We start from the raw sequence: 55,106 nt of genomic DNA, 5'->3' as shown, positions 1-55,106 counted from the left end.
GGTGATCGAACTGCGCGCGCGCTTTGACGAAGAGTCCAACCTGCAACTGGCCAGCCGTCTGCAAGCGGCGGGTGCGGTGGTGATCTACGGCGTGGTCGGCTTCAAGACCCACGCCAAGATGATGCTGATCCTGCGCCGTGAAGCCGGTGAGATTGTGCGCTACGCGCACTTGGGCACCGGTAACTACCACGCCGGTAACGCCAAGCTCTATACCGACTACAGCCTGCTGACCTCCGACGATGCCTTGTGCGAAGACGTCGGCAAGCTGTTCAGCCAGTTGATCGGCATGGGCAAAACCCTGCGCATGAAGAAGCTGCTGCACGCGCCGTTCACGCTCAAGAAGGGCATGCTCGACATGATTGCCCGCGAAACCCAGTTCGCCCTAGACGGCAAACCGGCGCACATCATCGCCAAGTTCAACTCGCTGACCGATCCCAAGATCATCCGCGCGCTGTACAAGGCCAGCCAGTCCGGCGTGCGTATCGACCTGGTGGTGCGCGGCATGTGCTGCCTGCGCCCGGGTATTGTCGGCGTGTCGCATAACATCCATGTGCGTTCGATCATCGGTCGCTTCCTGGAGCACACACGGGTGTTCTACTTCCTCAACGGCGGTGAGGAGCAGATGTTCCTCTCCAGTGCCGACTGGATGGAGCGCAACCTCGATAAGCGTGTAGAGACCTGCTTCCCGGTAGAAGGCAAGAAGCTGATCATGCGGGTCAAGAAGGAGCTGGAAAGCTACCTCACCGACAACACCCACAGCTGGAGCCTGCAGTCGGATGGGCGCTATGTGCGTAACACGCCAACCGGCAACCAGAACCCGCGCAGTGCGCAGGCAACGTTGTTGGAGAAGCTGGGTAGCCCGATTCTGACGGTGAACTAACAGACAACATAGGTCTGAAAATGTGGGAGGGGGCTTGCCCCCGATGGCGGTGGTGCAGTCACAGATGTAGTGACTGACCCCCAGCTATCGGGGGCAAGCCCCCTCCCACATTTGTTTGTCTGTGTTCTTTAGAACGGGTCAGCGCACGTTCAGCGCAAACCCAACCCGCGTCAACCACTCCGCTTCCTGCGCAAAGTCCGCCTGGGTCAGTTGGTTCTCTTCCAGCCAGCCTTTGGGGAACAGCACGTCCAGGCTCTCGCCGTTGGCGCGCAGGCTCACCTGGGGCATTTCCTGGGTGCCACGGATGTGGTGGAACAGGATGGCGAAGCGCAGCAGTGCGCACAGGCGAATCAGCTTGATGCCTTCATCACCGAACTCGGCAAACTTGTCCTTGGGGATGTTGCGGCGGTGGCCGCGCACCAGCAGCGCGAGCATCTGCTGGTCCTCCCGCGAGAAACCGGCCAGGTCGGAGTGCTCGATCAGGTAGGCGCCGTGCTTGTGGTAATGGTAGTGGGCGATATCCAGGCCCACTTCATGCACCTTGGCGGCCCAGCCCAGCAGCTCGCGCCATACGCCGTCTTCCAGGTCCCAGTCCGCAGCCACTTGGTCGAACGCATGCAAGGCCTTGCGCTCGACCCGTGCCGCTTGCTCCAGGTCGACGTGATAACGCTCCATCAGCGAGGTGAGGGTGCGCTCGCGTACGTCCTCGTGGTGATGGCGGCCCAGCAGGTCGTAGAGCACGCCTTCGCGCAGGGCGCCGTCACAGTGGTCCATGCGCTGCAGTTCGAGGGCGTCGAAGATCGCCTCGAGAATTGCCAGGCCGGCCGGGAAGATGGCGCGGCGGTCGGGCTTGATGCCATCGAAGTCGATTTTTTCCACATCGCCCAGCTTGAACAGCTTGCGCTTGAGCCACGCCAGGCCTTCGGCGTTGACCTCACCGGTGCCATGGCCGCCGGCCTTGAGGGCCAGGCCAATGGCGCGGATGGTGCCGGATGAGCCAATGGCTTCATCCCAGGTGAGGCGGTGCAGGGCGTGCTCGATGCTCATGATTTCCAGGCGCGCAGCCGTGTAGGCCTGGGCATAGCGTGCCGGGGTGATCTTGCCGTCCTTGAAATACCGCTGGGTAAAGCTGACGCAACCCATTTGCAGGCTTTCGCGCAGCAAGGGCTCGAAGCGTTGCCCGATGATGAACTCGGTACTGCCGCCGCCGATGTCCGCCACCAGGCGCTTGCCGGGCGTGTCGGCGAGGGTGTGGGACACACCCAGGTAGATCAGGCGCGCTTCTTCACGGCCGGAGATGACTTCTACCGGATGCCCCAGGATCTCTTCGGCGCGGCGGATGAATTCGCCACGGTTGCGTGCTTCACGCAGGGCGTTGGTACCGACGATTCGCACAGCGCCCAGGGGCATGCCGTTGATCAGTTGGGCAAAGCGCTTGAGGCAATCAAGCCCGCGCTGCATGGATTCTTCATTGAGCTGGCGCTCGTCGTTGATTCCGGCAGCCAGTTGTACTTTTTCGCCGAGCCGCTCAAGGATACGGATTTCACCGTTCTGGGCTTTGGCCACGACCATGTGAAAGCTGTTGGAGCCCAGGTCGATGGCGGCGATCAGGGACAGATTCTTGGCTTGGGATTGCGGCATGGTTTGGTGGTCTCGGTCGATAACCCAGCCATCGTGCCACGATCGACCGCTGACGCCAACGCGTGTGCTTGAGTAATTTCCCTGATGCGGTCTGTGGGGGAATTTTGTGGGAAACGCAGGAGTGTTTTCTAAAGAATGGCGATTAAGCCCTTCGATGCTGTAGGAGGTTTTAACTGGGTACTGTTGTAAGAGTGCCTCTGAATTTACCTACAGTAAGTTGTTGAATATTCTCATCGTTGTTTTGTTCTGGACTACTGGGTAAGTCGCGTGGAACACCCCTATATGCTTATCCCTCTCACAACTAATAACGGCTTGTCTGATTCTTTAGTGAGGAGCAGACACGCAGACTGGCACCCGGCAATTTTGCCTGGGTGTTATTTATTTACCGTTATGTCTGTTCAGGACAGTAAAGAGTAGGGCGATGGAGTCGCCGAGACGGGAATTAAGAGCGCCTGATAACTTACAGTGACAGGACAAACATGAAAAAAATTGTTGGCTTGACTCTCGCTATCGCATGCCTGGCTACGGCCCTTACTGCCCAGGCAACCACCAGCGCGCAATTGGTGGTCAGGGGCACTATTATGCCGGCGGCTTGTAACCTCAGCCTGGCCGGCAGCGGCATTATCGATTACGGCACGATCCGCTCCGGCGAGTTATCCCAGACGGCCTACAACCCGCGCGAAGAGCGAACCACTTCCCTGGTGGTCAATTGCGGCGCCACGCCCACCCGGTTCGGGCTGACCTTTACCGATCTGCAAGCGGGCAGCAAGGTGACAGGCATCCTGGGTGCGGGCGTTACCGAAGCACAGAATTACGGTTTGGGTGCTGTAGGCGCTCGGCGAACCGGTGGTTATTCGATCACCCTGAGGGATCTGCGCTCTTCCAGCGTGGCGCTCGCTCCCATCGTACGTACTGGCACCGGTGCGTGGCAGCCCAGCGATGGCCGAGTCGCGCAATCACCCAACCAGTACTCGGTGCGCAACAGCGCAGCCGCTACGCCAGCGGCGATCAATCAGTTGACCGGCACCCTTGCGGTGAGGGCTGTCATCAACAGAGCCCAGGACCTGGACCTGAGCCGCGATGTCTCCCTTGATGGGCGCGCCACGCTGGTATTGAGTTACATCTAAACAACGAAAAACAGCCAGTCAGAAAGTTAATGCTTTCTTATTGGCTGTTCTTCTGTGGGCGCTTGACTGCCAACAGTCAACTTTGTCGGTTGCGGGGAATATTGAGTGCGTGGCTTTCCAAGAGTAGTCAGTGCGTTAGTGTGGTGTGCAAGTTTTTGTATGTTGTTCAGTGAAGTTGCTGTGGCAGACGGCATGCAACCGGAAACCACCGTGGTGGTGCTCTATGAAGAAGAGGGCGAAGCCACGATAAATATAAAGAATACCGATGCGGGGCCTGCGCTGCTGCATTCGGTTGTGGAACACGTACCCGAAGACCTGGAGCCGCTACTGATTGTCACACCGCCCATCACGCGTGTGGAGGCGGGCGACACGCAATTGGTGCGTTTCATCAGCACCTTGAAGGCGCCGCTCAAGACTCAACGGCTCAAGCGCGTATCCTTTGAAGGTATTCCCCAGGCCCGCACGGCGAGCGGTGCGACCATTGGGATCACCCTTCGCCAGAATTTGCCGCTGATCCTGCATCCACGCGGCTTGCCTCGGCACCACACCCCCTGGGAACTGTTGAAGTGGATGCGGGCTGCGCAGCATCTCTCCGTGCACAACGACAGCGCCTATGTCGTGCGTCTGGCGCCAGAGGTGCGGTTACTGCCGCAAGGCCTCGTGGCGACGTTGCCGCGTAGCTACATCTTGCCGGGCGAGGTGTTGACGGTGAAGGTCGACAGCCCGCTGGGTGGTGCTGTCGAGGTTGAGATTGAACCGGCGACGGTCTATGGGTTTTCGGTAGACAGCTACCGCGCGCCGATCCATGCCGATGCGGGGTGATCGGCTCATGACACACCCGTCGAATGCAGGCATTGCCGCGTCTTTGCGGCTGTGCAGGCCCACGCTGATCGTTGGGTTCGCGACGCTCTGGAGTTTGCCCGGCCTTGCCTCTGCACTGGAGCTTGGGGAGGGGTTCGACCTCGCGGCACTGACTACCCACGGCATTGACCCCAAGGTGTCTGACTATTTTCGCAGCGCTGCGCGTTTTCGTGAGGGTGCGCAGGTGGTGGGGCTGCGGGTCAATGGCAACCCGCTTGGGCTGGTGGATGCACGGTTCGACCAGCAGGGGCGGTTGTGTTTCACCCCGGGGCTGCTGGACAAAGCCGGTTTGGTGAAGCCCAGCGCGATCATTCACGAAGCGGCTGCGCCGGACCAGGCTTGCCATGACTTCCTGGGCGCATTCCCTACGACCCTGGTGCGGCTGCGGCCCGGCACGGATGAAGTCGCGCTGGTGGTGCCGACCCAGTCCTTGCGCGAGCCCCAGTGGGACGCCGGCGAGTTTTCCAGGGGCGGCGCGGCGGCGCTGTTCAACTATGACGTGCTGGGTTTCGACAGCCGCTCGCGCAGTGGGCCCAGCCGGTTTGTGTCGGCTTACACCGAGGCCGGCTTCAACCTTGAGGACTGGATTGTGCGCAGCCGCCAGTTCTATGTGTCCGACAACGGCAAGGCGCGTACCGAGCACCTGTACGCTTATGCCCAGCGGGATATTGCCGCGCTGCAATCGACTTTCCAGGTCGGCCAGCTGTCCAGCAACAATCCGTTGTTTGGCGGCGTCCAGTTGTCCGGCGTGCAATTTTCACCCGATGGCCAATCACGTGCGCCTGCGAGCAGCAACCATGCCGTCGTCGAGGGGCTTGCCCAGAGTCAGTCGCGGGTCGAGGTGCGCCAGTCCGGGGTTCTGATCCATAGCACATTGGTGCCCGAAGGGGCTTTTCGACTGACCGGTTTGCCATTGCTTAATGGCACCAGTGACCTTGAAGTCAGCGTGATTGATGCACGCGGCGCCAGGCGCAGTTTTGTGGTGCCTGCGGCGTCTTTCGCCGGGGCTGTGCCGACGGCGCCAGGTTATTATTTTTCGCTCGGAACGCTGCGTGAAAAAGCCGGCGAAGAGGTGCCGTCAGCAGTGGTTGCCATGGGCAGCGGCACCTGGGGGCTGGGACGCGATTCGTCTGCCGGCTTCGGGGTGTTGAGCACCGATGATTACTGGTCGGCCGGCGGCACCCTGAGCAGCGTGTTTTTCCAGCGGGTTTCCCTGGGCGCACGGCATAACCTGTCTCGGGACAGCAAGAACGCGCTGTCCGGCGCGCGCAGCAGCGTATCCGCCAGCAGCCCGGTGTACGCCAACATCGACGTCAACCTCAGCGCAACCGCCCAGACGCGGGGGTATCGCGAAGTCGCTGAGGCGGGCCGGTCCTTGAGGGCCGATGAATTGGATTCGCGCTTCAAGCACCAGTACACGGCAGGGTTGAGTTGGGCCGATCCCTCGCTGGGGGTATTCGCCGTAGGCTATAGCCGCAGTTCGCAATTTGACCGCCAAGTGGCCGAACATGTGTTTGTCTCGTGGAACCATTCCTTCAGGCGCGCCGATGTTGCGTTGATCGCAGATTCGCAAGTGGGCGGCGCGCGCCCTGCGCGTGACGCCAACCCTGGCGGCAAGCGGCGCGACAGGGCCGTGGACAATGACCTGTCGGTGCGGCTGCAGGTCAGCGTGCCGCTGGGCGGGGATCGACGTGTGACCAGCTACACCAGCCGCCGAGGGGATCAGCTCACGGCGGGTACAGCGCTCAGCGAACGGGTCAACGACTCTGTGAGTTACGAGGTGGGCGCCGAGCGTGATCTCAGGGCCCGCGAGCAATCCGTTCGCGCACAGGTGGACCTGCTGCCGCGCTATACACGGGTCGGCCTGGGCGTCAGCCGCGACCCTCTGGGCAACAGCTATACCGGGCAGTTGCAGGGCGGGGTGGTGGCTCACGCAGGTGGGCTGACGTTCTCGCCTTATACCGTGCAGGACACGTTCGGCATCGTCTCGGTGGGGGACATTGGCTCGGCCAAAGTCGAGACGCCGCAAGGCCCGGTATGGACCGACTTCAGCGGGCAGGCGGTGATCGCAGGCTTGCCGGCCTATACCAACAGTCGGGTCGAGGTGCACACCCACTCCTTGCCCAGGCGCGTTGACCTGAAAAACGGCACCCAGGTGCTCGCTGCGGGGCGTGGCTCGTTCAATACGGTGGGTTTCGATGTGGTGAAGGTACGCCGCGTGTTGCTCAGCGCCCTTGATCAGCAGGGCCGGCCATTGCCTCAGGGCGCCGCCGTGTTCGGCAAGGGCGACCGTTTCCTGACCAGCGTGGTGGGTGAGGGCATGATTTTCCTGAACGACGTCGATGAGTCGCAAGACCTGCGGGTTTCCTTGCCCAATTCTTCTAGCTGCCAGTTGCGCGTTGATCTGCAGGCCAAGCCCGGGAATGACACGTTCTACGAAACCACATCGGCGGTGTGCCATGGTCTTTAAGCTTAAACTGCTGCCCTGGCTACTGCTGAGCACGGCGCTGGCAGCACCGGGTGTGCGCGCCGAAAACTGCCGGCTGTGGTTGAGCCAGTCGCGTATCGACTACGGTGGTATTCGCCGCGAGGTGTTTGTTGAGCGTGCCGCCGTGACACTGGGCACGCGCTCGTTGAACCTGAACGTTGTGTGCACAGCGCCTACCGTCATGGCGCTGCGCTTCAACGGGGTTGCGGCCGATGCGCAGGGGTTTCGGTTTGGTCACCTGGGGCGTTTTCGTCTGAGCCTCAAGCATGCCCAGGTGGACGGGCGTGCGGTGGAGGGGACGGCTGCGCACCTCTCCGGCGAGCCTGTCGGCGGGCAATTGCTGCCCGGACAGGCATGGGTGGCGTGGGCGGCTGGCGTAGCGGTGGTCGGTCGACGAATGACGGCCCTCGTCGATATCGACACCGACCTGCCCTCTGCCGCCTTGGACGTGCGCGGCGAGACGCGTTTGGAGGGGCAGGGCAGTTTCGAGCTGGTCAGCCCGGTTGTTCCACCGAGCCAATGAAGTTGGCGAACTCGGGCGTTCTGGGGTTGGCGAACAGCACCTTGGGGTCGCCCACTTCATGCACCTTGCCCTGGTGCATGAACACCAGCTTGTCGCCCACTTCGCGGGCAAAGCGCATTTCGTGGGTCACCATGATCAGGGTCATGCCGTCCTTGGCCAGTTGGCGCACCACGCTGAGCACTTCGTTGACCAGTTCCGGGTCCAGGGCCGAGGTGATTTCATCGCACAGCAACACCTTGGGCGACATGGCCAGGGCGCGGGCAATGGCGACCCGCTGTTGCTGGCCGCCGGACAGGCGATCGGGAAAGGCATCGAACTTCTCGCCCAGCCCGACGCGCTCCAGCATCTGCCTGGCCAGCTGGGCGGCCTTGGCCTTGGGCACTTTCTGCACCACTTGCGGGGCGAGCATCACGTTTTCGCCCACGGTCAGGTGCGGGAACAGGTTGAACTGCTGGAACACCATGCCGACTTTCTGCCGCAGGCTGCGCAGGTCGGCGCGAGCGGCGTCGAGGTATTCGCCATCGACTTCGATCACGCCGTCGTTGATGGATTCCAGGCCATTGAGGGTCCGCAGCAAGGTGGATTTGCCCGAGCCGCTGCGGCCTACGATCGCCACCACCTGGCCTTCTTCAACCGTCAGGTCGATGCCTTTGAGTACGTGGTGATCGCCGTAATACTTATGCAGGGCGGAAATTCTAAGCAGAGGCATGCAGTCTCCTTTCCAGGTAGCGCGCACTGAGGGACAAGGGGTAGCAGAGCAGGAAGTAACCGAGGGCCACCAGGCCGTAGACCATGAAAGGTTCGAAGGTCGCGTTGGCGAGCATGCCGCCGGTCTTGGTCAGTTCGGTGAAGCCGATGATCGAGGTCACGGCGGTGCCTTTGACCACCTGCACCGAGAAGCCCACGGTGGGCGCGACGGCAATGCGCAGCGCCTGGGGCAGGATCACGTAGCGCAGTTGCTCAAGCGGGTTAAGCGCCAGGCTGGCCGAGGCTTCCCATTGCCCGTGGGCGATGGAGTCGACGCAGCCGCGCCAGATTTCGGCGAGGTAGGCGCTGGTAAACAGGGTTAATGCAATTGCTGCCGCCAGCCAGGGGGAAATATCCACCCCCAGCAGGGCGACGCCGAAAAACACCAGGAACAGCTGCATCAACAGCGGCGTGCCCTGGAACAGTTCGATATAGGTGCGAGCCACATTGCGTGGGAAGGCCTTGCGGCTGATACGCAGGGTCATCACCAGCAGGCCGATCAGGCCGCCGCCGATAAAGGCTACGAGCGACAGCAGCAGGGTCCATTGCAGGCCAGTCAGCAGGTTGCGCACGATGTCCCAGAACGAAAAATCACTCATCGGCTGTTCCTCATCACAAACCGGCGGCCAATCCAGTTGAGCAACTGGCGAATCATCAGCGCCATGCACAGGTACACCAGGGTGGTCAGGGCATAGGTTTCAAATGCGCGGAAATTGCGCGACTGGATAAAGTTGGCGGCAAAGCTCAGCTCTTCGGTAGCGATCTGTGAACACACCGCCGAGCCGAGCATCACGATGATGATCTGGCTGCTCAGCGCCGGCCACACCTTGCCCAGCGCTGGCAGCAGCACCACGTGGCGGAACGCCTCGAAGCGTGTCATCGCCAGCGCGGCTGCCGCTTCCAGTTGCCCGCGGGGGATGGCCTGGATGCCGGCACGGATGATCTCGGTGGAATAGGCCCCCAGGTTGATCACCATGGCCAGCACGGCGGCTTGCCACTCGGTGATCTTCAGCCCCAAGGACGGCAGGCCGAAGAAGATGAAGAACAACTGCACCAGGAACGGCGTATTACGGATCAACTCGACGTACACCCCGAAGAACCAGGCAAACGGCTGGATCTTCCACGCCCGCACCACGGCGCCGACGGTGCCCAGGGCCACCCCGAGGATGGCGCCGATGGCCGTCAGCTCAAGGGTGAACAGCGCGCCGCGCAACAGCAGGTCGGTATTGGCCAGCACCGGCACAAAGTCAAATTGATACGCCATGAGTCAGCTCCGTTGCATCAAAGATCGGCAGGCAGCGGCTCTTTCAGCCATTGCAGTGCGTTCTTTTCCAGGCTGCCGTCGGCCTTGGCTGCGACCAGGATCTGGTTGACCTTCTCCAGCAACGCCGGCTCGTTCTTGTTCACGCCCACGTACACCGGCGAGTCCTTGAGCTTCACTTTCAAGGCGGGCACGCGTTTCGGGTTGCGCTCGCTGATCGCTACCATCACCACGTTGCCGCTGGCGATCAGGTCGACCTGGCCGGCGAGGTAAGCCGCGATGGTCGAGTTGTTGTCCTCGAAACGCTTGATGGTCGCTTCCTTGGGGGCCACGGCGGTCAGCTCGATGTCTTCGATAGCGCCACGGGTCACGCTGATGGTCTTGCCCTTGAGGTCGTCGAGGCTGCCGATCGCGGCTTCAGGCGGGCCGAACACGGCCAGGTAGAACGGTGCGTAGGCCTTGGAGAAGTCGATGACCTTCTCGCGCTCGGGGTTCTTGCCCAGGCTGGAAATCACCAGGTCGACTTTGCCGGTGGTGAGGAACGGGATGCGGTTGGTGCTGTTGACCGGGGTCAGCTCCAGCTTGACCTTGAGCTGGTCGGCCAGCAGCTTCGCGGTGTCGATGTCCAGGCCGCGCGGTTTCATGTCGGGGCCGACCGAGCCAAACGGCGGGAAGTCTTGGGGCACCGCGACCTTCAGGGTGCCGCGGGCAACGATGTCATCCAGACCATTGGCCTGGGCGGGTGCCTGGCTCAGCATCAGGCTGGCGAACAAGGCAGTAAGCAGGGCGCTGTAGCGTTTGGTCATGGCAACTCTCCGAGAAGGGCGAAGGAATTTTCTGAGTTTGCTCAGTGCACAGCCCATGCCATCACCGCGTTAATGGCCTGGAGTGCAGGCGTTTGTTGAGCTGCAGTGGTCTTACTGGTCTGAACAGTGCGCGAATTTTTCGCACCCTTTTCGAGCGTCGGCAAAACCGTGCGAGCCCCTTTGGGGCGTGGCTTGCCGCCAGCTGCGAATAGCTTTACAACTAGCTGCACAGTTGTCTGGAACCTTGAGTTTTCTATGAATTCCATCGCCCAAGCCGTACCGGAAGCGGCCCTGCAGGCCATCCGCAAACTGATCAAGGAACAGGGCTTCGCCGCCGGTGATGCGCTGCCGTCCCAGCGCGACCTGGCGGTGCAGTTGGGCGTGAGCCGCGCGTCGTTGCGCGAGGCGTTGTCGTCTCTGAGTGCCTTGGGCGTGGTCAGCGTGCAGCCGGGCAAGGGCGTGTTCGTCCAGGCGGCAGAAGAAGCGCCAGGGTTTGCCTGGCCTTTTGCGGCGCAGGCCACGCCGCTGGATATTTTTCAGTTGCGCTACGCCCTGGAGGGGTTCGCGGCGGGTCTGGCGGCGGTGACCTTGAGCATCGATGAGCTGGACCGCCTGGAAGACAACGTGGAAGCCATGCGCAAGGTGCTCAAGGCCGGCGACTTCGAAGCGGCAGCGCGGCTGGACTTCGAGTTCCACCAACGCATCCTGCTGGCCAGTGGTAACCAGGCGATGGTGAGCATTCTGAGTGCCAGCGCGGAGGTGTTCTTGGAGAGCCAGAAACTACCGTTCATCCGGCCGGAGAGGGCCATGGAAACCTGGCAGGAACACCGCAAGATCCTGCGCGCCCTGGCCCGGCGTGCCAGCGCGGCGGCGCAGAAAACCATGCAGGAGCACGTACGCAATGCGGCGTTGCGCACCGGCATTGCCTTCGTCACGCCTGTGACGCCTTGAGAGGGTCTATACCCAAACTCATGCACCGCCATAGCAAGACTCAATCAGAGGCGGCTTCCTGAACAGGGGAAGGGCGGCTATGATGGGCCACGTTTTTTTTGCTTACAATCCGGAGACATCCATGAGCAACGATCTTATCAAGCACGTCACCGACGCGAACTTTGAGGAACAAGTACTCAAGGCTCAAGGCCCGGTGCTGGTTGACTACTGGGCTGAATGGTGTGGCCCTTGCAAAATGATCGCCCCTGTTCTGGACGACATTGCAACCACCTACGAAGGCAAGCTGACCGTTGCCAAGCTGAACATCGACGAAAACCAGGAAACCCCGGCCAAGCATGGCGTGCGTGGTATTCCTACGCTGATGCTGTTCAAGAACGGCAACGTAGAAGCCACTAAAGTGGGCGCGCTGTCGAAGTCCCAGCTGCAAGCTTTCCTCGACGCGAACATCTAAGCGTCGTCAAAAAAGCCCCGCAAATTGCGGGGCTTTTTCGTGAAACAGGGCTAGACGCTCCGAAATTCAGGTGGTACATTCGGCCCCGCACTGGTTTCTCCACTGCCCCCTGCAAGCCGTCGCCGACGCACTCCTTTTCGATTAGTACGCGATCCTGTCGCCTTCTCTGCGGCGCGGCCTCATTAAGCCAAAAGCTTAATTTCCCCCCTCCATAAATGATTACGTCATTCCTATATGAATCTGACTGAACTCAAGCAAAAGCCGATTACCGACCTGCTCCAATTGGCCGAAGAGATGGGCATAGAAAATATGGCCCGTTCGCGCAAGCAGGACGTGATTTTCTCCCTGCTCAAAAAGCACGCGAAAAGCGGCGAGGAAATCTCCGGTGATGGCGTGCTGGAGATTCTCCAGGACGGCTTCGGCTTCCTCCGCTCTGCAGACGCCTCCTATCTTGCCGGCCCAGACGATATCTACGTCTCGCCGAGCCAGATCCGTCGCTTCAACTTGCGCACCGGTGACACCATCGTTGGCAAGATCCGCCCTCCCAAGGAAGGCGAGCGTTATTTCGCCCTGCTCAAGGTCGACACGATCAACTTCGATCGTCCCGAGAACGCGAAAAACAAGATTCTCTTCGAGAACCTGACGCCGCTGTTCCCGACCGTGCGCATGAAGATGGAAGCCGGTAACGGTTCCACCGAAGACTTGACCGGCCGTGTCATCGACCTGTGCGCCCCGATCGGCAAGGGCCAGCGTGGCCTGATCGTCGCACCGCCGAAAGCCGGTAAGACCATCATGCTGCAGAACATTGCAGCGAACATCGCACGTAACAATCCTGAAGTTCACCTGATCGTGCTGTTGATCGATGAGCGTCCGGAAGAAGTAACCGAAATGCAGCGCACCGTGCGCGGCGAAGTGGTTGCCTCCACGTTCGATGAGCCGCCAACCCGCCACGTGCAGGTTGCCGAAATGGTGATCGAGAAGGCCAAGCGCCTGGTCGAACACAAGAAAGACGTGGTGATCCTGCTCGACTCCATCACTCGTCTGGCCCGTGCCTACAACACCGTGATCCCTAGCTCCGGCAAGGTGTTGACCGGTGGTGTCGATGCCCACGCCCTGGAGAAACCCAAGCGTTTCTTCGGCGCCGCGCGGAACATCGAAGAAGGCGGCTCGCTGACCATCATCGCCACCGCGCTGGTTGAAACCGGCTCGAAGATGGATGAAGTGATCTACGAAGAGTTCAAGGGTACCGGCAACATGGAACTGCCTTTGGACCGTCGCATCGCGGAAAAACGCGTCTTCCCGGCCATCAACATCAACCGCTCCGGCACCCGCCGTGAAGAGTTGCTGACGGCCGACGACGAACTGCAGCGCATGTGGATTCTGCGCAAGCTGCTGCACCCGATGGACGAAGTCGCTGCCATCGAGTTCCTGATCGACAAGCTGAAAACCACCAAGACCAACGACGAGTTCTTCTTGTCGATGAAGCGTAAGTAATACGACGTTTCTGGTCCGAAAGAATGGCGCCCCGTGGGGCGCCATTTTTTTGCCTGGGATTTTTAACGACGCCTGGCCGTCAATTGCGCCGTGATAAGGCTGCCAGCCGCGTTCAGAGCAGGTAGGATGTACGCCTATTTTACGGGTGGCATGGTTAATGAAATTCAAGGATCTTAGGGATTTCGTGCAGCAACTTGAGCAGCGCGGAGAGTTGAAACGTATCCAGATGCCGATTTCACCGGTGCTGGAAATGACTGAGATTTGTGACCGTACCCTGCGCAACAAGGGCCCGGCGCTGCTGTTCGAGAAGCCGACCGGCTTTGACATCCCGGTGCTCGGCAACCTGTTCGGTACCCCTGAGCGCGTTGCCTTTGGCATGGGCGCCGAGTCGGTCAGCGAGCTGCGCGAGATCGGTAAGCTGCTGGCTTTCCTCAAGGAACCCGAGCCACCCAAGGGCCTCAAGGATGCCTGGTCGAAGCTGCCGATCTTCCGCAAGATCATTGCCATGGCGCCCAAAGTGGTCAAGGACGCGGTGTGCCAGGAGGTCGTCATCGAAGGCGATGACGTCGACCTGGCGATGCTCCCGGTGCAGACCTGCTGGCCCGGCGACGTCGGCCCGCTGATCACCTGGGGCCTGACCGTCACCAAAGGCCCGAACAAGGACCGCCAGAACCTCGGCATCTATCGCCAGCAAGTGATCGGCCGCAACAAGGTGATCATGCGTTGGCTGAGCCACCGCGGCGGCGCCCTGGACTTCCGTGAGTGGTGCGAAAAACACCCTGGCCAGCCGTTCCCGGTTTCCGTGGCCCTGGGCGCTGACCCGGCGACCATCCTCGGCGCCGTTACCCCCGTGCCGGACAGCCTGTCCGAATACGCCTTCGCCGGCCTGTTGCGGGGCAATCGCACCGAGCTGGTGAAGTGCCGTGGCAACGACCTGCAAGTGCCGGCCACCGCTGAGATCATCCTCGAAGGCGTGATTCATCCCGGCGAGATGGCCGATGAAGGCCCGTACGGCGACCACACCGGCTACTACAACGAAGTCGACAGCTTCCCGGTGTTCACCGTTGAGCGCATCACCCATCGGATCAAACCGATCTACCACAGCACCTACACCGGCCGTCCACCCGATGAACCGGCGATTCTCGGCGTGGCACTCAACGAAGTGTTCGTGCCGATCCTGCAGAAGCAATTCCCGGAAATCACCGACTTCTACCTGCCGCCGGAAGGTTGCTCGTACCGCATGGCCATTGTGACCATGAAGAAGTCGTACCCGGGCCATGCCAAGCGGGTCATGCTGGGTGTGTGGTCGTTTTTGCGACAGTTCATGTACACCAAGTTCGTTATCGTCACCGACGACGACATCAACGCCCGGGACTGGAACGACGTGATCTGGGCCATCACCACGCGCATGGACCCCAAGCGCGACACGGTGATGATCGATAACACGCCGATCGACTACCTCGACTTCGCCTCGCCGGTGTCGGGTTTGGGCTCGAAGATGGGCCTGGATGCCACCCACAAATGGCCGGGTGAAACCACTCGCGAGTGGGGTAGGGTGATCGTCAAGGATGAAGCCGTGACGGCACGTGTCGATGCGATCTGGAAAGAATTGGGAATAGATTGATGCGTGTAACCCTGCAACCTTCCGGCGCCATATTGGAGCTGGTGCCCGGCGAGCGAATCCTCGAAGGCGCGCGCCGCCTGGGCTACGAGTGCCCTCAAGCGTGCCGCAATGGCGTGTGCCATGTGTGCGCGGCATTGCTGGTGGAGGGCCGGGTGCAGCAGGCCGGTGAGGTGCGCGACCACGGTGAGTTCTACACCTGCATCGCCGAACCGCTGGAAGATTGCATTGTGTTGTGGGATGGCGTGTTGGCGCCGGGAGAGTTGCCGTTGCGCAAGTTGTCATGCCAATTGAGTGAATGTGTGGAAGTGGGCGGCGATGTGTGGCGCGTGCGCCTGCGCGCCCCGGCCGGCAAGGCGGTGCGTTACCACGCAGGCCAGTACCTGATGATCGAGCGGGAGAACGGCGAGAAATCCGCGTTTTCCCTGGCCTCGGCGCCGCACGCCGGGCGCGAGCTGGAGCTGCATGTGCTGGCTCGCGAGGACAGCGCTCGCAGCCTGCTTGAGCAACTGCAACGCAACCAGATGGCGCGTGTGGAGCTGCCGTTCGGTGACACCCACCTGGCCGAACTGCCGGACGGCCCGCTGGTGTTGATCGCCGCCGGCACTGGCATGGCACAGATGCACAGTTTGATCGAACACTGCCGCGCGTCCGGTTTCAAACACCCGGTGCACCTGTACTGGGGCGTGCGTCGCCCGGAAGATTTCTACGAGATCGAGCACTGGGACCAATGGCTGCAGCTGCCTAATCTGTTCCTGCACAAGGTGGTCAGCGACCTGTGCGGTTGGGAAGGGCGGTGCGGCTTGCTGCATGAAGCGGTGTGCGAAGACATTGCCGACCTCAAAGCCGTGCACGTCTACGCCAGCGGCTCACCGGCGATGATCTACGGCACCCTCGACGCTCTGGTCGACGCAGGCATGGATGCACACCAGATGCGCGCCGACGTATTCGCTTACGCGCCACGCCCTTGACTGGACCACACCCATCCCGGGTGTACGCCCATCAAAATGTGGGAGCGAGCTTGCTCGCGAAGGCGGTGTGACAGTCGACCTATTTGCAAACTGACCCTGCGCATTCGCGAGCAAGACCGCTCCTACATTGGGCCGTGCCCGCTCAGAATCGCAATCCGCTCGTCACCATCGCCGCATTGAACCCCAGCAACACCAATTCCGTTGCCACCGGCCCGTAATGGGTGCCCACAGACGGAATGATCACCGGCGCCACGCCGAAGCGGTTCAGGGGTATCTTGTCGCGGTACTTGCCGCGATAGCCCTGGATAGCCCCGCCTGTCAGCTTGAGATACACCGGATAGCCCGGCATGTCATAGCGTTTGCCCGCGTAGGCGTAATACGAACGCTGCCTGAACGAGTTGCGAAACGTCGCTGCGCCATACACGAGCCCTGATGCTTCGTTGCGCTCCAGGTTGATCAGGTCCTGATGGTTGTTGTGCTGTGGGTCGGGTGAAAAGTGCCGGGTGTAAAGGCTGGTTTGCGCGTACCAGAAGCCCTTGTCGTCTTGGGTGGCAGCCTCCGTGGCCAAGGCGGTGGCGCCTTGCGTCAACAGCAGCGTGCCGAAAAACAGGTGTTTCATGGTTCGACCTCGCTAGTCGTTTGAATGGGCGGCTAAGGGGGGTCGCTAGTCGTCTACAGTGTGACGGTAAAGGGTCTGCGCGGCCTGAACCTGCGCTGAAAGCATCGTCGCCTATGCTTATGTGATTAAGGTATTACTTATGTGGGCCGAATCTCATTAGGCTATATGGACGTGGACAGGGGCATTTTTCGCCGTACGGTTAGAGCGGCACCGTTTTATTGCGGTAAAGTTGCTCGCAACTGGTAACACACAGGAGGCGCACCGCTTTTTGCCATGACCGCCATTGAATCCGATCTTCTGCAACTCGCTTACCCTCCGCAGCTCGATCTTGGGCCGCAACTCACTCACGAACAATTGATGAGCTCGATGCAGGCCACCATGAGCCGGCACAAGGGTGGGCCGGTCTGGCTATTTGCGTACGGTTCGTTGATCTGGCGCCCGGAATGCTCGTCCACCGAGCGCGTGCGGGCACGGGTGCACGGCTATCACCGTGGCCTGTACCTGTGGTCCCACGAGCATCGGGGTACGCCGGAACTGCCGGGGCTGGTGTTCGGTCTGGACCGTGGCGGCTCCTGCAGCGGGTTCGCCTACCGCTTGCCGGAGGATCAGCTGGAAGCCTCGCTCTACGCCTTGTGGCAGCGCGAGATGCCTTACCCCTCGTACCGGCCGCACTGGCTCAGCTGTCGTCTGGAAGACGGCAGTCAGGTGCAGGCGCTGGGGTTTGTATTGGAGCGGCACTTGCCCAGTTACGCCGGTAATTTGCCCGACGTTATCCTGAACCACGTGCTGCAAAGCGCTTGCGGGCGTTACGGCACGACTCGCGATTATGTCGAGCAGACCGTCAACGCCCTGCGTAGCCACGCCATGCCAGATAAGAATCTGGAGGCGCGGCTCAAGCGTTGTGCACAGGATTGCTCTGGCGGTTAACGCGCCGAGCTGACGCTGTTGGTGTGCCACAGCGTTGGGATCAGGAACGCGATCGCCAACACACAGGCGCCGATCAGCAGTACGAAGCCGCCATCCCAACCGAAATGGTCGACGGTGTAGCCCATGGCTGCACTCGCGGCCACCGAGCCGCCCAGGTAACCGAACAGGCCGGTGAAGCCCGCTGCGGTGCCCGCGGCTTTCTTGGGCGCCAGCTCCAACGCCTGCAGGCCGATCAGCATCACCGGGCCGTAGATCAGGAAGCCGATGGAGACCAGCGCGATCATGTCGACCATCGGGTTGCCCGGCGGGTTGAGCCAGTAAACCAGGGTGGCCACGGTCACCAGCGCCATGAACACAATGCCGGTCAGGCCACGGTTGCCACGGAAGATCTTGTCCGACATCCAGCCGCACAGCAGCGTGCCCGGAATACCCGCCCACTCGTAGAAGAAATACGCCCAGGACGACTTGTCGACCGTGAAGTGCTTGGCTTCCTTGAGGTAGGTCGGTGCCCAGTCCAGCACGCCGTAGCGCAGCAGGTAGACGAACACGTTGGCGAAGGCGATGTACCACAGCATTTTGTTGCGCAGCACGTATTTGACGAAGATTTCCTTGGCGCTGAATTCGTCTTCGTGGCTGGCGTCGTAGCCTTCCGGGTAGTCGTTCTTGTACTTTTCAATCGGCGGCAGGCCTACCGATTGCGGGGTGTCGCGCATGGTGATGAAGGCAAATGCCGCCACGGCCAACGCCACGGTCGCAGGCACGTAGAACGCAGCATGCCAGTCGTTGAACCACGCCATGCCGAGCAGGAACAGCGGCCCGATCAAGCCGCCGCCGACGTTGTGCGCCACGTTCCATACCGACACCACGCCGCCGCGTTCTTTCTGCGACCACCAGTGCACCATGGTCCGCCCACTTGGCGGCCAGCCCATGCCCTGGGCCCAGCCGTTGATGAACAGCAAGATGAACATCATGGTCACGCTGGACGTTGCCCAAGGTGCGAAACCGAAAATGAACATCACCCCCGCCGACACCAGCAGGCCGAAGGGCAGGAAGTAACGTGGGTTGGAGCGGTCGGACACCAGGCCCATGAGGAACTTGGACAGGCCGTAGGCAATCGCGATCGCCGACATCGCCAGGCCCAGCTCACCACGGGTGTAGCCCTCGTCGATCAGGTAGGGCATGGCCAGGGAGAAGTTTTTGCGCAGCAGGTAGTAACCGGCGTAACCGAAGAAAATGCCCGCGAAGATCTGCCAGCGCAGACGTCGGTAGGTACTGTCGATTTTTTCTTCAGGCAGGGGCGCCTGGTGCGCGGCAGGACGAAAGAAAGCAAACATTCAAGAGCTCCAGATTTCTTGTTTTGACTGCGGATGCGAATGTTACAGTTTCGTTACCGAAAATAGCATCGCCTCTTGGTGGCAAACACAGGAAATGAGAGCAATTGCATGTTCTCTTATGAACATGTCGCTAATAGATAACTAGTCGTCGTTACTGGATTTTTTGAAGTATGAAGATCAAATGTGGGAGGGGGCTTGCCCCCGATGGCGGTGATTCAGTCAGCAGATGTACCAACTGATCCAGTGCAATCGGGAGCAAGCCCCCTCCCACATTGACTGCATTTCAAGGCTGTCAGCGAGTCTGGACTACGACCTTGCCCACGGCCTTGCGCTGCCCCAGATCATTGATCGCCTGGGCAGCTTGTTCGAGCGGATACAGCTGCGACACCAACGGCTTGAGCTTGCCCTCGGCATACCAGGTGAACAATTGCTGGAAGTTCGCCGCGTTGTCCTGCGGTTGGCGTTGGGCGAACGCCCCCCAGAACACCCCGACCACCGCCGCGCCCTTGAGCAGCGCCAGGTTCACCGGCAGCTCCGGGATGCGCCCGCTGGCAAAGCCCACGACCAACAGGCGGCCATTCCAGGCGATGGCGCGAATGGCCTGGTCAAACAGGTCGCCGCCCACCGGGTCGTAGATCACATCGGCACCGTTGCCGTCGGTGAGGCGCTTGATCTCATCCTTGAGGCTGGTTTCGCTGTAGTTGATCAGCTCATCGGCGCCGGCAGCCTTGGCCACGGCGAGTTTGTCGGCGCTGCTGGCTGCAGCGATCACGCGGGCGCCCATGGCCTTGCCGATTTCCACGGCGGCCAGGCCTACACCGCCGGAAGCGCCGAGCACCAACAGGGTTTCGCCGGGCTGCAGGTGGGCGCGCTGCTTGAGCGCGTGCATCGAGGTGCCGTAGGTCATGCTGAAGGCGGCGGCGATGTTGAAGTCCATGCTCGGCGGGATCGGCAGCACGTTGTAGCCCGGCACCGCGACCTGTTCGGCAAAGCTGCCCCAACCGGTGAGCGCCATGACCCGGTCACCGACTTTCAGGTGGCTGACCTTTTCCCCCACTTCGCTGACCACGCCCGCCGCTTCGCCACCCGGCGAGAACGGAAAGGGCGGCTTGAACTGGTACTTGCCCTCGATGATCAGGGTGTCCGGGAAGTTGACCCCGGCAGCATGCACGTCCAGCAGGATTTCGTTCTTCTTGATCGCCGGGCTGGCGATTTCTTCCAGCACCAGGGTTTCGGCGGGGCCGAAGGCTTTGCACAGCACAGCTTTCATCGGACTATTCCTTTTGGCGTCGTGGCCGATAAGTGTAGGAGGGTAAGCCCGTGGGTCAACGAGCATGCCCGGGCCTGATAAGTCGCCATAAGCTTGTGCTTAGCCTTGCTAGCGTTATGCTACCCGGCAACCGAATGTGAGGAATGAACTGTGAAAGCGTGGATCCTGTTGATGCTGGCCCTGACCTTGCCGATGGCAGCCCAGGCCGAAGAGGCCAAAGAAGGCGAGGCGCCCAAGGTCAGCTATATCAGCCTGAGCCCGCCCTTTGTGGGCAACTATGGCCTGGATGGCACGGCGAAACTCAAGGTGTTTAAAGCCGATATCGCCCTGCGCGTGACCGGCACCGAAGCGGCCGCGGCGGTAAAGGCCAACGACGCCTTGATTCGTAACCAGTTGGTGGCGCTGTTCACGCAGCAGACCAACGAAACCATGAGCACCGTCGACGGCAAGGAAAAGCTGCGTCAGGAAGCCCTCAAGCAAACCCAGCAAGTGATGAACGACGAAACGGGCAAGCCGGTGGTGGAAGACCTGTTGTTCAACAACCTGATCATTCAGTAAGCGGCGCCGTCGCTCTCCAGATTCGCAGCAAGGTCGCCGTGAAGTCTGGCTCCAGCACGCGGTTGCCGTGGCCGCTGAGGTGGTTGGAGTCAAAATACAGTGGCTTGGCGTTCTGGTCATAGGCCGAGCAAGTCGCGCCGGGGCACAGCAGCGGTAACGGGTCCCAGACCTGCAACGCCGGATACTCGGCGCTCAGTTGTTGCAGCAAGTGTATTTGCGGCGCACGCAGCCGTTCAAGCTGGTCGCGCTGCATGCTCAGGCCCGGCGCACAGACCGGGTTCATGCGGTTGAACCCATCCGAGCAACGGTTGGGTGCAGCCTTGAACAGCGGTTTGGGCGCGTCGATCAGCACGGTCAGGCGCGCCGCCTGCAATCGGCTTAAAAGCGCCTGGGCGTCGATGCGCGCCGCGTCGATAGCCGTGGGGGTCAGTTCGCTCAGTGCCTCATCGACCATCGCCTGTTCACCCTGCTTCCATTCGCGCCCCGCAAGCTCCGGCATGCGCAAGGACGCCAGGAACACGATGTCCCCTGGTCTGGCACGCGCCTCGATCTCCTCAAGCTGGGCTTCGCGGGCCACGGCACAGTTTGCCGGGTCGGGGCCTATCAGGCTCAGCACGCTGCAACCGCCGCGCTCATAGTCCTGCACCTTGATGCCAAGTTTCAGCGAAACCAGGTTCAACAAGGTGCGATAAGCCGCTGTGTGCGAGTCGCCTATGACAAACAACTGGCGGCCAGCCAGGGCCGGGTCGTCGAGCGTCTCGAACGCTTCCTGGGGATAATGTTTGTAGGCGTACCAGGTGTAGGTGTCGCGGGTCTGGCTGATGGACAGGCGTGTGGGGTCGCTGGATACCCATACTGCGCCGCGCCAGAGCAGGCCTGTCACCAGCACGGTAATGGCCAGCGTCAGCCATGCGCTGCGCTGGATAGCCGACCTGCCGCTGCGCACGGGTGTTTCTATCCAGTGGTAGGACGCTGCGGCGAGCGCCAGCACCAGGCACGGATACAGCAGCTGTACCGCCAGCAACTCCAGCCCGGTGGTCCAGCGCAGCAACACCAGTACCGGCCAGTGCCACAGGTACAGCGAATAGGACAGCCGCCCGGTGTAGGTGAGCAATGGCGTTTGCAGCAGACGCTGCAAGGGGCCGGGTGGGCTGTCGCCGCGCTGCACGATCCCCGCGATCATCAGCAGCGAACCTGCCACCGTCACCAACGCCCAAGGGAACGGAAACTGGCGCGGATCGGCAACCAGCAAGCCCGTCATCACCAGCACAAGACCACCGGCCAGCAACCACGGTGCGAGGCGCCGTGCCGGGCCGCGTGTGAACATGAGCTGAAACAATATCGCGCCGGCGGCCAGCTCCCAGAACCGCCCCGGTAACAGGTAAAACGCCGACAGCGGTTGGGCGCTCACCTGATAAGCGGCCACCAGCAGCGAGGCAAGGGCCGCCAGTGGCAGCAACGCGCGGGCGTAAACAGCGCGGTGCCCAGCGCGCAGCCAAATAAAGAACAGGACCGGGAAGACTATGTAGAACTGTTCTTCAACGCCCAGCGACCAGGTATGCAGGTAAGGATTGAGTTCGGCGCTCGGCGAAAAGTAGGTGTCGGTGTTCCAGGCCAGCACGAAATTGCTCAGGCCGAAAAAGGCCGCCAGACCGGTGCTGTTGAACAGGTCGCTGAGCCAGAAAGGCGGCATCAGCATCGCCGACAGCACGCTGCTGACGCTCAGCACCACGAGCAGGGCGGGCATGATGCGCAACAGGCGGCGCCTGTAGAAGTCCGCCAGGTAGCGGCCCAGGGTCAACTCGCGACGTACCCACAGCGACTGGCTGATCACATACCCGGAAATCACGAAAAACATGTCCACGCCGGTAAAGCCGCCCGGCAGCCAGTCGACGAAATCCAGGTGGAAGAGGATCACGCTGAGCACGGCGATCGCACGCAAGCCGTCGATGGCGGGCGTGTAGGCGTGCTTGCAAGGGGGAGCGCTGCCGGACACGCGGCCTTCCTGTTCAGTGGGCGGGGCAGTGATTCTGCCCCAACCCGACGCGTGCGACGACTGGCCGTTCGGACAGGTATGCGTGCGCGTATTTCCCGCTCAGGACGCCAGGCTTTTACGCAACCTGGCCAGCGCCATCGCAAAGAACAACAGCCCGATTACCGTCAGCGCGAGCATGCCCGGCACACCCCGCTGACTCTCGCATCGCTTTAGCGCAGCGCGAGTACCGCCGACCATTGCTCGGCCGTAACCGGCATCACAGAGAGGCGGCTACCCTTTTGCACCAGGGGCAGTTCGGCCAGCGCCGTCTGCTGCTTGAGGTAACCCAGGCCCAGCACCTTGGGGAACGTTTCCACGTGGGCCACGTTGATTGCGCTCCACGGGTTTTTCTCCGGGCTGGCCTTGGCGTCGAAATAGTGGCTGTCCGGCTCCAGGGCGGTGGGGTCCGGGTAGGCTGCCTCGACGATCTTGCCGATGCCGGCAATACCCGGCTCGGGGCAACTGGAGTGGTAAAAGAAAAACGAATCACCCACCGCCATGGTGCGCAGGAAGTTACGCGCCTGATAGTTGCGTACGCCGTCCCAGCGCGCTTCGCCGAGCTTTTCCAGACCCTTGATGGAGAGTTCGTCGGGCTCGGATTTCATTAGCCAGTAGGCCATTTTTGGGCTCCTGAAAAAGGCAGTGGGCAAGTTGTCGGGCAATTTTATGACAAACCGACAGTCGGTTGGCGTCAAGGTTTGCGTGTTGGTTCACGTTAACGCAGAATGCCGGGATTTTAAGCTTGACACCGCTGCAACGGGCTACTGTGGACCGTTGTAATCACAGTGTGCGAGGTGCCTGAGGGGGGCAATGGATGCAACGTAAGCCGGATTTACTATGGATTTTGGTGATTTTGTTTGGTCTGGGTGTCGTGACCACCGGGTATGCGCAAAGCCTGTGGTCGAACAAGACAGATGCCCCTGTTGAATTGACTCAGCAGCAACCGCAACCGTTCAAGCGTTAACCCTTCTTCAAGGCGCCGCTGATTCCAGTGGCGTCTCTGCGATATACCATTGCTTATCGGTGACAGTGCCCGCCAGCGGCACGTCCCAGCTCGCCTGCACCAGCCGCTCGACTTTCTGGCATTCATGGGCCAGGCCCAACAAGGTTGGCTTGCGCCAGCTCTGGCGACGGGCCAGGTAAGCGAGGCTGCGGTCATAGAAGCCGCCGCCCATGCCCAGGCGCCCCCCCGTGTCATCGAACCCCACCAACGGCAGCAACACTAGGTCCAATGCCCACACCTTGCGTTGCCGGCTGATATTCACCCGGGGCTCAAGAATGCGAAACCGGTTGGGCAGCAGCTTTTCCCCAGGCCGTACGCGCTGGAACACCATCTTGGTCCTGGGCCAGGCGCTGAGCACCGGCAGGTAGGTGGCCTTGCCCCGGCGCTGCGCAGCACGCAGCAGCAGGCGCGGATCGATTTCACCGTCCGTCGGTAGATACAAAGAGATATGTTTGGCCCGGCGAAACAGCGGGTGCTGTGCCAGTTGCCGATACAGGCCCTGGGCGGCCTGGCGCTGCTCGCTCGGCGTGAGGGCGCGGCGGGCGTTGCGCAACATGCGTCGAAGTTGCGGACGGGAAAGCGGCGCAGGTTCGGTCATGGTTTTTCGGCTCATAAAACAATGCCAGTCCGAGGACTGGCATTGAGTTTGGGAATTCAGGCTCCCCGACAGAACCGCTGTCGACTAAGCCCTTGAACCCGAAAGTTCAAGGTGGAAGAAGCAGTAGGCTTTAAGGCTTTCCGTCTAGCGGACATGCACACCAGCCCAACGTGCAACTTCCAGGGTAGTGCGAATCGGCTCCGGGACATCGCCGACTGGCAAGCACGCCAGGGAGTGGGGCGAGTATACCTTAAACCGTCGCGGCAATCAGCCCTTGGGTGTGTCTGAATCGCTGGAAAGGACCAGATCCACACGTTCCAGCAGGTCGCGCACCTGCTCACGGGTCGAGCCGCTGGCCTGCACGTCAGGGCGTTCCTGCTTATGCAGCAGGTCGTGGGTAATATTCAGCGCGGCCATCACGGCGATGCGGTCGGCGCCGATCACTTTGCCGCTGCTGCGGATTTCACGCATCTTGCCATCCAGGTAGCGGGCGGCGCTCACCAGGTTGTTGCGCTCTTCCTGGGGGCAGATGATCGAATACTCTTTGTCGAGGATCTGCACGGTGACGCTATTGCTTGAACTCATGAGTCTTGCTCCAGGGCCTTCAGGCGCGAAATCATCGATTCGACCTTACGCCGGGCGATTTCGTTTTTTTCAATGAGGTGAGCGCGTTCCTCGCGCCAGGTCTTTTCCTGAGCTAATAGGAGTCCGTTTTGACTTTTAAGTTGCTCGACCCGGGTAATTAGCAATTCGAGTCTGGCCATCAGCGCTTGCAGGTCGGTGTCTTCCATTGGGTTCCACTGGATTTGTCTGATGAATGGCAACTGCAGGATAAACGATCTGACGCCCTCGATAGTCTTGGTACGTCTGCCGGTGCTAGGATACAGCGCTCCATTCTAGACATTGCGCCGTCTGGCGCCTAGCTCACCATGCCCATTCAGAACTCCCCGTACGACGCTTTTTCCAAACTGCTGAGCACCAGCGGTCACCCATGCTCGCCTGCCGAACTGCACGGCGTGTTGCTGGGCCGCAGCTGCACCGGCGTAGGCTTCGATGCCGACAACTGGCTGGCCGATGTGGCCGAGTTGTTGGAGAAAGAGCCAGAAGATAACGTGCGCAATGCGCTGATCGGCCTGCAGGAAATGGTCAAGGGCGAACTGACCGGTGATGACGTCACCGTGGTCCTGCTGCTGCCGACCGACGACGCACCGCTCGCCGAGCGCGCCGCCGCCCTGGGCCAATGGTGCCAGGGTTTCCTGCACGGCTTCGGCGTGAATGCCGGCGGCCTGGACCTGAGCACCGACGCTCAGGAAGTGCTGCAGGACCTCGCGGCGATCTCCCAGGTACAAGATGCCCTGGAAGAGTCCGAAGACGGCGAAAGCGATTACATGGAAGTCATGGAATACCTGCGCGTCGCGCCGCTGCTGCTGTTCACCGAAACCAAGAAGTCCGCTGAGCCTGCTACGCCCAAGCCGTCGCTGCACTAAGCAAGGAAACCCGTCTGCCCATGATCCATATCCCCAAAGCGGAATACACCCGGCGTCGCAAGGCGCTCATGGCGCAGATGGAACCCAATAGCATCGCGATCCTGCCGGCCGCCGCCGTGGCCATCCGCAATCGCGATGTCGAGCACGTGTACCGCCAGGACAGCGACTTCCAGTACCTCAGCGGTTTCCCCGAGCCGCAAGCGGTGATCGTGCTGATGCCCGGTCGCCTGCACGGCGAGTACGTGCTGTTCTGTCGCGAACGCAATGCCGAGCGCGAGCTGTGGGACGGCCTGCGCGCCGGCACCGAAGGCGCGATCCGTGACTTCGGCGCCGACGACGCCTTCCCCATCACTGATATCGACGACATCCTGCCCGGCCTGATCGAAGGCCGCGACCGGGTGTATTCAGCCATGGGCAGCAATGCCGAGTTCGACCGGCATGTGATGGAGTGGATCAACGTGATCCGCTCTAAAGCGCACCTCGGCGCCCAGCCGCCGAACGAATTTGTTGCCCTGGATCATCTGCTTCACGACATGCGCCTGTATAAATCGGCGGCAGAAGTGAAGGTGATGCGCGAGGCTGCGCGGATTTCCTGCGCCGCCCACGTCAAGGCGATGCAGGCCAGCCGCGCCGGCTTGCATGAATTCAGCCTGGAAGCCGAGCTGGATTACGAATTCCGCAAGGGCGGCGCGAAAATGCCGGCCTACGGCTCCATCGTCGCTGCCGGGCGCAACAGCTGCATCCTGCATTACCAGCAGAATGACGCGGTGCTCAAGGACGGCGACCTGGTGCTGATCGACGCCGGTTGCGAGATCGACTGCTACGCCAGCGACATCACGCGCACCTGGCCGGTCAACGGCAAGTTTTCGCCGGAACAGAAGGCGATCTACGACATCGTGCTGGCTTCCCAGGAAGCCGCGTTTGCCGAGATCGCGCCGAACAAACATTGGAACCAGGCCCATGAGGCGACGGTGCGCGTCATCACCGCCGGGCTGGTCAAGTTGGGGCTGCTGCAAGGTGACGTGGACGAGTTGATCGCCAGCGAAGCCTACAAACCGTTCTACATGCACCGCGCCGGCCACTGGCTGGGCATGGATGTGCATGATGTGGGCGAGTACAAGGTGGGCGGTGAGTGGCGTGTGCTGGAAGTCGGCATGGCGTTGACCGTGGAGCCGGGGATCTACATTTCGCCGGACAACCAGAGCGTGGCGAAGAAATGGCGTGGCATTGGCGTGCGCATCGAGGACGACGTGGTGGTGACCAAGCAAGGCTGTGAAATTCTGACCGGCGGCGTGCCCAAGACCGTCGCCGAGATTGAAGCGCTGATGGCGGCTGCCCGATGAGCCGGGTCAACCTGGCGATTATCGGCGGCGGCCTGGTGGGCGCCAGCCTGGCGTTGGCGTTGCAGGCCGGGGCCAAGGCGCGTGGCTGGAAAATCGTGCTGATCGAACCCTTCGCGCCGGGTGACAGTTACCAGCCGAGCTACGATGCGCGTTCCTCGGCGCTGTCGTTTGGCGCGCGGCAGATCTACCAGCGCCTGGGCATCTGGCAGGCCATCTCGCGCCGCGCCGAACCGATCAAGCAGATTCATGTGTCGGACCGTGGGCGCTTCTCTACCGCGCGCCTGTCCGCCCTGGAAGAAGGCGTACCGGCCCTCGGCTACGTGGTGGAAAACGCCTGGCTCGGCCAATGCCTGTGGCAGGGCCTGGACAAGGACGTGGTGAGCTGGCGCTGCCCGGCGGAAGTCACGCGTATGGAGCCACTGCCCGACGGCTATCGTCTGACCCTCAACGATGAAACCGTGCTGGAGTGCGACCTCGCGGTGCTGGCGGATGGCGGCCGTTCCGGTTTGCGTGAGCAGTTGGGCATCGGCGTAAAAGCCCGCCCGTACAACCAGAGCGCGCTGATCGCCAACATCACCCCGAGCGAAGCCCACAACGGCGAAGCCTTTGAGCGGTTCACCGATGACGGCCCGATGGCCCTGCTGCCGCTGCCGGACAACCGTTGCGCGCTGGTCTGGACCCGTATCGGCATGGACGCCCAGCGTCTGGCCAACCTCGACGAGCGCAGTTTCCTCAGTGAATTGCAGGGCGTGTTCGGCTACCGCCTGGGCACCCTAAAGCAAGTGGGCGCGCGCCACCTGTACCCGTTGACCCTGGTGGAAGCCGAAGAGCAAGTGCGTTCGCACCTGGCCATCCTCGGCAATGCCGCCCATAGCCTGCACCCGATTGCCGGGCAGGGGTTCAACCTGTCCCTGCGCGATGCGCATGCCTTGGCCGAGGCCTTGCTGGCCGGGCCGGCAGTGCCGGGCGACCTGGCGACCTTGCAGGCGTATCGCGAGCGCCAGCGCATGGATCAAAAGTTGACCGTGGGCTTCTCCGACCAGGTCACGCGGCTTTTCGGCAGTGCCCAACCGCTTGTGGCGCTGGGCCGCAACATGGGCCTGCTGGGCCTGGACCTGCTGCCGCCGGCCAAGCGCTGGTTCGCTCGTCAGGCGATGGGCCTGGGTACGCGCCCCGATGCGTAAGTGGCTGATCGAGCGTGTGGGCAAGGCGCGGCTGCTGCGCTGGGTGATGACCCTGTACCCGCCGTACCTGGGCGCCGGCGTCAGCGTGCAGCACATGAGCGCCGATTTTCGGCACGTCAAAGTGCGCATGGGCCTGGGCTGGTACAACCGCAATTACGTCGGCACGCAGTTTGGCGGCAGCCTGTATTCGATGGTCGACCCGTTCTACATGCTGATGCTGATGGAGAACCTGGGCCGCGACTACATCGTCTGGGACAAGGCTGCGAGCATCGACTTCGTGTCGCCGGGCAAAGGCCCGGTGTACGCCGAATTTTCCATCGACGAAGCCTTGCTGGAGGAGGTTCGTCGGCAGACCGAGGGTGGCGAGAAATACTTGCCCCACCTCAAGGTGCAGATACATGACGGCTCCGGCACCCTGGTGGCGCGAGTCGACAAAACCCTTTACGTGCGGCGCAAGCCGCCAGCAAAGCAGGCTTAAAGCATGGACATGCGCGCAGATGTGCTGATTGTCGGGGCCGGAATGGTCGGAAGCGCGCTGGCGCTGGCGTTGCAGGGCAGTGGCCTGCAGGTGCTGCTGCTCGACGGCAGCCCGCTGAGCGTCAAGCCGTTCGACCATGACGCGGCCTTCGAGCCCCGTGTGAGCGCCTTGTCGGCCGCCAGCCAGCGCATCCTGGAGCGCCTCGGCGTGTGGGAGGGCATTGTCGAACGGCGCGCCAGCCCCTATGGCGAGATGCAGGTGTGGGACGGCAGCGGCACTGGGCAGATTCACTTTTCGGCAGCCAGCGTGCACGCCGAAGTGCTCGGGCATATCGTCGAGAATCGTGTGGTGCAGGATGCCTTGCTCGACCGCCTGCACGACTGCGACCTCGGCCTGTTGGCCAACGCACGCCTGGAGCAGATGCGCCGCTCTGGCGATGACTGGCTGCTGACCCTGGCCGATGGCCGCAAGCTGCGTGCACCGCTGGTGGTGGCCGCCGATGGCGCCAACTCCGCCGTGCGCCGCCTGACCGGCACCGCGACCCGCGAATGGGATTACCTGCATAACGCCATCGTCACCAGCGTGCGCAGCAGCCAGCCGCACCTGCGTACCGCGTGGCAACGGTTCACCGACACCGGCCCGCTGGCGTTTTTGCCGCTGGTGCGCGATGGCCAGGAGGACTGGTGTTCGATCGTCTGGTCGACCACGCCGGCGGAATCCGAACGCCTGATGGCGCTGGATGACGAAAGCTTCTGCCGTGAACTGGAACGCGCCTTTGAAGGGCGCCTGGGCACCGTGGTCTGCGCCGATCCGCGTGTGTGCGTGCCGTTGCGTCAACGGCATGCCAAGCGTTACGTGGCCGAAGGCCTGGCACTGATCGGCGATGCGGCCCACGTGATCCACCCGTTGGCGGGGCAGGGCGTGAACCTCGGGTTCCTCGATGCAGCGGTGCTGGCCGAGGTGCTGCTGGCGGCGACCGAACGTGGCGAACGCCTGGCGGATGTGAAGGTGCTGAGCCGTTACGAGCGTCGGCGCATGCCGCACAACCTGGCGCTGATGGCGGCGATGGAAGGCTTTGAACGCCTGTTCCAGGCCGATCAACTGCCATTGCGCTGGTTGCGTAATGCAGGCTTGAAACTGGTCGATCAGATGCCCGAAGCCAAGGCCGTATTTGTGCGCCAGGCCCTCGGCCTCACCGGCGACCTGCCAGACCTCGCCAAGCCCTGAATTGAAATAGGCCCCCGATGGGCAGATGGGCAGATGGGCTTTTGTCGCTGTTGTGGCGAGCGGGCTTGCCCGCGTTGGGCTGCGAAGCAGCCCCAGTAAAGTCACTGAGTTTTTTCCGGAAAAACCGCAGCGCCTGGTTTTGGGGCTGCGAAGCAGCCCAACGCGGGCGAGCCCGCTCGCCACAGGGGAATGTGTCTGCTTTTGAAGTGGACCAGCCCATCCCGCGCAAATCCCTGCTATGCAACATCTGGTAACGCCTCCACCAAGCGCTACCAAATGTGAGTCCCTATCATTTGGCCTCTTTTTGCAAATGAGAGACCGCACCCATGTTGGCACCCAAGCGCCTCCTGACTGCCCTGGCACTCACCCTCATCGGCAGCACTACCGTGCAGGCAGCCGACGAAGTCGTGGTCTACTCCTCGCGCATCGACGAATTGATCAAGCCGGTGTTCGACGCTTACACCAAAAAGACCGGCGTGCAGGTGAAGTTCATCACCGACAAGGAAGCCCCGCTGATGCAGCGCATCAAGGCCGAGGGCGAAAATGCCACCGCCGACCTGCTGCTGACCGTCGACGCCGGCAACCTGTGGCAGGCCGAGCAAATGGGCATCCTGCAGCCGTTCACCTCTGCGGTGATCGACAAGAACATCCCCCTGCAATATCGCTCCTCCACCCATGCCTGGACTGGCCTGAGCCTGCGCGCGCGGACCATCGCCTACTCCACCGACCGGGTAAAACCGGGTGACCTGACCACCTACGAGGCCCTGGCCGACAAGCAGTGGGAAGGCCGCTTGTGCCTGCGCACGGCGAAAAAGGTCTACAACCAGTCGCTGACCGCCACCCTGATCGAAACCCATGGCGCGGCCAAGACCGAAGAAATCGTCAAGGGTTGGGTCAACAACCTGTCTACCGACGTGTTCTCCGATGACATCGCGGTGCTTGAAGCCATCAATGCCGGGCAGTGCGACGTAGGGATCGTCAACACCTACTACTACGGCCGTCTGCACAAGCAGAAGCCGGACCTCGCGGTGAAGCTGTTCTGGCCGAACCAGGGCGACCGTGGCGTGCACGTGAACCTGTCGGGCATCGGCCTGACCCAACACGCGCCGCACCCGGAAGCGGCCAAGGCCCTGGTGGAGTGGATGACTACGCCTGAGGCGCAGAAGATCTTTGCCGACGTGAACCAGGAATTCCCGGCCAACCCGTCCGTGCCGCCATCGGCCGAAGTGGCGACCTGGGGCAAGTTCGTGGCGGATACCTTGCCGGTGGAAGTGGCAGGCAAGCGCCAGGCTGAGGCGATTCGGTTGATGGATCGGGCTGGCTGGAACTAAAAGCACCGCAGTTCCAAATGTGGGAGCGGGCTTGCTCGCGAAAGCGTCGTGTCAGTCGATATAGGTGTGACTGATAAACCGCTTTCGCGAGCACGCCCGCTCCCACATTTTGGTTCGCGGTGTGTCTAAAATCTTCATTCTTTGAGAATTAACCCTTGGCCCACCCCGACCAACGCCGCTGGTACCTGCCGGTCTTCAGTGTCGCCGCCCTGGTGCTGCTGCCGCTGAGCGTGCTGTTGCTGTCATGGCAAAGCATCGACAACCAAATCTGGTCCCATCTCTGGGAAACCCAGATGCCGCGTTTGCTGGGCAATACCCTGATGCTGGTACTGGGTGTGGGCGTCGGTGTGACGGTGCTGGGCGTCAGCCTGGCTTGGCTCACCAGCCTCTGCGAATTCCCTGGCCGGCGCTGGCTGGATTGGGCATTGATGCTGCCCTTCGCCATCCCGGCCTATGTGTTGGCGTTTGTGTTTGTCGGGTTGCTGGACTTCGCAGGCCCCGTGCAAACGTTGCTGCGCGAGTGGTTCGGCGCAGGGTTGCGCTTGCCCCGGGTACGCTCCACCAGCGGCGTTATCATCGTGTTGGTGCTGGTGTTTTACCCCTACGTCTACCTGTTGGCGCGCACCGCCTTTCTGGCCCAGGGCAAAGGCTTGATGGAAGCGGCACGGGTGTTGGGGCAATCGCCGTGGCGGGCGTTCTGGCACGTCGCCCTGCCCATGGCGCGGCCGGCGATTGGCGCAGGCGTGGCCTTGGCATTGATGGAAACCCTGGCGGATTTCGGCGCGGTTTCGGTATTCAATTTCGACACCTTTACCACCGCGATCTACAAAACGTGGTACGGCTTTTTCAGCCTGTCCAGCGCGGCCCAACTCGCCAGCCTGTTGCTGCTGGTGGTGATGCTGGTGCTGTACGGAGAACGGCGCGCCCGAGGCACCAGCCGTGTCGGCAATGAGCGGCCTCGGGGCAAAGCCCTGTACCACCTGCGCGGTTTCAAGGCGGCGGCGGCCAGTACCTGGTGCGGTTTGGTATTCGCGTGTGCTTTTGTCATTCCGATGCTGCAACTGGTCGCCTGGTTTTGGCAGCGCGGTCGGTTCGACCTGGATGAGCGCTATTGGGGCCTGATCGTCCACACGCTCTATCTGGGCGGCATCGCGGCGCTGATTACCGTCAGCGTGGCGCTGCTGCTGGCCTTCGCCAACCGCCTGGCGCCGACCCGGGCGATTCGCTCCGGGGTCAGCCTGGCCAACGTCGGCTACGCCTTGCCAGGCTCGGTGCTGGCAGTGTCGATCATGTTGGCGTTCAGTTACCTCGACCGTGAACTGTTAGTGCCGCTGTCGGGTTGGCTGGGTGGCGCGGGCAAACCCTTGCTGCTTGGCAGCTTGTCGGCGCTGGTGCTGGCGTATCTGGTGCGTTTCCTGGCGGTGGCCTATGGGCCGCTGGAAAACAGCCTGGCGCGAATCCGCCCGTCCTTGCCGGAAGCGGCGCGCAGTCTTGGGGTGAGCGGCCCACGACTGTTTTGCAAAGTGTATCTGCCGCTGTTACTTCCCGGGACGCTGAGCGCGGCGCTGCTGGTGTTCGTCGATGTGCTCAAGGAAATGCCCGCAACCCTGCTGATGCGCCCGTTTGGCTGGGACACGCTGGCCGTGCGGATTTTTGAAATGACCAGTGAAGGCGAGTGGGCGCGAGCCTCGTTGCCGGCGCTGACCCTGGTGTTGGTCGGCCTATTGCCGGTCATTGGGTTGATCCGACGCTCTGCCCGTCAAATCGGTTAGGTGCCAGTCCTACGGCTTGCGGCTACAATGCGCGGCATTCGGTGCGGTCCGTCTTTCGGATCGAGTCGCTGTGCGTGGCTGCAGGCCTTGTAATACAGGGCGTAGGGCACGAACGGCTACGCTGCGCACCTTCGCCAAGCCCGGAAGGAGAAACCCATGGGACAGCGTACGCCTCTGTATGACCTGCATCTCGCCCTCGGCGCGAAAATGGTCGATTTTGGCGGTTGGGATATGCCTCTGCACTACGGCTCGCAAGTTGAAGAACACCATCAGGTGCGACGCGACTGCGGGGTGTTCGATGTATCTCATATGACCGTGATCGATGTCACCGGCCCCCAGGCCAAGGAATGGCTCCAGCACCTGCTGGCCAATGACGTCGATCGTTTGCATGGCTGCGGCCGTGCGCTCTACAGCGCCATGCTCAACGAGCAGGGCGGCGTGGTGGACGACATGATCGTCTACCGCACCGAGGCCGGTTACCGACTGGTCGTCAACGCCGCCACCCGTGACCAGGACATGGCCTGGATGCAAGCCCAACTGGGCGCGTTCGACGTGCAGCTGCATGAACGTCCCGAGTTGGCCATGCTGGCCATTCAAGGCCCGCATGCCCGGCAGAAGATTGCCGAGCTGGTCACCCAGTCCCGTGGCACCCTGATCCATCAGCTCAAGCCCTTTGAAGGCCAGGCCGACGGCGATTGGTTTATCGCCCGCACCGGCTATACCGGTGAAGACGGCCTGGAAATCGTGCTGCCGGCCGATCAGGCCCCCGGGTTCTTCAACGACCTGGTGGGCGCGGGCATCTCACCCATTGGCCTCGGCGCCCGCGATACCCTGCGCCTGGAAGCCGGGATGAACCTGTACGGTCAGGATATCCACCAAGACGTTTCGCCACTGGCGGCCAACATGGCCTGGAGCATCGCCTGGGCGCCTGCCGAGCGTGACTTTATCGGACGGGCTGCGCTGGAGGCCGAGCTGGCGGCGGGTGTGCAGTACAAACTGGTCGGGCTGGTGCTGGAAGAACGCGGAGTTTTGCGCGCTCACCAGGTGGTTCGTATCGCCAATGTTGGCGAAGGAGAGATCACCAGTGGTAGTTTCTCTCCTACGCTGAGCAAATCCATTGCCCTGGCGCGTGTACCGACGGCGACTGCCGATCGGGCCGAAGTGGAAATCCGCGGCAAGTGGTACCCGGTTCGAGTGGTCAAGCCGACCTTCGTGCGCCATGGCAAAACCTTGATCTAACTATTTACGGCAGGCCAATGGCCGCTGACATTTCTTCTTGAGGACACAGACTATGAGCGATATCCCTGCCGACCTGCGTTTTGCCGAAAGTCACGAATGGGCCCGTCTGGAAGCGGACGGCAGCGTGACCGTCGGTATTTCCGATCATGCTCAGGAAGCGTTGGGTGACGTGGTGTTTGTTGAGCTGGCCGAAGTCGGCGCTACGTTCGAAGCGCAAGGCCAGGCGGGTGTGGTTGAGTCGGTGAAAGCCGCTTCTGACATCTACGCCCCGGTGGCTGGCGAAGTGATTGCCGTGAACGAAGAACTGAGCGGTAGCCCTGAGCTGCTGAACTCCGACCCGTACGGCGCGTGGATTTTCAAGCTCAAGCCAAGCAACCCGGCTGACCTTGAGAAACTGCTGGACGCTGCTGGTTACAAAGCTGCCATCGGCGAGTAAACGCAGAACCCATGTGGGAGGGGGCTTGCTCCCGATGACGGAGTGTCAGTCTACTAATCAGTGACTGATGCACCGCCATCGGGAGCAAGCCCCCTCCCACATTGGACAGTGTCAGCTGTGAGTATTCAGTTCGCTGTCAAAACCGCTTTAACCGCCGCTACCGAGCGCTCCACATCTGCCTCCGTCATCGCCGTAAACATCGGCAACGACACGATCAAACGCCCAACACGCTCCGCTTCCGGGAACATGCCTTCCTTGAACCCTTGTGCCCGATACAAGCTCAGCAGGTGGATCGGCGGGTAGTGATAGCCGATACCAACGCCATGGGCCTGCATCTGCTCCATGAACGTTGCGCGCGCCGGCAGGCCGTCCTGGCGCTCTGGCAACACCAGTTGGAACAGGTGCCAGTTACTGTTTTCGAAATCCGCCGGCGGCAATTGCGCGCCGTATTTTTCCTCGAAATCGCTGCCAAAACACTTGAAGTAGTGCCGGGCCAGGCTTTGGCGATGAGCGGTGATCTGCTCGATATGGGCAAACTGCCCCAGGCCGATGGCTGCGGCGATATCGGTCATGTTGAACTTACCGCCCAGCACATCCACGTCCAGGCCGTCGAAGCCGGTGCGGGTAACGCCTTGTAGACGGTATTTCTCCGCGAGGCGCGCCTCCTCGGCATTGTTCAATACCAGGCAGCCGCCCTCGGACGAGGTGATGTTCTTGTTGGCCTGGAAGCTGAACGACACGAAATCACCAGTGGCCCCAATGCGTTCGCCATCCCAGCTGGAACCCAGCGCCTGGGCGGCGTCTTCGATGATGCGCAGGTTGTACTTGTTGGCCAGCGCGTAAAGCATCGGCATATCCAGGGGCAGGCCGGCCAGGTACACCGGAATGATCGCCTTGGTGCGCGCGGTGATCGCGGCTTCCACCTGGGCCAGGTCGATATTGCGCGTTACCGGGTCGATATCGGCGAACACTGGCGTGGCGCCCACTTCGAGAATCACATTGGCCGTGGCGACCCAGGAGATCGGCGTGGTGATGACTTCATCACCTGGCCCGATGCCCGCAATGCGCAAGGCAATCTCCATGGTGCAGGTGCCCGAGTTGAACGTACGCACCGGCCGCCCGCCGAAATATTCCGACAACTGTGCCTCGAATGCCTGCACTTTCGGCCCGCTGGTGATCCAGCCCGAGCGCAATACATCGCCAACCGCCGAGATGGTGGCTTCATCAATAGTGGGTTTGGAAAACGGCAGGAAGGGCTGTTGGCTCATAACGACGAAGGCATCCGTTTCAGGTTGGCGATGAGTAGACGAGGTAGCAGTACCGGCATGGTTGCATGGTTCGACTGAATATAGCCTGTCGTGCGTGAATGAATCGTCATGTGGCGGGCAAAAAAATGCCGCTTTATCAGCGGCATTTTTAACTGCAGGTCAGAACGATAAGCGCGCTTCAAGAAACACGTTCTGTTCCTTGAGCTTGCCTTTGAGCTGCTCGTCGCGCGCGTTTATCCGGTTCGCGAAGGTGTTGTAGCCGGTTTCAACATCGCCCATGTCCACGTAACGCCAGCCAGCGCCCACGGTAAGGCTTTCGCTGACCTTGGCGTCCAGGCCCAGGCCCACGCTGTAGGCGAAATTGTATTGGCGGTTGCTGGCGAAGCGTCGGGTGTTATTGCCCTGATAACCTTCGGCATCAATTTGCGCCATACCCACACCGGCCATGCCGTAAAACGATAGCCAGTCATTGATCGGGATATTTTTATACCCGTTGATCATCAAGCGCTGGCTGTCGACGTCAAGGCGATTGACGTTGGCATTGAAGGGCGCCCAGTGGGAGTCGAACGTCGAGCTGTTGGGGGTGGTGTATTCGCCCTCCAGGCGCCAGCCATTGGTGAAGGCATACCCTGCGGCGAATGAACCGGTGAACGCTTTGTTGCTATCAGGCGCCGCCACTTGATGGGTAACGCGCGGGCTGGTCAACAGTGAGCTGGAGAGGTTCTGGCGGGCACTGTTGAGCTTTGCCGAGCCGTACCAGCCTTCTGCTTGTGCATAGGGGCTGGCGATAGCGGCGAGGAGCAGGATGGCAGGTAGTTTTCCCATGGTTCTCGATTCACTGGGTGACGTTAGGAACCGATAGCTTGTTACTGGGCGAGTCAGGCGATCGAGAGGACTTTTCCTATTCAGTCGTCCTTGAGCCCGGTTGCAGGAAAAGAGCGCAAAAAAAAGCCGCTCATGAAGAGCGGCTTGTTTGGTCAGGCGGTATTACTCGGAAGCAATGGCGTTTTTCGCCAGGATGGCGTTGGCCAGTTCCATGTCCGTGGCCTGCAGGCCAGGGTTATCGGCGCGGACTTTCTGCATGGCGGCTTCCAGGTACGGGCCGCGGATGCCGCCGTCGCTGGCAACGAAGCTGCCGGCGTCGTCTTGTGCAGCGACCACCAGCTTGTGGTCCTTGAAGGTCAGGTACGTCGAGCCGGTAGTGGCGCCCGACGAGATGACATTGCGCCAGAAGCTGTCGGCCATCGCTGAACCGACAGGAAGGGAAAGCACAGCAAGGGTTGCGACAGCATATTTAAGACGCATGATGGGTGACTCCGGGTGGGTTATCTGTACTCTATGATTGTAGTTAACCCAGCCGAGTTCCCTGACTGATTAAACAGTTACAACCTTTAGGACCACCCCGTCCTGGCCAATCACCTTTACCTGCGCGCCTACAGGACTGTCGGGGCCGGTCACCATCCATACCCCGTCGCCGACCTTGACCTTGCCCCGGCCATCTACAATGGCTTGATGCACTATGAAGGTGCGGCCGATCAGCTCCGAGCCACGCTCGTTAAGCCCCGGCTGGTCACTGGCTTTGGCACTGCTGCGCTGGCGCTTCCACCAGTACACCGCCGTCAGTATCGACAACAGGGCAAACAGCAGCAGCTGCCACTCCAGCCCCAAAGGCGGAACCAGAAACTTGATCACGCCCACCGCCGCCGCCGCGATACCCATCCACAGCAGGTAGCCCCCGGCGCCGAATACCTCAAGTATCAACAGCACCGTGCCCAGTGCCAACCAATCCCAGAATGATAAATGCTGCAGGAACTCCCACATGGCGATGGCCTCAGCCTTTCTTGCTGTCGAACGTTGCCTTGACGATCTCGCCGATGCCGCCGACCGCGCCGATTACCTGGCTGGCTTCGAGCGGCATCAGGATGACCTTGCTGTTATTGGCCGAAGCCAGCTTGCCCAAGGCGTCGATGTATTTTTGCGCAACAAAGTAGTTAACCGCCTGCACGTTGCCCGAGGCAATCGCCTCCGACACCACCTGGGTGGCGCGGGCTTCCGCTTCGGCCTGACGCTCGCGGGCTTCTGACTCCAGAAACGCCGCCTGCCGGCTACCCTCGGCCTCCAGGATCTGCGCTTGCTTTTTCCCTTCAGCCGTCAGGATTGCCGACGCCCGCAGGCCTTCGGCTTCCAGGATTTGCGCGCGCTTGATGCGCTCGGCTTTCATCTGGCCCGACATCGCGGCCATCAGGTCGGCGGGCGGGCTGATGTCCTTGATCTCGATACGGGTGATCTTGATCCCCCATGGCGCGGTGGCTTCGTCGACGGTCTTGAGAAGTTTTTCGTTGATGCCGTCACGCTGGCTGAGCATGGCATCCAGCTCCATGGAGCCGAGCACGGTACGGATATTGGTTTGCAGCAGGTTGCGGATGGCGTGCTCGAGGTTGTTGACCTCGTAGGCAGCCTGGGCGGTATTGACCACCTGGAAGAAGCACACGGCGTCGATCTGCACGGTGGCGTTGTCGGCGGTGATGACTTCCTGCGGCGGAATATCCAGCACGCTTTCCATCACATTGATCTTGCGACCGATGCGGTCCATGACCGGGATGATGATGTTCAGGCCAGGCTTGAGGGTGTTGGTGTAGCGGCCGAAGCGCTCGACGGTCCACTGGTAGCCCTGGGGTACCACCTTGAAGCCCATGAACAGGATGGCGATGGCCAAGCCCACAAAAAGCAGCAGCACTGTTCCGATCTGCATATCGATTCCTTATCTGATGGTGCCAGTGAAATGACAGTGGGCCGATTGTAACGGTGTTGTCACCAATAAGAGCGGATTCACCCCGTAACAGCAAAAGGATTTGTTACTGAATCCCCGGGTGTCACCCGCAGGACTTCACCCAGCGTGGTTAGCCCGGTCTTCACTTTTTGCAGGCCGGCCATGCGCAGGCTGCACATGCCCTGGCCAATGGCTGCCTGGCGCAATGCCTGCACGTCGACACCGGGCGTGATCAACGCTTTGAGGTCGTCGTTCAAAACCATGATCTCGTAGACCCCGGCGCGGCCCCGGTAGCCGCTGTTTCTGCATTCCCCGCAGCCAATGGCCTCATGGGCGTCACCCGCCGCGCGCTTGCAGTGCGGGCATAACAGTCTTACCAGGCGCTGCGCCATCACGCCCAGCAAGGTGGCTTTGATCAAATAATGCGCGATGCCCAGTTCCTGGAGTCGGCTGATGGCGCCCGGGGCGTCGTTGGTATGCAGGGTCGACAGCACGAGGTGCCCGGTCAGCGCGGCCTGAATCGCCATTTCGGCGGTTTCCTGGTCGCGGATCTCGCCAATCATGATGATGTCCGGGTCCTGGCGCAGCAGGGCGCGGATGCCGCTGGCGAAGGTCAGGTCGATGTTGTGCTGCACCTGCATCTGGTTGAACGCCGGTTCGACCATCTCGATGGGGTCTTCCACCGTGCACAGGTTGACCTCCCGGGTCGCCAACTGCTTGAGGGTGGTGTAGAGCGTGCTGGTCTTGCCTGAGCCGGTAGGCCCGGTGACCAGGATGATGCCGTTGGCTTGCCGGGTCATGGCCTGCCAGCGCTGCTGGTCCACAGGGGAGAGACCCAACTGGTCAAAGTTCTTGAGCAGTACCTGTGGGTCGAAAATCCGCATCACCAGTTTTTCGCCAAAGGCAGTGGGCAGGGTTGAAAGCCGCAGCTCGACTTCCGCGCCCGTCGGGCTTTTGGTTTTGACCCGCCCATCCTGGGGTTTGCGTTTTTCCGCCACGTTCATGCGGCCCAGGCTTTTCAGGCGGCTGACCACCGCCATGGTGACCTGGGGCGGGAACTGATAAACGTCGTGCAGCAGCCCATCAATGCGAAAACGCACACGCCCCTGCTCACGGCACGGTTCTACATGGATATCACTGGCCCGCTGGCCAAAGGCGTACTGCAGCAACCAGTCGACGATATTGACGATATGCGCGTCATTGGCATCCGGCTCCTGGTCGCCGGCGCCGAGGTTGAGGAGGTCGACCGTACCCTGCGCCGCGACTTTTTGATCGGCGCCGCTGACCGACTTCGCCAGCCGGTAGAACTCGCCGATACAGCGTGCAATGTCCTGGGGGTTGGCAACCACCCGTGTGATCGAGCGCTTGAGCACCTGCGCGAGCCCGGCCTCCCAACCGCTGACATGGGGTTGGGCGCTGGCGACGGTGACGGTCTGCGCGTCCACGGCCACCGCCAGGATGGCGTGCCGTTGGGCAAACGCATAGGACATCAGCGGCACGACCGTCGCCGCGTCGATCTTCAACGGGTCGATACGCAGATAGGGCTGCCCCGCCTGTGTGGCCAGCCACTGGGTGAGGGTTTCCAGGCACGGGCCTTCGGCGGCGACGCACTCCAGGGGGTGTCGCGCAGGGTCGGTCGGCAGGCTCGACAGGCGCTGTGCAATGTCGGGCGTGATCAGCTTTGCATCGAGCAAAGGCGGCAACAGCGCAAGCAGTTCCAATCGTTGATCAGCGGGCATGCAGGTTTCCAGGGCGGTATAGGACGTACATCCCAGGCTAGCCAGCCTCTAAATCTCTGCCTTCGCGCGAGTATTGCAACCCTTTACCGAGTGGCGGCCAGTGCCGCTTGAAGCCCCATGGAATCAGCTGGGCGCAGTTCCAGCGTGCACACGCTGATCAGGTTTCGAATCTTTTCACCGATCACTCGGGCGCGGTGCCAGCTCAGGCCATCCATCAGGATGTCGAGGTGCAGCAGGTCGTCTTCCCGGTTCACCGTAACCTGGCTGGGCGTCAGGAACTGCAAGGCAAAAAAGTTGAGTACGCGGCACAGCACATCGGGCTCAGCTTCGGCGACGATCCGATAATGCGCCTGGCAATGGGCGCTGTTGACCGCCCATGCGTCGACACGGGCAGGGGCGTGAGGGGTTTCGACGGCGTACATGCTGGCTCTCCGGATTTGACTGGAGAAATTTTTACATGCTGGAACGGAGATTTTTTATCTAAGATAGGTCCGTTTGGCGATAAAACGAATCAAGCAATCCAGCGGGTATGGGAACGAAGGTATTTTTATGCACAGTGAGTTGGACGTCTACGACCGCCGTATCCTGGCGTTGCTGCAAGAGGACGCCTCGCTCTCCAGCGCACAGATCGCCGAGCAGGTTGGGCTGTCCCAGTCGCCGTGCTGGCGGCGTATCCAGCGGCTCAAGGAGGAGGGCGTGATCCGGGGACAGGTCACCTTGCTGGACCGCAAGAAAATCGGTCTCAACACGCAGATCTTCGCCGAGGTCAAACTCAACGCCCACGGCCGATCCAACTTCACCGAGTTCACCGAGGCCATTCGCGGGTTTCCGGAAGTGTTGGAGTGTTACGTGCTGATGGGGGCGGTGGATTTTCTGCTCAGGATCGTTGCGTCGGATATCGAGGCGTACGAGCGGTTCTTCTTCGACAAGCTGTCGATGGTACCGGGGATTCAGGAGGTTAATTCGATTGTGGCGTTGTCGGAGATCAAGTCCACGACCAGCCTGCCAGTATTGCGCTGACAGGGCCGACCCTATCGGGGGCAAGCCCCCTCCCACACTGACTGTGTTCACAAATAGAAAGTTGTGAACCCAATCCACTGTGGGAGGGGGCTTGCCCCCGATGGCGATCTTACAGGCGCAGCAACGTCTTCCACGCACGGTTCTGATACACCGCAATCGCCTGGTGCATACGCGCATCCAGCGATTCATCGGTGATCGGCTGGTTGGCCAGTTGGGCCAACTTGTTCAGCTCGCCGTACAGGCGGTCCAATTCCGGGATGTCCACCACGTGACGCGCATGGTGCAGCCAGGCCTGGATGCGCTCGATACGCGGCAGTTGTTCGGCGAGGTCTTCCGGTTGCTGCTGGTAGCGCTGCAGTTGCAGGGCGACGGCGTCGTCGGCCAGCAAGCGCGGCAACCAGTTGGTGATTTGCGCAGCGCCCTGGCGGTTGCCACGCACGTTACGGTCGGCGGCCCAGGTGCGAGCCAGCAGCCAGCGCGACAGGTTCAGTGAGAACAGGCCCCAGCGCACGTCGTCCAATTCTTCGACGAACTGCTCCGGCGCCGCTTTGCGAATGTCTTCATCGTCGTCACCGGCCTGGACCAGTGGGCGCCAGTCTTCCAGCAGGGCATCGAGTGCGCTGCGCAGTTCGCTGGTGGATTGGCGCGGTGCGGCCTGGCCGAGGCTGCCGATCAGGGCGCGCAGTTCGCCGAGGTTCTCGACCCAGTCTTGCAGCAGGCGCCAGTGGCCATTAAAACGATATTGCTCAGCCAGACGCTGGCTGCTGCCCAACAAGTGCCACATGATCGCAGCGAAGGTATCGTCCAGCGGCATTTCGGCGTGGACCTGCGGCGCTGGCAGGCTCAACGAGTAACTGCTGGCGTCGTACAGGCGGTAGCCGCGCTCGGCCTTGCTGATATCACACGGCATCAGCGCCAGGGTGGCAGCCAGCTCGGCGGCCAACTCCAGCAGGGCGGCGGGTTCGCCTTCGCGCAGTTCCAGTTCCAGCTCGCAGATTTCTTCTTTCTGCTTGCCGACCACCACATGGCCCAGGTCCAGGGCGGCTTCGATCACGACTTTGGCCTTGCCACGGCCCCAGGCGATTTCGGCGCGTTCACGCACGAAATCGGTGGTGAAAATCGGCTTGAGGGTCTTTTTGTCCAGCTCGGCCAGTTGCTCGGGCCAGCATTCGCCGTCGAGTTTTTTCACATCGAGCTTGGCTTTGGGCAGGTCCCAGTTGTACTCGTTGCGTTCCGACAAGCCGGCGACGCTTTGGCCACGGGTCTTGAGGGTCTGGATGATATCGTCACCGTCCTTGCGCAAACGCAGGGCAACCTTGGCCTGGGCCAGGTCGCGTTCAGGGGTGTCGAAGTACTGGTTCATCAACTCACGGCGTTCCCAGCCACTTTTGTTGCGTTTTTTCAGTAGCGGGTGCTCACGCAGCGCGACGAGTGTTTCGCGGCTGACGCGGAGCTTGATTTCGGTTTCTTTCTGCATGGCCGGAAAATCCAGGATCGGGAGCGCAGCCGGGGAAAAGAGTGGCTGCCAAGGTCGTGCAGTGTACAGGACTGAGCCCGGCAACGCGCCGCAACGGTTTATTGTGTCGTGCAGATGGCTCTATAGTGGGGCTCATCCGGGAAGTTGAGGGACCGCGCATGCCGTTACCGTCCATGAAAGAGCAGTTCGCCGCGCTGATCGCCGCGCCGTCGGTCAGTTGCACCCAAGCGTCCCTCGACCAGACCAACCGCCCGGTGATCGATTTGCTCGCCGGCTGGCTGGGCGACCTGGGGTTCGCCATCGATATCCAGCAAGTCAGCCCCGGCAAGTTCAACCTGCTGGCCAGCTTGGGCAGTGGCCCCGGCGGCCTGGTGCTGGCCGGGCATAGCGATACCGTCCCGTATGACGCGGCGTTGTGGAAGACCGATCCGCTCAAGTTGACGGAAGTCGACGGCCGCTGGGTAGGTTTAGGCAGTTGCGACATGAAGGGCTTTTTCGCCCTGGCGATTGAAGCCGTGTTGCCGCTGCTGGACCAGCCGTTCAAGCAGCCGCTGTTGATTCTTGCCACGTGTGACGAAGAAAGCTCGATGTCCGGTGCCCGCGCACTCGCCGAGGCGGGCCGCCCGCTGGGTCGTGCGGCGGTGATCGGCGAGCCGACCGGCCTCAAGCCGATCCGCCTGCACAAAGGCGTGATGATGGAGCGTATCGACATCCTCGGCCAAAGCGGCCACTCGTCGGACCCAAGCCTGGGCCATAGCGCCCTTGAAGCCATGCATGACGCCATCGGTGAACTGCGCGGCCTGCGCCTGGCCTGGCAGCGCGAGTACCGCAACGCGCAATTCAGCGTGCCGCAACCGACCATGAACTTTGGGTGTATTCATGGCGGCGACAACCCCAATCGCATCTGCGGCCAATGCTCCCTGGAGTTCGACTTGCGCCCCTTGCCGGGCATGGACCCTCAAGTGCTGCGCGCCGCCATCCGACAGAAGCTTGAACCCTTGGCCGAACGCCACAAGGTCAAGATCGACTACGCGCAATTGTTTCCCGAAGTGCCGCCGTTCGAACAAGCGGAAGACGCCGAGTTGGTGCGCGTAGCGGAACGATTGACCGGCCATCGTGCCGAAGCAGTAGCGTTCGGCACCGAAGCGCCTTATCTTCAGCGCCTTGGGTGTGAAACCCTGGTGTTGGGCCCTGGCGATATCGCCTGCGCCCACCAGCCGGGCGAGTACCTCGAAATGTCACGCTTGACGCCTACAGTGCGTCTATTGCGGGAACTGATCGAGCATTACTGCCTCAAGCCTGCATAAATTAACCCTTGTCCATTCGTACATAAGGAGAGCGAGCGTGTCGCCAAGCCTGTTCCGACGATAACCATCAGCCCGCTGTGCGTTTTCACGATTCATCCTTTTTCGGCTGCTTTTTATTACAGGCCCAGGTGTTATGCCCGAATACGTCAATTGGCTTCGTCACGCTTCGCCCTACATCAACGCTCACCGCGACTGCACTTTTGTGGTCATGCTGCCCGGCGATGGTGTGGAACATCCCAACTTCGGCAATATCGTCCACGACCTGGTGCTGCTCCACAGCCTGGGCGTGCGGCTGGTGCTGGTGCACGGTTCGCGCCCACAGATCGAAGCGCGCCTTGAGGCGCGCGGCCTGACCCCGGCTTACCATGAAGGCTTGCGCATCACCGATGCGGCGACTCTGGAATGTGTGATCGACGCGGTCGGCCACTTGCGAATTGCCATTGAAGCGCGCCTGTCCATGGACATGGCCTCGTCCCCGATGCAGGGCTCGCGCCTGCGTGTGGCCAGCGGCAACCTGGTCACGGCACGGCCGATCGGTGTGCTTGAAGGCGTGGATTACCACCACACCGGTGAAGTGCGCCGCGTCGACCGCAAGGGCATCAATCGCCTGCTGGACGAGCGCTCCATCGTGCTGCTATCGCCCTTGGGCTATTCGCCTACCGGTGAGATTTTCAACCTGGCCTGCGAAGACGTCGCCACCCGCGCCGCCATCGACCTAGGCGCCGACAAGTTGTTGCTGTTTGGCGCCGACCTCGGGTTGATCGACGAAAATGGTCGCCTGGTGCGCGAATTGCGCCCGCAGCAAGTGCCAGCGCACCTGCAACGCCTGGGCAGCAGCAACTACCAGGCCGAACTGCTCGACGCGGCTGCCCAGGCGTGCCGGGGTGGGGTAGGGCGCAGCCATATTGTCAGCTATGCCGAAGACGGTGCACTGCTCACCGAACTGTTCACCCGGGACGGCGGCGGTACGCTGGTGGCCCAGGAGCAGTTCGAGCTGGTGCGCGAGGCGGCGATTGAGGACGTCGGCGGCTTGCTCGATCTGATCAGCCCGCTGGAAGAGCAGGGCATCCTGGTGCGCCGTTCGCGGGAAGTGCTGGAGCGCGAGATCGAACAGTTCAGCGTGGTGGAACGCGAAGGCATGATCATCGCCTGTGCGGCGCTGTATCAGATCGCGGATTCGGACGCGGGCGAACTGGCGTGCCTGGCGGTGAACCCTGAATACCGCCACGGCGCGCGCGGTGATGTGTTGCTGGAGCGTATCGAGACCCGTGCCCGTGCCCAGGGGTTGAAGACATTGTTTGTCCTCACCACCCGGACCGCCCACTGGTTCCGTGAGCGGGGTTTTGTGCCGAGCAGCGTCGACCGGCTGCCCTCGGCGCGGGCCTCGTTGTACAACTACCAGCGCAATTCGAAGATCTTCGAGAAGGCCCTGTAAATCCAAATGTGGGAGGGGGCTTGTTCCCGATGGCAGTCTGTCAGTGACTTATGGGTTAACTGACCCACTGCCATCGGGGGCAAGCCCCCTCCCACATTGTTGACCGGGTTTAGTGGCTGATGAATTTATCGGTTACGAAGGCCGAATAGTCCGGCAGCACATTTTCAACCTTGCCCTGTTCCTTCAAAAACTTCGCCGTTTCCCCAATTGCCTTCGCCGTGCCGCCCTTGAGCAGTGCGTCGGTTTGCTGTGCCTGCGCATCCGGGAAGGTAGTGCCGGCCAGCAGCTCTGGAATATCTGCGGCATTCGAACCTGTCAATTTTGCGATTTTTTGCACCGGCTCGGAGTCCACCGTCCAGTTGTCTTTGTGGGCGGCGTAGTCGGCAAAGGAGTCCAGGGTGACCTTGGCAAACTTGGCCACTACGTCAGGATGTTTTTCCGCGAAATCCTTGCGGGCCACCCACACTTCAAAGGTCGGAGCGCCCCACTGGCCCACCTGCGCCGCGTCTGTCAGGGTTTTGCCGGTCTTGCGGATCTCGCCCAGCGCCGGTGACCACACAAAGGCGCCGTCGATATCGCCACGTTTCCACGCTGCTGCGATTTCAGCGGGTTGCAGGTTCACTACTTTGACTTTTTTGGTATCCAGCCCCCAGTGTTTCAACGCGCCCAACAAACTGTAATGAGAGGTTGATACAAAGGGTGTGGCGATGGTTTTACCCACCAGGTCTTCAGGTTTGTCGATACCGCTGCCGTTGCGTACCACCAGGGCTTCAGAACTGTTGATCTGCGCCGATACGATGAACGCGACGATAGGCAAATTGCGCGAAGCCGCTGCCGCGAGAGGACTGGAGCCGAGGTTGCCGATTTGCACATCGCCCGAGGCGATAGCCGTGACGACTTCCGGCCCACTGTTGAATCGACGCCACGCAATCTTCTCGCCAATGGCCTTTTCATACAGCCCATCAGCCTGTGGAACCTTGCTGGGGTCAATGCCGGTTTGGTAGCCGATGGTTAAATCGGCGGCTTTGACACCAAAAGAAAGAATTAGTGACACAAAAACTGTAACAAATTGACGGGAGGATATGCGTTTGGCCATGATGGCGTCGCCTTTTTGATCGTGAGTGACGTATGCAACAGAACGGCCACACTAATCGATCTAAAAAAGCGTCAACAAATACCCTTTAGGAATTAGCTTATGGAGCGGTTTGCCCATCCAGGCATGCTCGCGTCGTGAAAAGGCTTATTCCTGGATCGTATGAAAAAGAATGAAATAATTCTTTTTGGGTGTATGAAAAACTCATTACCCTGCAGGGACCAAATCAACTGCGATTAGACGAAGGTAGTAGACACACAAGGTTACGATTGACTTGTCAGTCACTATGCGGTGCTAATCGCGCATCTGTGGATCGAGGGCGTTAGACCCAAGACCAAAGAAATACAAAAATTAGAAATGAGAGGAGCGGTACATGAAGAAGTCCACCTTGGCTTTGGCTGTAACGTTGGGCGCAATCGCCCAGCAAGCAGGCGCTGCCGGTTTCATCGATGACAGTAAAGTAACTCTGGGTCTGCGTAACTTTTACATCAACACCGATAACCGCGACAGCGGCACTAAAGCTGCCAACGCGCAAAACAAGCTGGAAGAGTGGGGTCAAGGCTTCGATCTGCGCTTCATCTCCGGTTTCACTCAGGGCACTGTAGGCTTCGGTCTTGATGCTATCGGCCTGCTGGGTGTTCGCCTGGATTCTGGTGGTGGCACCAACGGCGCTACCGGCACTTCTTACGGCGGTACTGTGTTCCCGAGCGAGTCCAACGGCAAAGCCGTTGATAACTTCTCGAGCCTGGGTCTGACTGCCAAAGCCAAGATCTCTGAAACCGAGCTCAAGCTGGGCACTCTGCAGCCTAAGTTGCCGGTTATCGTGACCAACGATGGTCGTCTGCTGCCGCAGACCTTCCAGGGTGGTCAGATCACCACCAACGAAATCAAAGACCTGACGCTGGTTGCTGGTCAGATCGAAAAAGCCAAGGGTCGTAACTCCAGCAACGTCGACAACCTGTCGATTTCTGGTGCCAACTCCCGTGGCGCCAGCTGGCGTGACAGCAACAAGTTCTACTACGCCGGTGGTGACTACAAAATCACCAAGGACCTGACTGCCCAGTACTACTACGGCAACCTGGAAGATTTCTACAAGCAGCACTTCCTGGGTCTGACCCACAACTGGGCGATCGGCCCGGGCGTATTGAAGTCTGACCTGCGCTACTTCAACAGCTCCGACGATGGTCGAAACGGTAAAGAATCCGAGTACTTCTCGTCGGGTAACTACAGCGGCGTCAACTCTGGTCGTGGCAAGGTCGATAACAACCTGTACAGCGGCCTGTTCCTGTACACCGTTGCCGGTCACACCTTCGGTGGTGGTTACCAGGTCAGCAACGGTAGCAGCGACTTCCCTTGGTTGAACCAAGGCGACGGTTCGTCGGCTTACCTGACTACTGACATGCAGATTGCTAAGTTCGCCCGTGCCGGCGAGCGTACCTGGCAGGCTCGCTACTCCTATGATTTCGCCAAGGTTGGCGTACCGGGTTTGACCGCAGGTGTTGTTTACTTGAAAGGTACAGACATCGACACCGTCTCCCGTACTCAAGTTGAGTCGACTGGCCAGACCGAGTGGGAGCGCGACATCACTGTTGCTTACGTAGTCCCAGAAGGCCCGTTCAAAAACGTCGGCGTCGCCTGGAAAAACGCTATGTGGCGCAACGATGTTGCTTCTGCGCGCGATCAAGACGAAAACCGTGTAATCGTAAGTTACACCTACGCGTTCAAGTAACTGCGTAAAACCTTGCCCGGCGCACGCCGGGCAAGGTGTCTTGCCTTTCAAGTCGGGCCAAACCCCCGCAGGCCCTTCCTGAACCCCTCTTTTTTACAGCGTCTCAAGGCCTTCTCGAACCTTGAAACGAATGTTGACCCCCACCCGTTCCCGGGTCCAGTGAACACATTTTTAATATTCCTTTATCGTCTAGATAAATCGATATTTATTCTTTTTAAATAATCCGTAATCCATGCACAGTGGGCTCCATAAGCACTCACCAGGAGCCACACCATGAGCCTAAGACTGGGCGATATCGCCCCCGACTTCGAACAGGATTCCAGCGCCGGCACGATTCGTTTCCACGAATGGCTGGGCGATAGCTGGGGTGTGTTGTTTTCCCACCCGGCGGACTTCACCCCGGTGTGCACCACCGAGCTGGGTTTCACCGCCAAGCTCAAGGACGAATTCGCCCAGCGCGGCGTCAAGGCTATCGCGCTGTCGGTGGACCCGGTGGACTCGCACCACAAGTGGATCGAAGACATCAACGAAACCCAGAATACTGTCGTCAATTTCCCGATCCTGGCCGACGCCGACCGCAAGGTCTCGGACCTGTACGACCTGATCCACCCGAACGCCAGTGACACCCTTACTGTGCGCTCGCTGTTCGTGATCGACCCGAACAAGAAGATCCGTCTGACCATCACTTACCCGGCCAGTACCGGCCGCAACTTCCATGAAATCCTGCGGGTCATCGACTCGCTGCAGCTGACTGACAATCACAAGGTCGCCACCCCCGCCAACTGGCAGGACGGTGATGAAGTGGTGATCGTGCCGTCGCTCAAGGACGAGGAAGAGATCAAGAAACGCTTTCCAAAGGGTTACCGCGCGGTGAAGCCGTACCTGCGGCTCACCCCGCAGCCTAATCGCTAAGGCTGACACCCCATCGGGGGCAAGCTCCCCACAGTTGAGCGTGTTCCCCTGTGGGAGGGGGCTTGCCCCCGATGGCGTCTATAGATACGCCACTATTCAATGCAAGGGTTTCAGGCCGTTTTTACGGCCTTTTTTTTCGCCTGGTGATTTTTGAATCGCTTATGCATTTATAGAATAAACACATGAAAAAATAAGATTTAAAGATATATAAATCTGCTGATAAGGTCTGTTCCATCTTGGCGCCATCGCCACACAGCGAACCGCCGGCACTAGCTCAAGGAATTCCTGCATGTTGGTCGTAACACTTGGAGGCAGTCCCAGCCAGCGTTCCCGCTCCGGGGTGTTGCTGGATAAAACCCGTCAGTGGTTGCAAGACAAAGGCGTAGAGGTAGTGAGTTACCAGATACGGGACTTCCCGGCTGAAGACCTGCTGCACGCACGCTTCGACAGCCCCAAGGTCATTGACCTGCTGCAACAGGTGGCTAACGCCGATGGCCTGGTGATTGCCACGCCGGTGTACAAGGCTTCGTTCTCCGGCGCGCTGAAAACCGTGCTGGACCTGCTGCCCGAACGCGCCCTGGCCCACAAAATCGTATTGCCGATGGCCACCGGCGGCAGCATCGCCCACATGTTGGCGGTGGATTACGCCTTGAAGCCGGTGTTGTCGGCCCTCAAGGCCCAGGAGTTGCTCCACGGCATTTTTGCCGAAGACAGCCAGATCGCCTATGGCGAAGGCAGCGCGCAGGCGCAGCTGGTGCCGGTACTCGAACACCGTTTGCACGAGGCCCTGGAGACGCTTTACGGCGCCATGGCCCGTCGCCCGAAACCGCTGGACCCCAATGTGTTGAATGAACGTTTGTTGAGTGCTCGCTGGAGCATTTAAGCCTTACCGGATGTTGTAGTACTCACCTTACTCAGCCGCCAACGGCCAAGCAGGTGCAGCCACCCCCCTAATCGCATTATTTGGAGAGAGCGCCATGCGCACTGTCATCTTGCGTCGTGGTCTGGTCGCACTGTTTGCTGCGGCTGTGTCCTTAGGCGCCATTGTTCAAGCACAAGCGGCCGAAACCCTGCGGATCGGCTATCAGAAATACGGCACCCTGGTGCTGCTCAAAGCCAAGGGCACCCTGGAAAAACGCCTGGCGGCCCAGGGCGTAAACGTCCAATGGACCGAGTTTCCCGGTGGCCCTCAACTGCTTGAAGGCCTGAACGTCGGTTCGATCGACTTCGGCGTTACCGGCGAAACCCCGCCGGTCTTCGCCCAGGCCGCCGGTGCCGACCTGCTCTACGTGGCCTACGAGCCGCCAGCGCCGACCAGTGAAGCGATCCTGGTACCGAAAGACTCGACGATCAAATCGGTGGCCGAGCTCAAGGGCAAGAAAGTGGTGCTCAACAAAGGCTCCAACGTGCACTACCTGCTGGTTCGTGCCCTGGAAGACGCCGGCCTGAAGTACACCGACGTGCAGACCGTGTTCCTGCCGCCCGCCGATGCGCGTGCTGCGTTCGAGCGCGGCAGTGTGGATGCGTGGGTGATCTGGGACCCGTACCAGGCCGCCGCCGAGAAACAACTGCAAGCGCGCACCCTGCGTGACGGCACCGGCATCGCCGACAACCATCAGTTCTACCTGGCCACCAAGCCTTACGCGGAAAAAAATCCCGAGGTGGTCAAGGCGCTGATTGAAGAAGTGCGCGCGGTGGGCGAATGGTCCAAGGCCAACCCGCAGGAAGTCACCGACCAAGTGGCGCCGCTGCTCGGGCTGCCGGCTGACATCACCCTGACCTCGGTGAAACGCCAGGGCTACGGCGCACTGTTCCTGACCCCGGAAGTGGTCGCCGCCCAGCAGAAAATCGCCGACAGCTTCTACCAACTCAAATTGATCCCCAAACCCTTGAACATCAAGGACGTGATCTGGACGCCACCCGCTGCTGTGGCCAAAGCGCCGTAATCCGATTTCTTCAGGAGACAACTCCATGAGCCTCAATATTTTCTGGTTCCTGCCTACCCACGGCGACGGCCATTACCTTGGCACCGCCGAAGGCGCTCGCGCCGTCGACCACGGTTACCTGCAGCAAGTGGCCCAGGCCGCTGACCGCCTGGGTTTTGGCGGGGTGTTGATCCCTACCGGGCGCTCCTGCGAAGACTCGTGGCTGGTGGCCGCTTCGCTGATCCCGGTGACCCAGCGTTTGAAATTCCTCGTCGCGCTGCGCCCCGGGATCATTTCCCCGACGGTCGCCGCGCGTCAGGCGGCGACCCTGGACCGCCTGTCCGGTGGCCGTGCGCTGTTCAACCTGGTGACCGGCGGTGACCCGGAAGAATTGGCCGGCGATGGCTTGTTCCTTACGCACGAAGAGCGCTACCAGGCGTCGGTGGAATTCACCCGCATCTGGCGCCGTGTGCTGGAAGGCGAAACCGTGGATTACGACGGCGAACACATCAGCGTCAAAGGCGCCAAGCTGCTGTACCCGCCGATCCAGCAACCGCGCCCGCCGCTGTACTTCGGCGGCTCCTCCGAAGCGGCCCAGGACCTGGCAGCCGAACAGGTGGAAATGGTCCTGACCTGGGGCGAGCCGCCGGCTGCGGTGGCGGAAAAAATCGAACAGGTACGGGCAAAGGCCGCGAAACTGGGGCGCACCGTGCGTTTCGGTATTCGCCTGCATGTGATCGTGCGTGAAACCAACGATGAAGCCTGGAAAGCCGCCGACAAACTGATCTCCCATCTGGACGACGACACCATCGCGCGTGCCCAGGCCTCCCTGGCGCGCTTCGATTCTGTCGGCCAGCAGCGCATGGCGGCCTTGCATGGCGGCAACCGCGACAACCTCGAAGTCAGCCCCAACCTCTGGGCCGGCGTCGGCCTGGTGCGTGGCGGTGCGGGTACCGCGCTGGTGGGCGACGGTCCAACCGTGGCGGCACGGGTCAAGGAATACGCAGCATTGGGCATAGATACCTTTATTTTCTCCGGTTACCCACACCTGGAAGAGTCGTATCGCGTCGCGGAGTTGCTGTTCCCACACCTGGATATCGAGCGTCCAGAGCTGCCCAAAAGCGCCGGTTACGTGAGCCCGTTCGGCGAAATGGTCGCCAACGACATCCTTCCCAAAGCTGCGTCACAGAGCTAGGCAGTGCTATGAACTATGAAAAACTAAGCCACCGTGTGGCCCCTTGGGTACTGCCGGTTCTATTACTGGCGGTGTGGCAGTTGTCGGTGTCGGCGGGCTGGTTGTCGACGCGCATCCTGCCGGCGCCGAGTGCCGTGATTGAAGCCGGGATCAACCTGGTGGCCAGTGGCGAAATCTGGACTCACCTGGCCATCAGCGGCTGGCGTGCCGGCCTGGGCTTCGTGATCGGCGGCAGTATTGGCCTCGCCCTGGGCTTTATCACCGGCCTGTCGAAGTGGGGCGAACGCCTGCTGGACAGCTCGGTGCAGATGATCCGCAACGTGCCGCACCTGGCGCTGATCCCGCTGGTGATCCTGTGGTTCGGGATTGACGAGACGGCGAAGATTTTCCTGGTCGCCCTCGGCACGCTGTTCCCGATCTACCTCAACACCTACCACGGCATCCGCAACGTCGACCCGGCGTTGGTGGAGATGTCGCGCAGCTACGGTTTGTCCGGGTTCAGCCTGTTCTGGCAAGTGATTTTGCCGGGCGCACTGCCGTCGATCCTGGTGGGCGTGCGCTTCGCGCTGGGCTTTATGTGGCTGACGTTGATCGTGGCGGAAACCATTTCGGCCAGTTCCGGTATCGGTTACCTGGCGATGAACGCCCGTGAATTCCTGCAAACCGACGTGGTGGTGCTGGCCATCGTCATGTACGCCATCCTCGGCAAGCTGGCCGACCTCGCAGCGCGCGGCCTGGAGCGTGTGTGGCTGCGCTGGCATCCGGCGTATCAAGTGAATAAAGGAGGTGCGGCATGACCGCTCAACAACCTCCGCGTCTGCTCAAAGGCATTCCGCTGGCGGTGCGCAAGTTGCGCAAGGCCTTTGGTGCGCGGGAAGTACTCAAAGAGATTGACCTGCATATTCCAGCAGGCCAGTTCGTGGCCGTGGTCGGTCGCAGCGGGTGCGGCAAAAGTACCTTGCTGCGCCTGCTGGCCGGCCTCGACAAAGCCAGCGGCGGCGAGCTGCTGGCTGGTTCCGCGCCCTTGAGCGAAGCGATTGAAGACACGCGGTTGATGTTCCAGGAAGCGCGTCTGCTGCCGTGGAAAAAGATCATCGACAACGTGGGCCTGGGCCTCAAGGGCAACTGGCGCCCCAAAGCGCTGGACGCCCTGGAAGCCGTTGGCTTGGCCGAGCGCGCCGAGGAGTGGCCGGCGGCGTTGTCCGGTGGCCAGAAGCAGCGCGTGGCCCTGGCCCGTGCGTTGATTCACCAGCCGCGCCTGCTGCTGCTCGACGAGCCCTTGGGCGCACTGGATGCGCTGACCCGCATCGAGATGCAGCAGTTGATCGAAAACCTCTGGCAGAAGCACGGTTTTACCGTGTTGCTGGTGACCCACGACGTCAGCGAAGCGGTGGCGATTGCCGACCGCGTGATCCTGATCGAAGACGGCGAAATCGGCCTCGACCTGACCGTCGACCTGCCACGTCCGCGTGCCCGGGGCTCACATCGCCTGGCTGCGCTGGAAGCCCAAGTGCTTAACCGTGTGCTGTCGTTGCCCGGCACGCCGCCGGAACCCGAACCTGTTTCACCGCTGCCTACGCAATTGCGTTGGGCTCAATAACTCACTTGTCCCTGAAGGAAGAACAACATGACTATTAAAGCCATCAACGTACGTAACCAGTTCAAAGGCACCATCAAGGAAATCGTCGAAGGCGACGTGCTGTCGGAAATCGACGTGCAGACCGCGTCCGGCATCGTCACGTCGGTGATCACCACCCGCTCGGTCAAAGAGCTGGAGCTGGTGATTGGCAGCGAAGTGATTGCGTTTGTGAAGTCGACTGAGGTGTCGATCGCCAAGTTGTGATCGCGCTTGAGGCCGCCATCGGGGGCAAGCCCCCTCCCACCTTGACCGAGTGAATGCGATCAAATGTGGGAGGGGGCTTGCCCCCGATGAGGCCATCCCAGCCACTACAAGCCTCAGCGCTTGGGCAGGTAGGCCGGCAAATACAACCCCACATACGCATCAAACACCCGCATCCCCTCATCCGCCATGCGCGGTGTGATCAGCCCATGCTGATGCACCGAGCGCGCATACACGCGGTCGCTCAGTTCCAGGGCCAGGGCAAACACGTCCACATCGCTGGGTAGCGTCGGCACCTCGAAGTGGCGGTTGAATACTTCCAGCATCAAATCCCCCAACTCCAGATCATGCTGGCGGTCGGCCTGAGTCACTTCGGTGAGCCCATGCTGGGCCAGGATCAACTGGCGCGCAGCGGCATCCTGGTCATAGATGGCGAGCATGCGCTGCTCGACGATGCAGGACAGGTCGCGCCAGTGCTTGAGTGACGCGTGCTCGATGGGCGCCTGGATGGCTGCGCGAAAGGCCGCGTGCACGTCTGCCGTGAGTGCCTCCAGCAACGCCGGCACACTGGCAAAAAAGTGATACACCGACGACGGTGGAATCTGCGCTCGTTCGGCCACGCTGTAGATCGACAAACCGGCCACGCCTTCGGCGGCCAGCAAGGTGCGGGCGGCATCGAGTATCGCGTCGATCCGAGCCTGGCTGCGGGCACGGGGTTTGCGCGGGGTGACGG

At 61.1% G+C, this 55,106-nt stretch carries 57 protein-coding genes and 1 other RNA gene (1 of these 58 running past the window's edge); 34 read left to right on the top strand and 24 right to left on the bottom strand.

The window, feature by feature from the left end:
• On the top strand, window positions 1-880 hold the final stretch of the coding sequence (ppk1, locus tag GIW02_RS10960; RefSeq protein WP_236410720.1) for a polyphosphate kinase 1. It extends 1,349 nt beyond the left edge of the window; only the last 880 of its 2,229 coding nucleotides appear in the window; its start codon lies beyond the left edge, outside the window; its stop codon occupies window positions 878-880.
• 138 nt (window positions 881-1,018) lie between these two features.
• Here the strand turns inward: ppk1 and ppx are convergent, their stop codons facing one another.
• The gene (gene ppx / locus GIW02_RS10955) at window positions 1,019-2,521 is read right to left on the bottom strand and encodes an exopolyphosphatase (protein WP_236410721.1); all 1,503 of its coding nucleotides are present in this window, start codon (window positions 2,519-2,521) and stop codon (window positions 1,019-1,021) included.
• A gap of 479 nt (window positions 2,522-3,000) precedes the next feature.
• Here ppx and GIW02_RS10950 point away from each other — a divergent pair, with 479 nt between their 5' ends.
• From GIW02_RS10950 to GIW02_RS10935, 4 genes are all read left to right on the top strand, one after another.
• Window positions 3,001-3,648 carry a DUF1120 domain-containing protein gene (locus GIW02_RS10950; RefSeq protein WP_236410722.1) on the top strand — a complete coding sequence of 216 codons (648 nt, stop codon included), beginning with the start codon at window positions 3,001-3,003 and terminating at the stop codon, window positions 3,646-3,648.
• Between the two features lie 138 nt (window positions 3,649-3,786).
• On the top strand, window positions 3,787-4,470 hold the full coding sequence (locus tag GIW02_RS10945) for a fimbria/pilus chaperone family protein (protein ID WP_456361611.1): 684 nt from the start codon (window positions 3,787-3,789) through the stop codon (window positions 4,468-4,470).
• Between the two features lie 7 nt (window positions 4,471-4,477).
• Window positions 4,478-6,979: a fimbria/pilus outer membrane usher protein gene (locus GIW02_RS10940; protein WP_236410724.1), complete on the top strand. Its 2,502-nt coding sequence runs from the start codon at window positions 4,478-4,480 to the stop codon at window positions 6,977-6,979.
• Window positions 6,969-7,520 (top strand): DUF1120 domain-containing protein, encoded by a 552-nt coding sequence (locus GIW02_RS10935; protein ID WP_236410725.1) that lies wholly within the window; start codon window positions 6,969-6,971, stop codon window positions 7,518-7,520. The genes GIW02_RS10940 and GIW02_RS10935 overlap by 11 nt, the downstream gene beginning before the upstream one ends.
• Here GIW02_RS10935 and GIW02_RS10930 read toward each other — a convergent pair.
• From GIW02_RS10930 to GIW02_RS10915, 4 genes are read right to left on the bottom strand one after another with little or no spacing between them, the layout of a single operon-like run.
• On the bottom strand, window positions 7,492-8,229 hold the full coding sequence (locus GIW02_RS10930) for an amino acid ABC transporter ATP-binding protein (RefSeq protein WP_236410726.1): 738 nt from the start codon (window positions 8,227-8,229) through the stop codon (window positions 7,492-7,494). The two genes, GIW02_RS10935 and GIW02_RS10930, sit on opposite strands and share 29 nt — an antisense overlap.
• A complete protein-coding gene (locus GIW02_RS10925; protein WP_236410727.1) occupies window positions 8,216-8,866 on the bottom strand; it encodes an amino acid ABC transporter permease in 651 nt (216 codons plus the stop codon). The genes GIW02_RS10930 and GIW02_RS10925 overlap by 14 nt, the downstream gene beginning before the upstream one ends.
• Window positions 8,863-9,531, bottom strand: a complete 669-nt coding sequence (locus GIW02_RS10920; RefSeq protein WP_017736949.1) for an amino acid ABC transporter permease — start codon at window positions 9,529-9,531, stop codon at window positions 8,863-8,865. The genes GIW02_RS10925 and GIW02_RS10920 overlap by 4 nt, the downstream gene beginning before the upstream one ends.
• Window positions 9,532-9,548: 17 nt before the next feature.
• Complete coding sequence (locus tag GIW02_RS10915) at window positions 9,549-10,334, bottom strand: transporter substrate-binding domain-containing protein (protein WP_236410728.1); 786 nt, start codon at window positions 10,332-10,334, stop codon at window positions 9,549-9,551.
• A gap of 255 nt (window positions 10,335-10,589) precedes the next feature.
• On the opposite strand from GIW02_RS10915, the gene GIW02_RS10910 reads away from it, so the two are divergent.
• The 5 genes from GIW02_RS10910 (at window position 10,590) to GIW02_RS10890 (ending at window position 15,822) form a co-directional block, all read left to right on the top strand.
• Window positions 10,590-11,285 carry an FCD domain-containing protein gene (locus GIW02_RS10910; RefSeq protein WP_236410729.1) on the top strand — a complete coding sequence of 232 codons (696 nt, stop codon included), beginning with the start codon at window positions 10,590-10,592 and terminating at the stop codon, window positions 11,283-11,285.
• A 121-nt stretch (window positions 11,286-11,406) separates the two neighbouring features.
• A complete protein-coding gene (gene trxA, locus GIW02_RS10905) occupies window positions 11,407-11,736 on the top strand; it encodes a thioredoxin TrxA (RefSeq protein WP_236410730.1) in 330 nt (109 codons plus the stop codon).
• Window positions 11,737-11,970: 234 nt separating this feature from the next.
• Window positions 11,971-13,230, top strand: coding sequence for a transcription termination factor Rho (gene rho / locus GIW02_RS10900; RefSeq protein ID WP_003176825.1), 1,260 nt, complete (start codon window positions 11,971-11,973; stop codon window positions 13,228-13,230).
• Window positions 13,231-13,387: 157 nt separating this feature from the next.
• Entirely contained in the window at window positions 13,388-14,854 is a 1,467-nt protein-coding gene (gene ubiD / locus GIW02_RS10895; protein ID WP_116626930.1) for a 4-hydroxy-3-polyprenylbenzoate decarboxylase, read from the top strand.
• Window positions 14,854-15,822, top strand: coding sequence for a CDP-6-deoxy-delta-3,4-glucoseen reductase (locus tag GIW02_RS10890; RefSeq protein ID WP_236410731.1), 969 nt, complete (start codon window positions 14,854-14,856; stop codon window positions 15,820-15,822). The genes ubiD and GIW02_RS10890 overlap by 1 nt, the downstream gene beginning before the upstream one ends.
• Before the next feature lie 142 nt (window positions 15,823-15,964).
• On the opposite strand, the gene GIW02_RS10885 is transcribed toward GIW02_RS10890, so the two are convergent.
• Complete coding sequence (locus tag GIW02_RS10885) at window positions 15,965-16,441, bottom strand: sn-glycerol-3-phosphate transporter (RefSeq protein ID WP_236410732.1); 477 nt, start codon at window positions 16,439-16,441, stop codon at window positions 15,965-15,967.
• 273 nt (window positions 16,442-16,714) lie between these two features.
• Here GIW02_RS10885 and GIW02_RS10880 point away from each other — a divergent pair, with 273 nt between their 5' ends.
• A complete protein-coding gene (locus GIW02_RS10880) occupies window positions 16,715-17,368 on the top strand; it encodes a gamma-glutamylcyclotransferase (protein WP_236410733.1) in 654 nt (217 codons plus the stop codon).
• Here GIW02_RS10880 and glpT read toward each other — a convergent pair.
• Window positions 17,365-18,702 carry a glycerol-3-phosphate transporter gene (glpT, locus tag GIW02_RS10875; protein ID WP_015886453.1) on the bottom strand — a complete coding sequence of 446 codons (1,338 nt, stop codon included), beginning with the start codon at window positions 18,700-18,702 and terminating at the stop codon, window positions 17,365-17,367. The two genes, GIW02_RS10880 and glpT, sit on opposite strands and share 4 nt — an antisense overlap.
• 292 nt (window positions 18,703-18,994) lie before the next feature.
• On the bottom strand, window positions 18,995-19,972 hold the full coding sequence (locus GIW02_RS10870; RefSeq protein ID WP_236410734.1) for an NADPH:quinone oxidoreductase family protein: 978 nt from the start codon (window positions 19,970-19,972) through the stop codon (window positions 18,995-18,997).
• A 150-nt stretch (window positions 19,973-20,122) separates the two neighbouring features.
• On the opposite strand from GIW02_RS10870, the gene GIW02_RS10865 reads away from it, so the two are divergent.
• Entirely contained in the window at window positions 20,123-20,530 is a 408-nt protein-coding gene (locus tag GIW02_RS10865; RefSeq protein WP_236410735.1) for a flagellar basal body-associated protein FliL, read from the top strand.
• On the opposite strand, the gene GIW02_RS10860 is transcribed toward GIW02_RS10865, so the two are convergent.
• Window positions 20,520-22,526, bottom strand: a complete 2,007-nt coding sequence (locus GIW02_RS10860) for an acyltransferase family protein (protein WP_236410736.1) — start codon at window positions 22,524-22,526, stop codon at window positions 20,520-20,522. The genes GIW02_RS10865 and GIW02_RS10860 overlap by 11 nt on opposite strands.
• 28 nt (window positions 22,527-22,554) lie before the next feature.
• Between GIW02_RS10860 and GIW02_RS10855 the strand changes: the two genes are divergently transcribed.
• Window positions 22,555-22,722, top strand: coding sequence for a hypothetical protein (locus GIW02_RS10855; RefSeq protein WP_236410737.1), 168 nt, complete (start codon window positions 22,555-22,557; stop codon window positions 22,720-22,722).
• A gap of 13 nt (window positions 22,723-22,735) precedes the next feature.
• Here GIW02_RS10855 and GIW02_RS10850 read toward each other — a convergent pair whose 3' ends face one another.
• On the bottom strand, window positions 22,736-23,185 hold the full coding sequence (locus GIW02_RS10850) for an EVE domain-containing protein (RefSeq protein ID WP_236410738.1): 450 nt from the start codon (window positions 23,183-23,185) through the stop codon (window positions 22,736-22,738).
• Window positions 23,186-23,379: 194 nt separating this feature from the next.
• Here GIW02_RS10850 and GIW02_RS10845 point away from each other — a divergent pair, with 194 nt between their 5' ends.
• Entirely contained in the window at window positions 23,380-23,529 is a 150-nt protein-coding gene (locus tag GIW02_RS10845; RefSeq protein WP_092355790.1) for a hypothetical protein, read from the top strand.
• A 7-nt stretch (window positions 23,530-23,536) separates the two neighbouring features.
• Here the strand turns inward: GIW02_RS10845 and GIW02_RS10840 are convergent, their stop codons facing one another.
• The 4 genes from GIW02_RS10840 to GIW02_RS10825 all read right to left on the bottom strand — a co-directional run bounded on the left by GIW02_RS10840 (window position 23,537) and on the right by GIW02_RS10825 (window position 24,957).
• On the bottom strand, window positions 23,537-24,166 hold the full coding sequence (locus GIW02_RS10840) for a 5-formyltetrahydrofolate cyclo-ligase (protein ID WP_236410761.1): 630 nt from the start codon (window positions 24,164-24,166) through the stop codon (window positions 23,537-23,539).
• Between the two features lie 58 nt (window positions 24,167-24,224).
• Window positions 24,225-24,403, bottom strand: a non-coding RNA gene (gene ssrS, locus GIW02_RS10835) — 6S RNA.
• A 30-nt stretch (window positions 24,404-24,433) separates the two neighbouring features.
• Window positions 24,434-24,751: a cell division protein ZapA gene (locus GIW02_RS10830; protein ID WP_159937738.1), complete on the bottom strand. Its 318-nt coding sequence runs from the start codon at window positions 24,749-24,751 to the stop codon at window positions 24,434-24,436.
• Entirely contained in the window at window positions 24,748-24,957 is a 210-nt protein-coding gene (locus tag GIW02_RS10825) for a TIGR02449 family protein (protein ID WP_007982902.1), read from the bottom strand. The genes GIW02_RS10830 and GIW02_RS10825 overlap by 4 nt, the downstream gene beginning before the upstream one ends.
• A gap of 138 nt (window positions 24,958-25,095) precedes the next feature.
• On the opposite strand from GIW02_RS10825, the gene GIW02_RS10820 reads away from it, so the two are divergent.
• From GIW02_RS10820 to gcvH, 9 genes are all read left to right on the top strand, one after another.
• The gene (locus GIW02_RS10820; RefSeq protein WP_236410739.1) at window positions 25,096-25,653 is read left to right on the top strand and encodes a YecA/YgfB family protein; all 558 of its coding nucleotides are present in this window, start codon (window positions 25,096-25,098) and stop codon (window positions 25,651-25,653) included.
• Window positions 25,654-25,673: 20 nt separating this feature from the next.
• The gene (gene pepP, locus GIW02_RS10815) at window positions 25,674-26,996 is read left to right on the top strand and encodes a Xaa-Pro aminopeptidase (RefSeq protein ID WP_236410740.1); all 1,323 of its coding nucleotides are present in this window, start codon (window positions 25,674-25,676) and stop codon (window positions 26,994-26,996) included.
• The gene (gene ubiH, locus GIW02_RS10810; protein ID WP_236410741.1) at window positions 26,993-28,180 is read left to right on the top strand and encodes a 2-octaprenyl-6-methoxyphenyl hydroxylase; all 1,188 of its coding nucleotides are present in this window, start codon (window positions 26,993-26,995) and stop codon (window positions 28,178-28,180) included. Before pepP ends, ubiH begins: the two co-directional genes overlap by 4 nt.
• A complete protein-coding gene (locus GIW02_RS10805) occupies window positions 28,173-28,658 on the top strand; it encodes a DUF4442 domain-containing protein (RefSeq protein WP_236410742.1) in 486 nt (161 codons plus the stop codon). Before ubiH ends, GIW02_RS10805 begins: the two co-directional genes overlap by 8 nt.
• 9 nt (window positions 28,659-28,667) lie before the next feature.
• Window positions 28,668-29,885, top strand: a complete 1,218-nt coding sequence (locus GIW02_RS10800; RefSeq protein ID WP_236410762.1) for a 2-octaprenyl-3-methyl-6-methoxy-1,4-benzoquinol hydroxylase — start codon at window positions 28,668-28,670, stop codon at window positions 29,883-29,885.
• Window positions 29,886-30,211: 326 nt separating this feature from the next.
• Entirely contained in the window at window positions 30,212-31,216 is a 1,005-nt protein-coding gene (locus GIW02_RS10795) for an extracellular solute-binding protein (RefSeq protein ID WP_236410743.1), read from the top strand.
• 155 nt (window positions 31,217-31,371) lie between these two features.
• Entirely contained in the window at window positions 31,372-32,988 is a 1,617-nt protein-coding gene (locus GIW02_RS10790; RefSeq protein WP_236410744.1) for an ABC transporter permease, read from the top strand.
• 156 nt (window positions 32,989-33,144) lie between these two features.
• On the top strand, window positions 33,145-34,227 hold the full coding sequence (gene gcvT / locus GIW02_RS10785) for a glycine cleavage system aminomethyltransferase GcvT (RefSeq protein ID WP_236410745.1): 1,083 nt from the start codon (window positions 33,145-33,147) through the stop codon (window positions 34,225-34,227).
• 52 nt (window positions 34,228-34,279) lie between these two features.
• Window positions 34,280-34,663, top strand: a complete 384-nt coding sequence (gene gcvH, locus GIW02_RS10780) for a glycine cleavage system protein GcvH (RefSeq protein WP_101273500.1) — start codon at window positions 34,280-34,282, stop codon at window positions 34,661-34,663.
• Window positions 34,664-34,788: 125 nt separating this feature from the next.
• On the opposite strand, the gene GIW02_RS10775 is transcribed toward gcvH, so the two are convergent.
• From GIW02_RS10775 to GIW02_RS10745, 7 genes are all read right to left on the bottom strand, one after another.
• Window positions 34,789-35,931 (bottom strand): DegT/DnrJ/EryC1/StrS family aminotransferase, encoded by a 1,143-nt coding sequence (locus tag GIW02_RS10775; protein ID WP_236410746.1) that lies wholly within the window; start codon window positions 35,929-35,931, stop codon window positions 34,789-34,791.
• Window positions 35,932-36,090: 159 nt separating this feature from the next.
• Window positions 36,091-36,756 (bottom strand): outer membrane beta-barrel protein, encoded by a 666-nt coding sequence (locus tag GIW02_RS10770; protein ID WP_236410747.1) that lies wholly within the window; start codon window positions 36,754-36,756, stop codon window positions 36,091-36,093.
• A 162-nt stretch (window positions 36,757-36,918) separates the two neighbouring features.
• Entirely contained in the window at window positions 36,919-37,236 is a 318-nt protein-coding gene (locus GIW02_RS10765; protein WP_122541969.1) for a DUF2388 domain-containing protein, read from the bottom strand.
• A gap of 69 nt (window positions 37,237-37,305) precedes the next feature.
• On the bottom strand, window positions 37,306-37,752 hold the full coding sequence (locus tag GIW02_RS10760) for an NfeD family protein (protein ID WP_236410748.1): 447 nt from the start codon (window positions 37,750-37,752) through the stop codon (window positions 37,306-37,308).
• Window positions 37,753-37,762: 10 nt separating this feature from the next.
• On the bottom strand, window positions 37,763-38,683 hold the full coding sequence (locus tag GIW02_RS10755) for an SPFH domain-containing protein (protein WP_010564478.1): 921 nt from the start codon (window positions 38,681-38,683) through the stop codon (window positions 37,763-37,765).
• Window positions 38,684-38,760: 77 nt separating this feature from the next.
• The gene (locus GIW02_RS10750; protein WP_236410749.1) at window positions 38,761-40,440 is read right to left on the bottom strand and encodes a GspE/PulE family protein; all 1,680 of its coding nucleotides are present in this window, start codon (window positions 40,438-40,440) and stop codon (window positions 38,761-38,763) included.
• 83 nt (window positions 40,441-40,523) lie between these two features.
• Window positions 40,524-40,862: a hypothetical protein gene (locus GIW02_RS10745; RefSeq protein ID WP_236410750.1), complete on the bottom strand. Its 339-nt coding sequence runs from the start codon at window positions 40,860-40,862 to the stop codon at window positions 40,524-40,526.
• A 127-nt stretch (window positions 40,863-40,989) separates the two neighbouring features.
• Between GIW02_RS10745 and GIW02_RS10740 the strand changes: the two genes are divergently transcribed.
• Entirely contained in the window at window positions 40,990-41,460 is a 471-nt protein-coding gene (locus GIW02_RS10740) for an Lrp/AsnC family transcriptional regulator (RefSeq protein WP_043046970.1), read from the top strand.
• 109 nt (window positions 41,461-41,569) lie between these two features.
• On the opposite strand, the gene GIW02_RS10735 is transcribed toward GIW02_RS10740, so the two are convergent.
• Window positions 41,570-42,937: a CYTH domain-containing protein gene (locus tag GIW02_RS10735; protein WP_236410751.1), complete on the bottom strand. Its 1,368-nt coding sequence runs from the start codon at window positions 42,935-42,937 to the stop codon at window positions 41,570-41,572.
• A 158-nt stretch (window positions 42,938-43,095) separates the two neighbouring features.
• Between GIW02_RS10735 and argE the strand changes: the two genes are divergently transcribed.
• Complete coding sequence (gene argE / locus GIW02_RS10730) at window positions 43,096-44,244, top strand: acetylornithine deacetylase (RefSeq protein ID WP_236410752.1); 1,149 nt, start codon at window positions 43,096-43,098, stop codon at window positions 44,242-44,244.
• 133 nt (window positions 44,245-44,377) lie between these two features.
• On the top strand, window positions 44,378-45,679 hold the full coding sequence (gene argA, locus GIW02_RS10725) for an amino-acid N-acetyltransferase (protein WP_236410753.1): 1,302 nt from the start codon (window positions 44,378-44,380) through the stop codon (window positions 45,677-45,679).
• Window positions 45,680-45,788: 109 nt separating this feature from the next.
• Here argA and tauA read toward each other — a convergent pair whose 3' ends face one another.
• The gene (gene tauA / locus GIW02_RS10720; RefSeq protein WP_236421863.1) at window positions 45,789-46,775 is read right to left on the bottom strand and encodes a taurine ABC transporter substrate-binding protein; all 987 of its coding nucleotides are present in this window, start codon (window positions 46,773-46,775) and stop codon (window positions 45,789-45,791) included.
• A 370-nt stretch (window positions 46,776-47,145) separates the two neighbouring features.
• Here tauA and GIW02_RS10715 point away from each other — a divergent pair, with 370 nt between their 5' ends.
• The 8 genes from GIW02_RS10715 (at window position 47,146) to GIW02_RS10680 (ending at window position 54,376) form a co-directional block, all read left to right on the top strand.
• Window positions 47,146-48,501 (top strand): OprD family porin, encoded by a 1,356-nt coding sequence (locus tag GIW02_RS10715; protein WP_236410755.1) that lies wholly within the window; start codon window positions 47,146-47,148, stop codon window positions 48,499-48,501.
• A gap of 273 nt (window positions 48,502-48,774) precedes the next feature.
• Window positions 48,775-49,413 (top strand): peroxiredoxin, encoded by a 639-nt coding sequence (locus tag GIW02_RS10710; protein ID WP_058426478.1) that lies wholly within the window; start codon window positions 48,775-48,777, stop codon window positions 49,411-49,413.
• A gap of 289 nt (window positions 49,414-49,702) precedes the next feature.
• Complete coding sequence (gene ssuE / locus GIW02_RS10705; protein WP_236410756.1) at window positions 49,703-50,296, top strand: NADPH-dependent FMN reductase; 594 nt, start codon at window positions 49,703-49,705, stop codon at window positions 50,294-50,296.
• A gap of 94 nt (window positions 50,297-50,390) precedes the next feature.
• The gene (locus GIW02_RS10700; protein WP_236410757.1) at window positions 50,391-51,359 is read left to right on the top strand and encodes a sulfonate ABC transporter substrate-binding protein; all 969 of its coding nucleotides are present in this window, start codon (window positions 50,391-50,393) and stop codon (window positions 51,357-51,359) included.
• A 25-nt stretch (window positions 51,360-51,384) separates the two neighbouring features.
• On the top strand, window positions 51,385-52,533 hold the full coding sequence (gene ssuD / locus GIW02_RS10695; protein WP_099585914.1) for an FMNH2-dependent alkanesulfonate monooxygenase: 1,149 nt from the start codon (window positions 51,385-51,387) through the stop codon (window positions 52,531-52,533).
• Between the two features lie 8 nt (window positions 52,534-52,541).
• The gene (gene ssuC / locus GIW02_RS10690) at window positions 52,542-53,330 is read left to right on the top strand and encodes an aliphatic sulfonate ABC transporter permease SsuC (RefSeq protein ID WP_236410758.1); all 789 of its coding nucleotides are present in this window, start codon (window positions 52,542-52,544) and stop codon (window positions 53,328-53,330) included.
• Complete coding sequence (gene ssuB, locus GIW02_RS10685; protein ID WP_236410759.1) at window positions 53,327-54,133, top strand: aliphatic sulfonates ABC transporter ATP-binding protein; 807 nt, start codon at window positions 53,327-53,329, stop codon at window positions 54,131-54,133. The genes ssuC and ssuB overlap by 4 nt, the downstream gene beginning before the upstream one ends.
• A 27-nt stretch (window positions 54,134-54,160) precedes the next feature.
• Window positions 54,161-54,376 carry a TOBE domain-containing protein gene (locus GIW02_RS10680; RefSeq protein WP_003213899.1) on the top strand — a complete coding sequence of 72 codons (216 nt, stop codon included), beginning with the start codon at window positions 54,161-54,163 and terminating at the stop codon, window positions 54,374-54,376.
• A 113-nt stretch (window positions 54,377-54,489) separates the two neighbouring features.
• Here the strand turns inward: GIW02_RS10680 and GIW02_RS10675 are convergent.
• Window positions 54,490-55,106, bottom strand: a 617-nt coding sequence (locus GIW02_RS10675; RefSeq protein WP_236421862.1) for a TetR/AcrR family transcriptional regulator, incomplete at its 5' end; no start/stop codon positions are given.

Origin of the sequence: Pseudomonas syringae (assembly GCF_021606685.1) — a bacterium.
Taxonomy (GTDB): domain Bacteria; phylum Pseudomonadota; class Gammaproteobacteria; order Pseudomonadales; family Pseudomonadaceae; genus Aquipseudomonas; species Aquipseudomonas syringae_R.
This window is presented reverse-complemented; position numbering and strand designations above follow the sequence as displayed.

Excerpts from the sequence above, each read along its gene's own strand:
- ppx (WP_236410721.1), bottom strand. The coding sequence starts at position 2,521 with ATGCCGCAATCCCAAGCCAAGAATCTGTCCCTGATCGCCGCCATCGAC.
- GIW02_RS10950 (WP_236410722.1), top strand. The coding sequence starts at position 3,001 with ATGAAAAAAATTGTTGGCTTGACTCTCGCTATCGCATGCCTGGCTACG.
- GIW02_RS10940 (WP_236410724.1), top strand. The coding sequence starts at position 4,478 with ATGACACACCCGTCGAATGCAGGCATTGCCGCGTCTTTGCGGCTGTGC.
- GIW02_RS10935 (WP_236410725.1), top strand. The coding sequence starts at position 6,969 with ATGGTCTTTAAGCTTAAACTGCTGCCCTGGCTACTGCTGAGCACGGCG.
- GIW02_RS10930 (WP_236410726.1), bottom strand. The coding sequence starts at position 8,229 with ATGCCTCTGCTTAGAATTTCCGCCCTGCATAAGTATTACGGCGATCAC.
- GIW02_RS10925 (WP_236410727.1), bottom strand. The coding sequence starts at position 8,866 with ATGAGTGATTTTTCGTTCTGGGACATCGTGCGCAACCTGCTGACTGGC.
- GIW02_RS10920 (WP_017736949.1), bottom strand. The coding sequence starts at position 9,531 with ATGGCGTATCAATTTGACTTTGTGCCGGTGCTGGCCAATACCGACCTG.
- GIW02_RS10915 (WP_236410728.1), bottom strand. The coding sequence starts at position 10,334 with ATGACCAAACGCTACAGCGCCCTGCTTACTGCCTTGTTCGCCAGCCTG.
- GIW02_RS10910 (WP_236410729.1), top strand. The coding sequence starts at position 10,590 with ATGAATTCCATCGCCCAAGCCGTACCGGAAGCGGCCCTGCAGGCCATC.
- trxA (WP_236410730.1), top strand. The coding sequence starts at position 11,407 with ATGAGCAACGATCTTATCAAGCACGTCACCGACGCGAACTTTGAGGAA.
- rho (WP_003176825.1), top strand. The coding sequence starts at position 11,971 with ATGAATCTGACTGAACTCAAGCAAAAGCCGATTACCGACCTGCTCCAA.
- ubiD (WP_116626930.1), top strand. The coding sequence starts at position 13,388 with ATGAAATTCAAGGATCTTAGGGATTTCGTGCAGCAACTTGAGCAGCGC.
- GIW02_RS10890 (WP_236410731.1), top strand. The coding sequence starts at position 14,854 with ATGCGTGTAACCCTGCAACCTTCCGGCGCCATATTGGAGCTGGTGCCC.
- GIW02_RS10885 (WP_236410732.1), bottom strand. The coding sequence starts at position 16,441 with ATGAAACACCTGTTTTTCGGCACGCTGCTGTTGACGCAAGGCGCCACC.
- GIW02_RS10880 (WP_236410733.1), top strand. The coding sequence starts at position 16,715 with ATGACCGCCATTGAATCCGATCTTCTGCAACTCGCTTACCCTCCGCAG.
- glpT (WP_015886453.1), bottom strand. The coding sequence starts at position 18,702 with ATGTTTGCTTTCTTTCGTCCTGCCGCGCACCAGGCGCCCCTGCCTGAA.
- GIW02_RS10870 (WP_236410734.1), bottom strand. The coding sequence starts at position 19,972 with ATGAAAGCTGTGCTGTGCAAAGCCTTCGGCCCCGCCGAAACCCTGGTG.
- GIW02_RS10850 (WP_236410738.1), bottom strand. The coding sequence starts at position 23,185 with ATGGCCTACTGGCTAATGAAATCCGAGCCCGACGAACTCTCCATCAAG.
- GIW02_RS10845 (WP_092355790.1), top strand. The coding sequence starts at position 23,380 with ATGCAACGTAAGCCGGATTTACTATGGATTTTGGTGATTTTGTTTGGT.
- GIW02_RS10840 (WP_236410761.1), bottom strand. The coding sequence starts at position 24,166 with ATGACCGAACCTGCGCCGCTTTCCCGTCCGCAACTTCGACGCATGTTG.
- GIW02_RS10830 (WP_159937738.1), bottom strand. The coding sequence starts at position 24,751 with ATGAGTTCAAGCAATAGCGTCACCGTGCAGATCCTCGACAAAGAGTAT.
- GIW02_RS10825 (WP_007982902.1), bottom strand. The coding sequence starts at position 24,957 with ATGGAAGACACCGACCTGCAAGCGCTGATGGCCAGACTCGAATTGCTA.
- GIW02_RS10820 (WP_236410739.1), top strand. The coding sequence starts at position 25,096 with ATGCCCATTCAGAACTCCCCGTACGACGCTTTTTCCAAACTGCTGAGC.
- pepP (WP_236410740.1), top strand. The coding sequence starts at position 25,674 with ATGATCCATATCCCCAAAGCGGAATACACCCGGCGTCGCAAGGCGCTC.
- ubiH (WP_236410741.1), top strand. The coding sequence starts at position 26,993 with ATGAGCCGGGTCAACCTGGCGATTATCGGCGGCGGCCTGGTGGGCGCC.
- GIW02_RS10805 (WP_236410742.1), top strand. The coding sequence starts at position 28,173 with ATGCGTAAGTGGCTGATCGAGCGTGTGGGCAAGGCGCGGCTGCTGCGC.
- GIW02_RS10800 (WP_236410762.1), top strand. The coding sequence starts at position 28,668 with ATGCGCGCAGATGTGCTGATTGTCGGGGCCGGAATGGTCGGAAGCGCG.
- GIW02_RS10795 (WP_236410743.1), top strand. The coding sequence starts at position 30,212 with ATGTTGGCACCCAAGCGCCTCCTGACTGCCCTGGCACTCACCCTCATC.
- gcvT (WP_236410745.1), top strand. The coding sequence starts at position 33,145 with ATGGGACAGCGTACGCCTCTGTATGACCTGCATCTCGCCCTCGGCGCG.
- gcvH (WP_101273500.1), top strand. The coding sequence starts at position 34,280 with ATGAGCGATATCCCTGCCGACCTGCGTTTTGCCGAAAGTCACGAATGG.
- GIW02_RS10775 (WP_236410746.1), bottom strand. The coding sequence starts at position 35,931 with ATGAGCCAACAGCCCTTCCTGCCGTTTTCCAAACCCACTATTGATGAA.
- GIW02_RS10770 (WP_236410747.1), bottom strand. The coding sequence starts at position 36,756 with ATGGGAAAACTACCTGCCATCCTGCTCCTCGCCGCTATCGCCAGCCCC.
- GIW02_RS10765 (WP_122541969.1), bottom strand. The coding sequence starts at position 37,236 with ATGCGTCTTAAATATGCTGTCGCAACCCTTGCTGTGCTTTCCCTTCCT.
- GIW02_RS10760 (WP_236410748.1), bottom strand. The coding sequence starts at position 37,752 with ATGTGGGAGTTCCTGCAGCATTTATCATTCTGGGATTGGTTGGCACTG.
- GIW02_RS10755 (WP_010564478.1), bottom strand. The coding sequence starts at position 38,683 with ATGCAGATCGGAACAGTGCTGCTGCTTTTTGTGGGCTTGGCCATCGCC.
- GIW02_RS10750 (WP_236410749.1), bottom strand. The coding sequence starts at position 40,440 with ATGCCCGCTGATCAACGATTGGAACTGCTTGCGCTGTTGCCGCCTTTG.
- GIW02_RS10745 (WP_236410750.1), bottom strand. The coding sequence starts at position 40,862 with ATGTACGCCGTCGAAACCCCTCACGCCCCTGCCCGTGTCGACGCATGG.
- GIW02_RS10740 (WP_043046970.1), top strand. The coding sequence starts at position 40,990 with ATGCACAGTGAGTTGGACGTCTACGACCGCCGTATCCTGGCGTTGCTG.
- GIW02_RS10735 (WP_236410751.1), bottom strand. The coding sequence starts at position 42,937 with ATGCAGAAAGAAACCGAAATCAAGCTCCGCGTCAGCCGCGAAACACTC.
- argE (WP_236410752.1), top strand. The coding sequence starts at position 43,096 with ATGCCGTTACCGTCCATGAAAGAGCAGTTCGCCGCGCTGATCGCCGCG.
- argA (WP_236410753.1), top strand. The coding sequence starts at position 44,378 with ATGCCCGAATACGTCAATTGGCTTCGTCACGCTTCGCCCTACATCAAC.
- tauA (WP_236421863.1), bottom strand. The coding sequence starts at position 46,775 with ATGGCCAAACGCATATCCTCCCGTCAATTTGTTACAGTTTTTGTGTCA.
- GIW02_RS10715 (WP_236410755.1), top strand. The coding sequence starts at position 47,146 with ATGAAGAAGTCCACCTTGGCTTTGGCTGTAACGTTGGGCGCAATCGCC.
- GIW02_RS10710 (WP_058426478.1), top strand. The coding sequence starts at position 48,775 with ATGAGCCTAAGACTGGGCGATATCGCCCCCGACTTCGAACAGGATTCC.
- ssuE (WP_236410756.1), top strand. The coding sequence starts at position 49,703 with ATGTTGGTCGTAACACTTGGAGGCAGTCCCAGCCAGCGTTCCCGCTCC.
- GIW02_RS10700 (WP_236410757.1), top strand. The coding sequence starts at position 50,391 with ATGCGCACTGTCATCTTGCGTCGTGGTCTGGTCGCACTGTTTGCTGCG.
- ssuD (WP_099585914.1), top strand. The coding sequence starts at position 51,385 with ATGAGCCTCAATATTTTCTGGTTCCTGCCTACCCACGGCGACGGCCAT.
- ssuC (WP_236410758.1), top strand. The coding sequence starts at position 52,542 with ATGAACTATGAAAAACTAAGCCACCGTGTGGCCCCTTGGGTACTGCCG.
- ssuB (WP_236410759.1), top strand. The coding sequence starts at position 53,327 with ATGACCGCTCAACAACCTCCGCGTCTGCTCAAAGGCATTCCGCTGGCG.
- GIW02_RS10680 (WP_003213899.1), top strand. The coding sequence starts at position 54,161 with ATGACTATTAAAGCCATCAACGTACGTAACCAGTTCAAAGGCACCATC.